Annotated in this window: 51 protein-coding genes and 2 tRNA genes (1 of these 53 only partly in view); 38 read left to right on the top strand and 15 right to left on the bottom strand. The window is 63.3% G+C overall.

Features of this window, described 5'->3' with window-relative positions:
• Positions 1–32 precede the first annotated feature (32 nt).
• The 4 genes from MMAR10_RS09790 to MMAR10_RS09775 all read left to right on the top strand — a co-directional run bounded on the left by MMAR10_RS09790 (position 33) and on the right by MMAR10_RS09775 (position 4,112).
• Complete coding sequence (locus tag MMAR10_RS09790) at positions 33–455, top strand: BlaI/MecI/CopY family transcriptional regulator (RefSeq protein WP_011643819.1); 423 nt, start codon at positions 33–35, stop codon at positions 453–455.
• Complete coding sequence (locus tag MMAR10_RS09785) at positions 455–2,125, top strand: ankyrin repeat domain-containing protein (RefSeq protein WP_011643818.1); 1,671 nt, start codon at positions 455–457, stop codon at positions 2,123–2,125. The genes MMAR10_RS09790 and MMAR10_RS09785 overlap by 1 nt, the downstream gene beginning before the upstream one ends.
• Positions 2,126–2,352: 227 nt before the next feature.
• A complete protein-coding gene (locus MMAR10_RS09780; RefSeq protein WP_011643817.1) occupies positions 2,353–3,648 on the top strand; it encodes an NAD(P)H-binding protein in 1,296 nt (431 codons plus the stop codon).
• A complete protein-coding gene (locus MMAR10_RS09775) occupies positions 3,648–4,112 on the top strand; it encodes a DUF2269 family protein (RefSeq protein ID WP_011643816.1) in 465 nt (154 codons plus the stop codon). The genes MMAR10_RS09780 and MMAR10_RS09775 overlap by 1 nt, the downstream gene beginning before the upstream one ends.
• Positions 4,113–4,118: 6 nt before the next feature.
• Here MMAR10_RS09775 and MMAR10_RS09770 read toward each other — a convergent pair whose 3' ends face one another.
• Positions 4,119–5,405: a nucleotide pyrophosphatase/phosphodiesterase family protein gene (locus tag MMAR10_RS09770; RefSeq protein ID WP_011643815.1), complete on the bottom strand. Its 1,287-nt coding sequence runs from the start codon at positions 5,403–5,405 to the stop codon at positions 4,119–4,121.
• Between the two features lie 338 nt (positions 5,406–5,743).
• Here MMAR10_RS09770 and MMAR10_RS09765 point away from each other — a divergent pair, with 338 nt between their 5' ends.
• Positions 5,744–6,349, top strand: a complete 606-nt coding sequence (locus MMAR10_RS09765) for an EF-hand domain-containing protein (RefSeq protein ID WP_041636916.1) — start codon at positions 5,744–5,746, stop codon at positions 6,347–6,349.
• Between the two features lie 49 nt (positions 6,350–6,398).
• On the opposite strand, the gene MMAR10_RS16225 is transcribed toward MMAR10_RS09765, so the two are convergent.
• Positions 6,399–7,880 carry a serine hydrolase domain-containing protein gene (locus tag MMAR10_RS16225; RefSeq protein WP_011643813.1) on the bottom strand — a complete coding sequence of 494 codons (1,482 nt, stop codon included), beginning with the start codon at positions 7,878–7,880 and terminating at the stop codon, positions 6,399–6,401.
• An 89-nt stretch (positions 7,881–7,969) separates the two neighbouring features.
• On the opposite strand from MMAR10_RS16225, the gene MMAR10_RS16220 reads away from it, so the two are divergent.
• From MMAR10_RS16220 to MMAR10_RS09725, 7 genes are all read left to right on the top strand, one after another.
• Entirely contained in the window at positions 7,970–8,521 is a 552-nt protein-coding gene (locus MMAR10_RS16220) for a winged helix-turn-helix domain-containing protein (RefSeq protein WP_011643812.1), read from the top strand.
• Positions 8,522–8,798: 277 nt separating this feature from the next.
• On the top strand, positions 8,799–10,526 hold the full coding sequence (locus MMAR10_RS09750; RefSeq protein WP_011643811.1) for an ATP-binding protein: 1,728 nt from the start codon (positions 8,799–8,801) through the stop codon (positions 10,524–10,526).
• Positions 10,527–11,331: 805 nt separating this feature from the next.
• A complete protein-coding gene (gyrA, locus tag MMAR10_RS09745) occupies positions 11,332–14,088 on the top strand; it encodes a DNA gyrase subunit A (RefSeq protein WP_041637510.1) in 2,757 nt (918 codons plus the stop codon).
• Between the two features lie 105 nt (positions 14,089–14,193).
• Positions 14,194–14,682: a pantetheine-phosphate adenylyltransferase gene (gene coaD, locus MMAR10_RS09740; protein WP_011643809.1), complete on the top strand. Its 489-nt coding sequence runs from the start codon at positions 14,194–14,196 to the stop codon at positions 14,680–14,682.
• A gap of 2 nt (positions 14,683–14,684) precedes the next feature.
• Complete coding sequence (locus MMAR10_RS09735; RefSeq protein ID WP_049755708.1) at positions 14,685–15,635, top strand: peptidylprolyl isomerase; 951 nt, start codon at positions 14,685–14,687, stop codon at positions 15,633–15,635.
• Positions 15,636–15,643: 8 nt separating this feature from the next.
• Complete coding sequence (locus tag MMAR10_RS09730) at positions 15,644–16,096, top strand: peptidylprolyl isomerase (protein ID WP_011643807.1); 453 nt, start codon at positions 15,644–15,646, stop codon at positions 16,094–16,096.
• Between the two features lie 4 nt (positions 16,097–16,100).
• The gene (locus MMAR10_RS09725) at positions 16,101–16,706 is read left to right on the top strand and encodes a carboxymuconolactone decarboxylase family protein (RefSeq protein WP_011643806.1); all 606 of its coding nucleotides are present in this window, start codon (positions 16,101–16,103) and stop codon (positions 16,704–16,706) included.
• Here MMAR10_RS09725 and MMAR10_RS09720 read toward each other — a convergent pair.
• Entirely contained in the window at positions 16,697–17,704 is a 1,008-nt protein-coding gene (locus MMAR10_RS09720; RefSeq protein ID WP_011643805.1) for an endonuclease/exonuclease/phosphatase family protein, read from the bottom strand. The genes MMAR10_RS09725 and MMAR10_RS09720 overlap by 10 nt on opposite strands.
• 83 nt (positions 17,705–17,787) lie before the next feature.
• Here MMAR10_RS09720 and queA point away from each other — a divergent pair, with 83 nt between their 5' ends.
• From queA to MMAR10_RS09705, 3 genes are read left to right on the top strand one after another with little or no spacing between them, the layout of a single operon-like run.
• Positions 17,788–18,849: a tRNA preQ1(34) S-adenosylmethionine ribosyltransferase-isomerase QueA gene (queA, locus tag MMAR10_RS09715; RefSeq protein WP_011643804.1), complete on the top strand. Its 1,062-nt coding sequence runs from the start codon at positions 17,788–17,790 to the stop codon at positions 18,847–18,849.
• Positions 18,846–19,988 (top strand): tRNA guanosine(34) transglycosylase Tgt, encoded by a 1,143-nt coding sequence (tgt, locus tag MMAR10_RS09710; RefSeq protein ID WP_011643803.1) that lies wholly within the window; start codon positions 18,846–18,848, stop codon positions 19,986–19,988. The genes queA and tgt overlap by 4 nt, the downstream gene beginning before the upstream one ends.
• Before the next feature lie 2 nt (positions 19,989–19,990).
• Positions 19,991–20,518, top strand: a complete 528-nt coding sequence (locus MMAR10_RS09705) for a GNAT family N-acetyltransferase (RefSeq protein WP_011643802.1) — start codon at positions 19,991–19,993, stop codon at positions 20,516–20,518.
• A gap of 31 nt (positions 20,519–20,549) precedes the next feature.
• Here the strand turns inward: MMAR10_RS09705 and MMAR10_RS09700 are convergent, their stop codons facing one another.
• On the bottom strand, positions 20,550–21,158 hold the full coding sequence (locus MMAR10_RS09700) for a hypothetical protein (protein WP_150099754.1): 609 nt from the start codon (positions 21,156–21,158) through the stop codon (positions 20,550–20,552).
• Positions 21,159–21,287: 129 nt separating this feature from the next.
• On the opposite strand from MMAR10_RS09700, the gene MMAR10_RS09695 reads away from it, so the two are divergent.
• The 11 genes from MMAR10_RS09695 to MMAR10_RS09645 all read left to right on the top strand — a co-directional run bounded on the left by MMAR10_RS09695 (position 21,288) and on the right by MMAR10_RS09645 (position 35,809).
• A tRNA-Lys gene (locus MMAR10_RS09695) sits at positions 21,288–21,363 on the top strand.
• 357 nt (positions 21,364–21,720) lie between these two features.
• The gene (locus tag MMAR10_RS09690) at positions 21,721–23,430 is read left to right on the top strand and encodes a carboxylesterase/lipase family protein (RefSeq protein WP_011643800.1); all 1,710 of its coding nucleotides are present in this window, start codon (positions 21,721–21,723) and stop codon (positions 23,428–23,430) included.
• Positions 23,431–23,555: 125 nt separating this feature from the next.
• Positions 23,556–25,427, top strand: coding sequence for a cation:proton antiporter (locus tag MMAR10_RS09685; protein ID WP_011643799.1), 1,872 nt, complete (start codon positions 23,556–23,558; stop codon positions 25,425–25,427).
• A gap of 110 nt (positions 25,428–25,537) precedes the next feature.
• Complete coding sequence (locus MMAR10_RS09680) at positions 25,538–27,157, top strand: L,D-transpeptidase family protein (protein WP_011643798.1); 1,620 nt, start codon at positions 25,538–25,540, stop codon at positions 27,155–27,157.
• A 333-nt stretch (positions 27,158–27,490) separates the two neighbouring features.
• A complete protein-coding gene (locus tag MMAR10_RS09675) occupies positions 27,491–28,573 on the top strand; it encodes an OmpA family protein (protein ID WP_233353817.1) in 1,083 nt (360 codons plus the stop codon).
• Positions 28,574–28,801: 228 nt separating this feature from the next.
• On the top strand, positions 28,802–30,088 hold the full coding sequence (locus MMAR10_RS09670) for a cystathionine gamma-synthase family protein (protein ID WP_011643796.1): 1,287 nt from the start codon (positions 28,802–28,804) through the stop codon (positions 30,086–30,088).
• 78 nt (positions 30,089–30,166) lie between these two features.
• Complete coding sequence (locus MMAR10_RS09665) at positions 30,167–31,438, top strand: hydrolase (RefSeq protein WP_011643795.1); 1,272 nt, start codon at positions 30,167–30,169, stop codon at positions 31,436–31,438.
• Between the two features lie 13 nt (positions 31,439–31,451).
• Entirely contained in the window at positions 31,452–32,468 is a 1,017-nt protein-coding gene (locus tag MMAR10_RS09660) for an arginine N-succinyltransferase (protein ID WP_011643794.1), read from the top strand.
• Positions 32,469–32,472: 4 nt separating this feature from the next.
• A complete protein-coding gene (gene astD / locus MMAR10_RS09655) occupies positions 32,473–33,921 on the top strand; it encodes a succinylglutamate-semialdehyde dehydrogenase (RefSeq protein WP_011643793.1) in 1,449 nt (482 codons plus the stop codon).
• Complete coding sequence (astB, locus tag MMAR10_RS09650) at positions 33,921–35,264, top strand: N-succinylarginine dihydrolase (RefSeq protein ID WP_041637504.1); 1,344 nt, start codon at positions 33,921–33,923, stop codon at positions 35,262–35,264. Before astD ends, astB begins: the two co-directional genes overlap by 1 nt.
• A 101-nt stretch (positions 35,265–35,365) precedes the next feature.
• Complete coding sequence (locus tag MMAR10_RS09645) at positions 35,366–35,809, top strand: response regulator (protein WP_011643791.1); 444 nt, start codon at positions 35,366–35,368, stop codon at positions 35,807–35,809.
• Positions 35,810–35,828: 19 nt separating this feature from the next.
• Here MMAR10_RS09645 and phhA read toward each other — a convergent pair whose 3' ends face one another.
• The 3 genes from phhA to MMAR10_RS09625 all read right to left on the bottom strand — a co-directional run bounded on the left by phhA (position 35,829) and on the right by MMAR10_RS09625 (position 40,330).
• Complete coding sequence (gene phhA, locus MMAR10_RS09640; protein WP_011643790.1) at positions 35,829–36,710, bottom strand: phenylalanine 4-monooxygenase; 882 nt, start codon at positions 36,708–36,710, stop codon at positions 35,829–35,831.
• 164 nt (positions 36,711–36,874) lie between these two features.
• Positions 36,875–38,080 (bottom strand): beta/gamma crystallin-related protein, encoded by a 1,206-nt coding sequence (locus tag MMAR10_RS16215; protein WP_049755707.1) that lies wholly within the window; start codon positions 38,078–38,080, stop codon positions 36,875–36,877.
• A gap of 120 nt (positions 38,081–38,200) precedes the next feature.
• A complete protein-coding gene (locus tag MMAR10_RS09625; protein WP_011643788.1) occupies positions 38,201–40,330 on the bottom strand; it encodes an AsmA family protein in 2,130 nt (709 codons plus the stop codon).
• A 129-nt stretch (positions 40,331–40,459) separates the two neighbouring features.
• Between MMAR10_RS09625 and MMAR10_RS09620 the strand changes: the two genes are divergently transcribed.
• From MMAR10_RS09620 to MMAR10_RS09610, 3 genes are all read left to right on the top strand, one after another.
• Complete coding sequence (locus MMAR10_RS09620; protein WP_041636910.1) at positions 40,460–41,263, top strand: M48 family metallopeptidase; 804 nt, start codon at positions 40,460–40,462, stop codon at positions 41,261–41,263.
• Positions 41,264–41,404: 141 nt separating this feature from the next.
• Positions 41,405–41,481 (top strand) — tRNA-His (locus MMAR10_RS09615).
• Positions 41,482–41,563: 82 nt separating this feature from the next.
• Entirely contained in the window at positions 41,564–42,223 is a 660-nt protein-coding gene (locus tag MMAR10_RS09610) for an SOS response-associated peptidase family protein (RefSeq protein ID WP_011643786.1), read from the top strand.
• Positions 42,224–42,252: 29 nt separating this feature from the next.
• On the opposite strand, the gene MMAR10_RS09605 is transcribed toward MMAR10_RS09610, so the two are convergent.
• A complete protein-coding gene (locus MMAR10_RS09605) occupies positions 42,253–43,245 on the bottom strand; it encodes a zinc-dependent alcohol dehydrogenase family protein (protein ID WP_011643785.1) in 993 nt (330 codons plus the stop codon).
• A gap of 100 nt (positions 43,246–43,345) precedes the next feature.
• Entirely contained in the window at positions 43,346–44,278 is a 933-nt protein-coding gene (locus MMAR10_RS09600) for a LysR family transcriptional regulator (protein ID WP_011643784.1), read from the bottom strand.
• A gap of 220 nt (positions 44,279–44,498) precedes the next feature.
• On the opposite strand from MMAR10_RS09600, the gene MMAR10_RS09595 reads away from it, so the two are divergent.
• A complete protein-coding gene (locus MMAR10_RS09595) occupies positions 44,499–45,350 on the top strand; it encodes an SDR family NAD(P)-dependent oxidoreductase (RefSeq protein WP_049755799.1) in 852 nt (283 codons plus the stop codon).
• A 56-nt stretch (positions 45,351–45,406) separates the two neighbouring features.
• Here MMAR10_RS09595 and MMAR10_RS09590 read toward each other — a convergent pair whose 3' ends face one another.
• Entirely contained in the window at positions 45,407–45,877 is a 471-nt protein-coding gene (locus tag MMAR10_RS09590) for a DUF6491 family protein (RefSeq protein ID WP_011643782.1), read from the bottom strand.
• 187 nt (positions 45,878–46,064) lie between these two features.
• On the opposite strand from MMAR10_RS09590, the gene MMAR10_RS09585 reads away from it, so the two are divergent.
• Positions 46,065–46,940, top strand: a complete 876-nt coding sequence (locus MMAR10_RS09585) for a hypothetical protein (RefSeq protein ID WP_011643781.1) — start codon at positions 46,065–46,067, stop codon at positions 46,938–46,940.
• Positions 46,941–47,025: 85 nt separating this feature from the next.
• Positions 47,026–48,162, top strand: a complete 1,137-nt coding sequence (locus tag MMAR10_RS09580; RefSeq protein ID WP_011643780.1) for a DUF2336 domain-containing protein — start codon at positions 47,026–47,028, stop codon at positions 48,160–48,162.
• Positions 48,163–48,252: 90 nt separating this feature from the next.
• Here MMAR10_RS09580 and MMAR10_RS09575 read toward each other — a convergent pair whose 3' ends face one another.
• From MMAR10_RS09575 to MMAR10_RS09560, 4 genes are all read right to left on the bottom strand, one after another.
• A complete protein-coding gene (locus MMAR10_RS09575) occupies positions 48,253–48,750 on the bottom strand; it encodes a hypothetical protein (protein WP_011643779.1) in 498 nt (165 codons plus the stop codon).
• A gap of 10 nt (positions 48,751–48,760) precedes the next feature.
• Positions 48,761–49,219: a response regulator gene (locus MMAR10_RS09570; protein ID WP_011643778.1), complete on the bottom strand. Its 459-nt coding sequence runs from the start codon at positions 49,217–49,219 to the stop codon at positions 48,761–48,763.
• A 75-nt stretch (positions 49,220–49,294) separates the two neighbouring features.
• Positions 49,295–50,059: an NAD kinase gene (locus MMAR10_RS09565; RefSeq protein WP_041636907.1), complete on the bottom strand. Its 765-nt coding sequence runs from the start codon at positions 50,057–50,059 to the stop codon at positions 49,295–49,297.
• A gap of 40 nt (positions 50,060–50,099) precedes the next feature.
• Positions 50,100–51,158: a DUF2336 domain-containing protein gene (locus tag MMAR10_RS09560; RefSeq protein WP_011643776.1), complete on the bottom strand. Its 1,059-nt coding sequence runs from the start codon at positions 51,156–51,158 to the stop codon at positions 50,100–50,102.
• Positions 51,159–51,264: 106 nt separating this feature from the next.
• Between MMAR10_RS09560 and egtB the strand changes: the two genes are divergently transcribed.
• The 3 genes from egtB (at position 51,265) to MMAR10_RS09545 (ending at position 54,151) form a co-directional block, all read left to right on the top strand.
• Positions 51,265–52,536, top strand: a complete 1,272-nt coding sequence (gene egtB, locus MMAR10_RS09555) for an ergothioneine biosynthesis protein EgtB (RefSeq protein ID WP_041636905.1) — start codon at positions 51,265–51,267, stop codon at positions 52,534–52,536.
• A gap of 68 nt (positions 52,537–52,604) precedes the next feature.
• Entirely contained in the window at positions 52,605–53,372 is a 768-nt protein-coding gene (locus MMAR10_RS09550; RefSeq protein ID WP_011643774.1) for a class II aldolase/adducin family protein, read from the top strand.
• A gap of 23 nt (positions 53,373–53,395) precedes the next feature.
• Positions 53,396–54,151 (top strand): hypothetical protein, encoded by a 756-nt coding sequence (locus MMAR10_RS09545; protein WP_011643773.1) that lies wholly within the window; start codon positions 53,396–53,398, stop codon positions 54,149–54,151.
• Between the two features lie 3 nt (positions 54,152–54,154).
• On the opposite strand, the gene MMAR10_RS09540 is transcribed toward MMAR10_RS09545, so the two are convergent.
• Entirely contained in the window at positions 54,155–54,547 is a 393-nt protein-coding gene (locus MMAR10_RS09540; RefSeq protein WP_190273910.1) for a c-type cytochrome, read from the bottom strand.
• 306 nt (positions 54,548–54,853) lie between these two features.
• Between MMAR10_RS09540 and MMAR10_RS09535 the strand changes: the two genes are divergently transcribed.
• The 3 genes in view from MMAR10_RS09535 to MMAR10_RS09525 are tightly spaced (at most 6 nt apart) and all read left to right on the top strand, a layout consistent with a single transcriptional unit that may run on beyond the window.
• Complete coding sequence (locus MMAR10_RS09535) at positions 54,854–55,696, top strand: sulfotransferase family protein (protein ID WP_011643771.1); 843 nt, start codon at positions 54,854–54,856, stop codon at positions 55,694–55,696.
• Positions 55,697–55,699: 3 nt separating this feature from the next.
• Positions 55,700–57,130, top strand: coding sequence for a sulfotransferase family protein (locus MMAR10_RS09530; protein ID WP_011643770.1), 1,431 nt, complete (start codon positions 55,700–55,702; stop codon positions 57,128–57,130).
• A 6-nt stretch (positions 57,131–57,136) separates the two neighbouring features.
• A protein-coding gene (locus MMAR10_RS09525; protein ID WP_011643769.1) for an ABC transporter ATP-binding protein crosses the window boundary here: on the top strand, positions 57,137–57,671 show its 5' portion. 1,292 nt of this gene lie beyond the right edge of the window; only the first 535 of its 1,827 coding nucleotides appear in the window; it begins with the start codon at positions 57,137–57,139; its stop codon lies beyond the right edge, outside the window.

The raw sequence follows: 57,671 nt of genomic DNA, 5'->3' as shown, positions 1-57,671 counted from the left end.
AGGCCTGATGTCATCAACTAAGGAATTCGTAGATGGCTCGTCCCAGCTCTGCCCAACTGACTGAAGCCGAACAGCGCATCATGACCGTGCTGTGGACGCGCGGCGAAGCCAGTGTGCGCGAAATCACCGATGCGCTGCATGCCGAGTTCGGTCTCGCCTATACCACCGTTCTGACAACGATCGGGATCATGGCCGACAAGGGCTATGTCGGGTTTCGCAAATCCGGTCGGGCCCACATCTATTCGGCCTTGCTGACCCGCGACGGCGCCCGCAACCAGGCGCTGGGATCAATGGTCCGCACCCTGTTCGGTGGCTCCGCGCAAAGCCTCGCCCAGCATCTCGTGCGGGCGGAGAAGCTGACCCTGCAAGACATTGAAGACCTGCGTGCGGCCGTGCTCGAGGAGACCGGCGCGGATCGTGAGGCCGATGAGAATCCGGACGGGGAGGCGAAGTGATGGCCTTGGACACACTCCTGCTCGCGGCTCTGGCCGCACTGGTCGCGGCAACCGCCCTGGCCGGTGGCGTGATGGCGGTGGACCGACTCCTGCCGGCCCGCCTCGTGCGCGAGCGCCATGATCTGGCGCTGGCGGCGTTGATTGTCATCCCGCTGGTCTTTTTTCTCGCCTTGCGGGCCGCGCCCGACTTGTCGGCGGATGTACAGGCCGGTGTCGCCGGTTTTTCATCAGCCCAGTCCGCAGAGGCCACGTCGCATGCGGCTCGGCCCACGACCAGTACCGGTCCTGTCCTTGCACTCACCGCGCCCGAAACGGTGTGGTCGGGCGTTTGGCCGGTACTGGGCCGTATCCTGCTGCTGGTCTGGCTGACCGGTACTGCCGTCATGGCGGTCCGACTTGCGCGCGATCTGGTCGCGCTGGACCGGATGCGGTTGGCGGCGCGCCCGGTGGCGTGTCCGGCGAGCCTGCGACTGTCTGCCGACCTGCCGCTTGCAGTCAGCGCTGCCGTGACGACCCCGGTACTCGCCGGCTATCGGCAGCCGCAAATCCTGCTGCCGACCGGTTTTACCTTCGATCATGCGGCCCGACCGGTGCTCGAACACGAGATCGCGCATGCCCGCCGCGGCGATGCCTGGACGGTGTTGGCTTTGCGCATCTTGCAGGTCGCCCTGTGGTGGGTGCTGCCGCTTCTGCCCTTGATGACCCTGCTCGAACGCAATCGCGAAACCCTTTGCGATCGGGAAGCCGCCCGGATCACGGGGCAATCGCGAGACCTTGCCCTGGCACTGATCGATGCCGCCAGCGATCATACCCGTCATGCCTCACTGGCCCTCGCGGCCGCCCCCTCACGCTCCAGCCTGGCCCACCGCGTCGCCCGGCTGACCGCCACGTCCGACCTCAACCGAAAGGATAGTCCCATGCGTTTTGCCCTCCTTCTGCCAGCCCTGTCGGCGACAGCCCTCGTCCTGACCCCGCAATTCGGTGAAGCCCGGGCGATGGAAGGGCGAGATGCCCGACCATCCCCGATGCGTAACCTCGATGACGCCCTCGACCTGGATGGGCGCCTCTATCAGGCAGCGCGTCGCGGTCAGGCGGGCCGGGTCGGGGATTTGCTGGCGGGTGGTGCCAATCCGGATGTCCGTTTTCGGGGCGATGGCACAGCCTTGATTGCCGCCATCCGCGGCGGCGATGCCGCGACCGTAGCGGCGCTGCTGGGAGCCGGTGCCAGCCCTGATCTGGGCATTGATGGAGACGGCAATCCGATGATTGCGGCCGCGGTCAGTGGTCGTGACGATCTGGTGCAACAACTGCTCGCGGCCGGCGCCGATGTCGATGCCGAACAGCGCGGCGATGGCAACGCCCTGATCGCGGCTTCGGGACGCGGACATGTCGACACGGTTGATCTGTTGCTGGCGGCGGGCGCCGACCCGAACGGCTATGTCTTTCATGATGAAACGCCGATGGTGAATGCGGCCCAGCAAGGCCATCTCGATGTCATCGAACATCTCGCCGCGGTCGGCGCCGATCTGTCCTTGACGGTGCGTGCCCGGGATCGTCGCGGACGCGAGATTTACCGCTCACCGCTGAGCGAAGCACGCCGGACCGGTCAGGACCATGTCGTCGCCTGGCTCGAAGCCCGCGGTGCCGAACACCGTCCGCCGAGCGAATAGCTTGCCCCAGCCGGCCCGCATCGTCATGGCCGGTTTCAGTCGGACGGTCGGGGGCGCCGAGCTGGAAAACCATCGCCATGCCCTCGGCGAGCTCACCGGGATGAGCTTGCGTCTCTAGAACGCGACCTTCCATTGCCGCCGTGAGGAGGCATCGGGACTGACAAGCCCCTTCCGGTCCGCGCCGGTCTGGTTAAAGTGCCGGCAGGGCGGGGCGGAAGGGGTGTTTCATGCGCGTATTGATTGCCGGGGCGAGCGGATTCATCGGCTCGCACTTTGCCGCCCATCTTCAGGCTGCCGGTCACGAAGTCCGGGCCGCAGCCCGTGGCGTCGAGGCAGCGCGCAAGCGGGCCCCTCAGCTCGACTGGGTCGGCTGCGATTTCCGCCGTGATACGATCGACGACTGGCTGCCCCGGCTCACGGATATCGATGTGGTCATCAACTGCGTCGGCGTGCTGCAGGACGGGCTCGGCGATAGCAGTCGCAAGGTGCATGTCGACGGCGCAATGGCCTTGTTCAAGGCTTGCGAGCAGGCCGGGGTGGGACGCGTCCTGCATATCTCCGCTGTCGGCGTCGATACGGCCGCCGGATCGGACTATGCCCGCGACAAGCTGGCCGGCGAGGCGGCACTTGCGGCCCGTGATCTGGATTGGCTCATCCTGCGCCCCTCTCTGGTCGTCGCCCGCAATGTCTATGGCGGTACGGCGCTGGTGCGCAGCCTGTGCGGCATACCTTTCGTGACCCCGGTGGTCGGCGGTGAGCAGGTGTTCCGGCCGATCGGGATGGATGATCTGTGCGAGGCGGTCGCCGGTCTGATCGAGCCGGGGGCGCCCGCCCGCACAAGCTTCGACCTGGCCGGCCCGGAACGGGTTTCGCTGGCCGATACCGTGCGCGGCTATCGGCGCTGGCTTGGTTTCGGCGACAGCCGCATCTGGGCGGTGCCGCGCTGGCTGGCCCGACCGGCCTTCCTGTTCGGGGATTGGCTGGGATGGATGGGTGTACGGACCTCGATGCGCACGAATGCGCTCAAGCAACTGGATTTCGATGTCGAGGGGGATCCGACCGACTGGCTGGCCGCGACGGGGGCGTCGCCGCGCGGCTTTCATGACTGGCTCGCTGCCAACCCGGCCGGGCTGCAGGATCGCTGGCATGCGCGGCTGGGTCTGGCCCGGCCGCTGGCGCGATGGGTGCTGGGTCTTTATTGGCTGCTGACCGGTGTGCTCGCCCTGACGGTCGCCAGGGATCACGCCTATTCGGTGCTCGCAGCCGGCGGATTCTCGGAGGCGGCCCAGCCGCCGGTGCTGTGGTTCGGCTCCCTGTTCGATATCGCCCTGGGCCTGGGCATGCTGGCGAAATGGCGCGTGCGCTGGCTGGCGACGATCATGATCCTCGGCACCTTCGCCTACATATTCACCCTCAGCATGACCCTGCCGGGCCTGTGGGCCGACGCCCTCGGGCCGATCCTGAAAGTCTTCCCGATGATGGCGCTGGCGCTGATGATCGCGGCCACCGAGGATGAGCGCTGATGGAGCTCTACCCGCTTCTTCGCCTGGTCCACATTCTCGGTGCCGCGGTGCTGTTCGGATCGGGCGCCGCGATTGCCTTTTTCATGCTGATGGCCTGGCGCAGTGGCGAGCGGGCCGCGTTTGCTCTGGTCGCCCGCCACGTCGTGCTGGCCGACTGGGTGTTCACCGCGAGTGCGGTGATCCTGCAGCCCGTCTCCGGCCTTGCCCTGGCCCATCTCGCAGGCTGGCCACTGACCGCGCCCTGGCTGCTGGCGAGCGTCGGACTCTATCTCTTCATCGGTGCCTGCTGGCTGCCGGTGGTGTGGATCCAGATGCGGGTCAAGCGACGCCTTGCCGAGACTGACGGTCCCGACATCCCCGCTGATGTCCACCATCTGATGCGGATCTGGTTCGCGCTGGGCTGGCCGGCTTTCGCCGCGCTGACCGCCATCGTCTGGCTGATGATCACCAAGCCGGTCGGATGACCGGATTTACTCCGCCGGGCAGCGTCCGCCCGTGATCCGTTCAACTTCCTCCGCGCTACCATCGGTCGGTGCAGGCTCGAGGTCCAGTGCGCAGGCGATCAGGCCATAGACATTGACGTTCTCGAAGGCGGCCGGGCGGCTGCCTTGCGGGAAGATCGGGCCGGCGCCGATGAAGGTCGCGCCCATGGTTTCGTCGAGATTGTCAAAGCCGTGGGTGGCCCGCAGGCTGGTGAAATAGGGGTTTTCGGGATCGGTCTCGCTGGTGATGATCAGCCAGCCGGGATCGGCCAGGACGAAGAGATCCGGGCCGCGATCGGGGTGATCGAAATGCCAGTGCTCCGGCATGTCCTGGCGGCGATAGGCGGTCATGTGCGGATGGGCATCCTGCAGCTCGGCATGGATGCGCTCGACCGTGGCCTCATCGCCATAGCCCATGATGAAGGATTCCGGACCGGGGCTGTAACGGCTGGCGAACTCGTCAATATGCAGCCCGTCCAGATCGGCGAGCGTGTCGATCATGATGGTCCGCTCGGTCGAGACATCGACCATACCATGATCTGAAACGATCAAGAGGGTTGTCCGCTCCATCACGCCGCGCGCTTCCAGCCCGGCGATCAGCTGGCCGACCAGGGCATCGACCCGCGCGACGGCCTCGGCTTCCTGCGGCGTGCCGACGCCATTGGTGTGCAGCACCGTGTCGACATGATCCATGTAGACGGCGGCGAAGCGAGGCTGCTCGGCGACCGGTGCGTCGAACCAGGTGAGAACTTCATCAATGCGTTCTTCATAGGGTTTTTCGTGCTCATAGGGGTGCCAGATCGTCGGACGGGTGCCGTCGATCTCCACTTCCGAGCCGAGCCAGAACATGATGTGCGAGCGCAGGCCCTGCTGCTCTGCCGTGATCCAGATCGGCTCGCCGCCCCACCAGCGCGGGTCCTGCGGACTGCCGCCGGAATTGGAAAAGGTCTCGTCCAGCCGCCGGTCATAGGGCGAGTTGGAGACCATGCCGTGATGCTCGGGATAGAGGCCGGTCGCCAGGGTGTAGAAATTGACGAAGGTCTTGGTCGGCATCGCCGAAACCATGCGCTCCGGACGCGTCCCGCGCGCGGCGAGGGCGCGCAGATTGGGCGCTTCGTGGCGGTCGATGGCGTCAAAGCGCAACCCGTCCAGCCCGACCATGATCACCACGGGTGGCGCTTCGGCCGCAACCGGTTCGGCGGACGGTGCACGCAGATGGCTGCATGCGGCCACCAGGCTGGTCAGCATGGCGATGGCGAGAATACGAAACGTCATGAAAGCCCCCGATGGGCGGTTTGGGTCAACCGCTCGGGCCTAGTGAGGCAGGCCCGTCGCGACAAGGCAAGGATTTGTGACGGAGCGCCATGATTCCAACCCATCCGCAAAAGGCCCACAGCCACCGTCATCCCAGGGGCACGACAGGTCGTGACCGTGGGATGACGGTGAATTCACATAACGGTCTTTTCGCACCCCGCATGACCGAAATTTCATCAATGAAATCAGTGTCCGGACGCTATAATGCGTGCGTCGGGACGGCAAATGGGTTCCGATGGTGAGCGTGTATGTGGCCGATTGGAGCGGCACCACGCAGATGGCGTGCAGCGGAGTTCGTGATGAAACGGCGTGAAAAGCAGAGCGAGTCCCTGGAGATCCGGATCGGTCACCAGACCAAGCAGGACTTCATGGAAGCCTGTCAGTCCCGTGGCCTGACGGCCAGCGAGGTCCTTCGCGCCTATGTCGAAACCTATTCCGGTCCACGTCACCCGCGCCTGGTGCTCCCCTCTGTCAATATCAAGGAGTTCACCATGCCCGCCAGTTTTCTTGCCCTCGTTACCGCCGTTGCCCTGACCACCGGATTGCAGACCTCGGCCCCCGCCATTGCAGACCGCAATGACCCGGAGGCCAGCTTCGCCTCGGTCGACCGCGATGGCAGCAATGATTTCGACCTTGCCGAACTTTTCGTTGAAGCCGGCCTGACCGCTGACGGGCAGCTGGGACCGGACCTGCGCGCCGAGGTGACCGGGTCGGTCCAGTCAGCGCTCGCGGAACTCGGCATGGAGGCCCAGCAAGGCGTGGCCTCGCCGGCCTATCTTGAGCGCGTCATTGCCAATGCTGAAGAGTCGGCCGTGCTGAGTGTGACGGCGGTCTTCAATATGATCGATGTGGATGGGGACGGCCGTGTCACGCGAGCCGAGTTCGTGAACTACAGCGTCGAGTAATCGGCGCCTGATGTCGGGACCCGGCCGCCAGGCGGCCGGGTCCCGATGCTCAACCGATCTGCAGACCGGCGACCCGCAGTGCGTCATCGCCGGCGATGTCGAATGTGATCGGAATGCTCTCGCCCATGGTCGCCGCAAACACGGAGAAACGGACCTGCGTGGCAGTTTCGTTGAAGCCGAGCAAAGCGCCGCCACCGAAATCCGCCGCCAATTGATCGAACATGGCCAGGTGCCGGTCCATGTCGGCATAGGCCAGCATGTCCGGCGTAAAACGCGTTTCGATGAAAGCCTGATGCGCGGCGGCGTCGCCCTTGAGGGTGGCCATGAAATCGGCGACCAATTGACCGGCCGGCGTGTCCGGCAATGTGACCGGCGTCGCCGACCGGGCGGGCCTTGGGTCGATGCGCCAGAGCTGGTCGAACCAGGCCGCGGTCAGAACGTCGACAACCCGGTCGGCATTGAGGCGGCGCTGGTCGGCGGCCACAAACAGGATCAGGCCGTGATCGGCGAGCTCGCGCCAATGCGCGTTGAAATGCGGATTGCCGCCATTATGCCAGTAGACCCGGCCAAACGCTGGATCATCCTCGACCACCAGTCCATAGCCATAATGCGAGGCTCCGCCGCCCTCGTCCTGGAAGGGTGTCTGGCCGAGATCGCGCGCTTGCGGCGAGATCAGCTCGCCGGCCGACCAGGCCTGTCGCCAGGCCAGCATGTCCGGCGCGGTCGAGACCAGCCCGCCATTGCCGATCAGGTTCCAGTTGGGCGGATGGCCGCCCCAGGAGGCCTCGGCCACATCGCGCCCGTCCTCCAGATGCACCGCGCGCTCACCATCGAAGGCGGTCTGATAACCGGTGTGGTCGATCCCGACCGACATCAGGCGGTCGCGCAACAGGGCCTCATAGCTCTGCCCCGTCGCCCGCTCCATGATGGCGGCGGCCAGCGAGTAGCCGACATTGGAGTAGTAATAATCCGTGCCCGGCTCAAAGCGCAGCGGGGCGGCAAAGGCATTGGCCAGGAAAGTGTCGAAATCCTCCTCCGCCAGATCATCACCGACCCCGCCGGGGAAGCCGGCCGCATGGGTCAGCATCTGGTGCAGGGTGATGCCGGCCTTGTCGGCGGGGACATTGTCGAACACTTCATCCAGGCGCAGATCGGCGGACAGGGTGCCATCGCTGATCAGCTGGGCGGCCAGCATGCCGGTATAGCTCTTGGTGACCGAGCCGATATCGACCTGGGTGTCCGGACCATAGGGGCGGCCGGTCTGCGCATCGGCCATGCCGGCGCCGCGCATCAGCACGGTCTCGCCGCCCTGCGAAATGCCGACAATGCCGGTAAATCCGGCGGCCTCGAGCGCGTCGAAGGCCTCGGACAGGCGTTCGCGGGCGGCATCAGAGGCGGTGATCCGGTCGAGGGCCTGGGTGTGTCCAGCCGCGCTGAACGCCAGCGCCAGGCCGACTGCCAGACCCGGGACCAGGCCGGTCGCACCGGCGAGACGGGGCCATACGCGTGTGAGGAATGACAAAGCTTTCATGGTCGTCGCTCTCCTTGCTCATGTTAGCCCTCGCTGACTAGGATGGCGTGTTCATCGCGTCCTGACGAAAACCTGTTGGATAGGCTGACATGACATTTTCCTCACCCGGCGGCGACGCTTCAGCGACGCGTTTCCGGATCGGCACGGCCCATTGTGACCTCATCGCCTGCGTGCTGGTGCGCAAGGGCGAGACCCATCGCCTCGAGCCGCGCCTGGCCGGTGTGCTCCACCTGCTCGCAAGGCGCGGCATAAGCCCGGTCACCCGCGATGAATTCCTGGAGACGGTGTGGGAGGAGGATGGCAGCGATGAAGCGCTCAACCAGGCCATTTCCCGCCTGCGGCGCCTGCTGGGCGATGCCAGCCTGATCCGCACCTTGCCACGCATCGGCTACAGCCTCAGCGCCCCGGTCGAGCGCGCCGAAACCCTGCCAAACCCGGCCCCGACCTCACCCTTCCAGGCCTGGCTGCGCACCGGCCTGGGCTTCATCCAGCGCCCCTTCCTCACCGGCCTCGCCGTCGGCGTGCTTGTCACGGCGCTGCTGGCGAGCGTGTTCTGGCCGAGGACGCTTGAGCAGGAGTTTGAGATTTTTACGGGGGAGTTGGATGAGGTTGGGGTGACGCTGCCGGATGAGACGGAGTAGGGGGCATTGTGGCGCGGGGAAATCTCGATGAAGCCGATACGGCCTGCTGGCTGACAAGCGATCTGTGGACGGCTCTGCGCGACGGCGCCGGATTGGACGGGAATGGGCCTTCACCAGCGATTTGGTCACCGGCGTGGTCTGGGGGCAAATGATTGAGCGGGAGTTTGGGGGGCTGGGAGTTGGGTGAGATTGTCCCGGATGAGCCGGGCCATGCGTTCAGCGATTCTCAACTTGATTGCTGTAAGACTTGCGCAGGGGCCGCGACGCTGGATGAATCATGCTGGATCTGAAGCAGAAAATTTGGCCGGACCAGTCGGAACATGGTCGCTTGCGGCTCGCGAGCGAGCGCGCCGTTTCGGTCTTCTTCACATTGGCAGGCGTATCCGGGCTCGCCATTACCGCGATCAATATTCCCTATCTTGAGGACTACCCGCTGTCGGTCACGCTGGGCGGTCTGATCTCACTCATGTGCCTGGCCGGCCCCTTCATAACCGTCGGGACGCAGCATTTCGCGCGGAATACGCGCATAGTATCGCACCTGGTCGCATCCCTCCTCCTTGCGCTCTCGCTGACCGCCCAGGAGATGGTGAGCCCAAGCAATCTGCTGTTTATCCCCGCGGTATTGACGGTGACGCTGGCATTGGGGTGGCGCGATGGACTGGCCACCCTTCTCATGGCCTATGCCGCCTATGTCGGCACTTTCGTGATGACAGGCGCTGAGTGGGCGAGCGTTTTGCCCGATGTGAGCATTTTCACGCTGATCGCCGGCCAGGTCCTGGCCGCGACCTTCGTGTTTGCGGGCGCACGCGTCTTTCGCACGCAAATGGTGCAGGCCGCGATCGAACTTCAGCGCAAGTCCGAGCAGGCGGAAGAAGCGACCCGGGTGAAGTCCGAGTTTCTGGCCACGGTCAGTCACGAGATCCGGACACCGCTCAATGGTGTTCTGGGCATGGCGCGGGTGCTGGACGATGGAAGCTTGCGGCCGGACCAGAGCGACCAGGTCCAGGCCATCACCAGGTCGGGTGAAGTCCTGCTGAGTACGCTCAATGATGTTCTGGACCTCTCGCGTATCGAGGAAGGCCTGATGGTCGTCGAGACCCGGCCCTTCGACTTGCCGGCGATGATCAATGGCGTGGCCCAGCTCTATGTCATCACAGCGGCTGAGAAATCGGTGGAGTTCTTCATCGAGATCAGTCCGGATCTCGACCTGACCCAAAAGAGGGTCGGTGACGAAAACCGGATCACCCAGATACTTCACAATCTTCTCTCCAACGCGATCAAGTTCACGGCCGAAGGCCGCGTGGATCTCGTGGTCTCGCCCGGCGAGACGCCATCAGACATTCGCTTCACCGTGCGCGACACGGGTATCGGGATGAGCGAGGCGGAAGTCCGCCGGGTCTTCGAGCGCTTTACCCAGGCTGATCAGAGCACGTCCAGGAAATATGGGGGCAGTGGCCTGGGATTGTGCATCGCGTCGCAACTGGCCACGCTCATGGGCGGGCGAATTGACGTGCAAAGCGAACCCGGTGTCGGGTCCTGCTTCACGGCAAGCCTGAAGCTTCCGGCCCATGACGGGGCGCGTGTGCAGGACGGACCCGAAGCGATGGCGGTCAGCCCGCCGGCAAACACCGCCGCCCGGGACCTCAAAATCCTGGTCGTGGATGATGTCAGCATCAATCGCGAGGTCATGCGCGGCTTGTTGGCGAAGCTGGGGTTCTCGGCCGAATTTGCCGCCTCCGGTGAGGAGGCCATGGACGCGGTTCGTCAGGCCGAATTCGGCACGATCTTTCTCGACATCTCAATGCCCGGGCTCAGTGGCTATGAGGTTCTCGAACAGATCAGGGCGCTGGAACAGGCTCAAGCCCGACGGCCCAGCAAGATCGTCGCGCAGACCGCCAACATGATGACCCACCAGGTGCGCGAATATGGCGAGGCGGGCTTTGACGGTGTGCTCGGCAAGCCTGTCCGGCTGGAACTGCTGCAAGAGCAACTCGACGCGGCTTGATGGACGCCGGAGAGCCGTGATTGTCGCACGCCTCCTGCGTGACAAGGACGAGCGTACCGGCTGGCATTCCCATTCCGGCGCCCAGGCGCAGATCCTGCCATAAACCGCTCGCCGGGAGTTCGCCGTATCGGCCTGCTGGCTGACAAGCGGAGTATGGACAGCTCTGCGCGACGGCGCCGGGGTGGACGGGGGAGGGAGATAAATCACCTGTCCCCCACCCGCCTGTCATCCCGGCCGAATGGCCTGCGAAAGCAGGCCGCAGAGTCGGGACCCATTATCGCGAAAGCTGGCCGCACCGGGCGTATGGGTCCCGGATCTGCGCCCTGATCATGTCAGGGCTCCGCCCGGGATGACAAAGGTATTGGAATTCCCGGAACCACCGTCATCCCGATGACAATCGGGATCCAGCCTGCGACGCGACGTCATTGCAGGGGGCGGCAAAATCGAGTCTGCGAGACTGGGTCCTGACTTTCGTCAGGATGACGGTGAGGGGCGGGGTGTGCGTCGGGTGAAGTGCCGGACGTGTGTTCTCCCCCCCCAACCGCCCCCCGCATTTGCTCTCCCCCGTCGCGATTGTTAAGACTCTGCGACAGGAAAGCCGCCTGATTCACACTGATGATTCGCGCCCGCGCGCGAGGGTGTGGGATCGGCGGCGATTTTCGTGAGGGTGCGGTCGGGGCAATCGTGACCGCCATTGCGACACAATGAAAAGAGGGCCGCCTTGAGCGATCACGACGACACGCCGACGACACCCGAAGACGGTTCCGGAAACGGGGCAGACAATACGGGCGGTCAGCCGCCGGCCCTGCCGGACGGGATTGGCAATATCGCCATCGAGGACGAGATGAAGTCGTCCTATCTCGATTATGCGATGAGCGTGATCGTGTCGCGGGCCATTCCCGATGCTCGCGATGGTCTGAAGCCGGTCCATCGCCGCATCCTTTATACGATGCACGAGAACGGGCAGACGCACGAAAAGTCCTACCGCAAATGTGCGACCGCCGTCGGTGACGTGATGGGTCGCTATCACCCGCATGGTGACCAGGCGGTCTATGACTCGCTGGTGCGCCTGGCGCAGGACTGGTCGATGCGGGTGCCGCTGATCGACGGGCAGGGCAATTTCGGCTCGGTCGATGGCGATCCGCCTGCCGCCTATCGTTATACCGAGGCGCGGATGCAGAAGGTGGCGCAATCCCTGCTGGCCGATATCGACAAGGACACGGTCAATTTTGTCGATAATTACTCGGCCGAACGCCAGGAGCCGGTGGTGCTGCCGGCGCGCTATCCCAATCTTCTGGTCAATGGCGCCGGCGGTATCGCCGTCGGCATGGCGACCAATGTCCCGCCACACAATCTGGGCGAGGTGATTGATGGCACGCTGGCCCTGCTGGAAAACCCCTCGCTGACCGAAGGCGAGCTGCTGGACTATATCCCGGGTCCGGACTTCCCGACCGGTGGCCTGATCCTCGGCCGCACTGGCGCCCGCAATGCGGTGCTGACCGGGCGCGGCTCGATCGTGATGCGCTCGCGCACCTCGATCGAGGAAGTGCGCAAGGATCGCATGGCGATCATCGTCCACGAAATTCCCTACCAGGTGAACAAGGCCTCGATGATCGAGAAGATCGCCGACCTGGTCCGCGACAAGAAGATCGAGGGCATTGCCGATCTGCGCGATGAAAGTGACCGCAATGGCATGCGCGTGGTGATCGAGCTCAAGCGCGACGCCAATGCCGATGTCATCCTCAACCAGCTCTTCCGCTGGTCGCCGATGCAGACCAGTTTCGGTGCCAACATGCTGTCGCTCGTCGGCGGCCGTCCGCAATTGCTGGGCGCGCTGGACATCCTCAAGGAATTCCTGCGCTTCCGCGAGGAAGTGGTGGCACGCCGGGCCAAGTTCGAGCTCAACAAGGCGCGCGACCGGGCTCATGTCATCATCGGTCTGGCGCTGGCTGTGGCCAATATCGACGAGGTCATCGCCCTCATCCGCAAGGCCCCCAATCCGGCCACCGCGCGTGAGCAGTTGATGGCCCGCGACTGGCCGGCCATGGATGTGGCGCCGCTGGTCGAACTGGTCGCCGATCCGCGCTCCATGCTGCGCGACGACAACACGCTGCGCCTGACCGAGGAGCAGGCCCGGGCGATCCTGGAACTGCGCCTCAACCGCCTGACCGGTCTGGGTCGTGAAGAACTGGGCAATGAGGCCAAGACGCTGGCCGACCAGATCGCCGACTTGCTGGACCTGTTGCGCTCGCGCCAGCGCGTGCTCGACATCATTCGCGACGAGCTGACCGAGGTGCGCGAGAATTACGCCACGCCGCGGCGCTCCGAATTCGTCGATGCCGAACTCGATTTCGAGGATGAGGATCTCATCCCGCGCGACGAGATGGTCGTCACCGTCACCCATGGCGGCTATGCCAAGCGCACTGCGCTGTCGGACTATCGCGCCCAGCGCCGCGGCGGCAAGGGCCGTTCGGGCATGGCGACCAAGGACGAGGATTTCATTGCGACGCTGTTTGTCGCCTCGACCCACGCGCCGCTCCTGTTCTTCTCCAATCGCGGCATGGTCTACAAGACCAAGACCTGGCGTCTGCCGCTGGGCGCGCCGAACACGCGCGGCAAGGCGCTGATCAATCTCCTGCCGCTGGAGCAGGGCGAAACGATCACCTCGATCATGGCTTTGCCGGAAGACGAGAGCACATGGGCCGACATGAATGTCATGTTCGCCACCAACAAGGGCACCGTCCGCCGCAACAAGCTGTCCGACTTCGTCCAGGTCAATCGCAATGGCAAGATTGCGATGAAGCTGGAGGAAGAGGACGACCAGATCGTCAATGTGGTGCTGTGTACCGAGCAGGACGATGTCTTCCTGACCACCCACAAGGGCCGCGCCATCCGCTTCCCGGCCACCGATGTCCGTGTCTTTGCCGGCCGCAATTCGGTTGGCGTTCGCGGCATCCGCCTGGCCGAGGGCGACGAGCTGATCTCGATGGCGATCCTGCATCATATCGATGTCACCTCGCCGGAGGCCCGCGCCTACATGAAGCACGCCACGGCGATGCGTCGGGCGCTGGGGGACGATGAAGAGATCGAAACCGTCAACACTGATGGTGATGAAGACGGTGATGATGAAGCCGCCCTGTCGACCGAGCGCCTGGCCGAGCTGGGTGCGGCCGAGGAATTCCTCCTCACGGTGGCATCGGACGGCATGGGCAAACGCTCATCGGCCTATGATTTCAGGGTGATGGGGCGCGGCAATAATGGCGTCGCGGCGACCGACATCAAGCGCGACATCCCGCTCTCGGCCAGCTTCCCGGTCGAGGATGCCGACCAGATCATGGCCGTCACCGATGGCGGTCAGCTGATCCGCTTCCCGGTCGATACCGTCCGGATTGCCAGCCGCTCATCGCGCGGCGTCCGTCTTATCCGCTTGAATGAAGGCGAGAATGTCGTCGCGGTGGTTCGTATCCAGGATGCCGGAGATGAGGGCGACGAAGACGGCGACGGCGAGACCGTCACCGACGCAGGCCCCGCTCCGGAAGCCGGCGACAGCCCGTCCGAATAGTGCGACCGGCGAGGCGGGATTGTTGATCTCGCCTCGCCCTTCTGCCAGACATGAGCCGGCACCGGGGAGGTGCTTTTGGGGCGCCAAGCCCGGGAGAGATTGGCCATGACCCGTACAGCGCTCTATCCGGGCACGTTTGATCCCCTGACCAATGGTCATATCGACATTATCGGCCGGGCCGTGAAACTGGTCGATCACCTGGTCATCGGTGTCGCGATCAACGAGGCCAAGCATCCGCTTTTCAGTCTCGACGAGCGCGTTGACATGGTGCGCGAGGAAGTCGCCCCGTTTGCCGATGGTGCGCAGATCGAGGTCCGCCCCTTTGACGGCCTGCTGATGCATTTCGCCGAGGAGATCGGCGCCCAGTCGATTGTGCGCGGGCTTCGGGCCGTGTCCGATTTCGAGTATGAATTCCAGATGGTCGCCATGAACCAGCAGCTCAATGATGACATTGAGACCGTTTTCCTGATGGCTGACCCTCGTCACCAGGCGATCGCGTCGCGCCTGGTCAAGGAAATCGCCAAGCTGGGCGGCAATATTTCCGCCTTCGTGACGCCCAATATTGAACGCCGTTTGAAGGAGCGTCTTGCGTGATCATGCGTTTTACCCTTTCCGCCACTCTCGCCCTGGCCCTGACAGCCGGCGCCTGCGCCCGCGAAGCCGAAGTCTCTCAGACCGACCAGGGCGCGGCGTCGGGACTGGCTTCGGCCGCGTCGGCGCAGTCCGAAGCGGCAGCGCCGCAATGGGATCTGCCCGACGATGCCTGGCGGACTGCGGACCAGGACGACCTGCTCTATATCGAAACCGACCACGGCATGGTCATTGTCGAGATGGCACCGGAATTCGCGCCCAATCATGTCGCCCGCATGCGCCGCCTGGTTCATGAACGCTTCTATGACTTTCTGGTCTGGCACCGCGTGATCGACGGTTTCATGGCGCAAGGTGGCGGGGCTCGCACCAATCCCGGTCATGCTGCTGATGTGGAAGGACTTGAAGCCGAGTTCACCGTTCGCCGTTCTGGCGAGCCGGTTGTGACCGAGCTGATGGACCGTGTCATCAATCCGCGCGCCTTGCCGCAAATGGCCAAGGCCGGCTTCTGGGACGGTTTCCATGCCGGGACCCAGACCTCGGCACTGGCGGCGATCACCGGTGACGGTCAGGTCCAGTCCTGGCTGCTGCATTGCGCCGGTGCGGCCGCGGCAGCCCGCACCAGCGACCCCAATTCGGCCCGCAGCCAGTTCTTCATCACCCGCGGCAATGCCGAGCACCTCAATGCGCAATACACGGCCTGGGGGCGCGTGCGCGTCGGTCAGGCGGCGGTCGATGCGATTGCGGTCGGGTCAGCCTCCGAAGATCCCGGTTTCCGGCCGGACAATATCCGCTCGATGCGGACCGGTGATGAATTGCCGGCCGACGAGCAGGTGACCGTCCAGGTCGCCGATACCGATTCAGCGGCCTTTGCCGCCTATCTCGACACGCTGCGCAGCCCGTCTGGCAATTTGCCCGACATTTGCGATATCACCGTGCCGACACGAATTGTGGAATAGGAAGACCCATGGCTGAAGAACAACTCGTATTCACGCTTGAAGGCGGCGACGTCACCATCAAGCTGCGTCCGGATCTGGCACCCAAGCACGTCGCCCGCATCACCGAGCTGGCCAAGGAAGGCTTTTATGACGGCCTGACCTTCCACCGCGTGATTGATGGCTTCGTGGCCCAGGGCGGCTGCCCGAACGGCAATGGCATGGGTGGCTCCGGCCAGCACATCCCGGCCGAGTTCTCCGCCGAGAAGCATGTCCGCGGCACAATGTCGATGGCGCGCGCTTCCGATCCGGACAGTGCCTCCAGCCAGTTCTTCATCTGCCTGGATGACGTACCCTACCTCAACAACCAGTACACGGTTTGGGGCGAAGTCATCTCCGGCATGGACCATGTCGACGCCCTGCCCAAGGGCGAGCCGCCGGCCAATCCGGGCGCGATCATCAAGGCGACGGTCGTCGAGGCGTAAGGCCTTGAGCTGGATCAAGACACTTGATCGAAAGGCGGCCGATGGCCGCCTTTCGGCTATCTATGACCGGGTCGCCGGCAAGACCGGCCAGATCGACAATATCCTTGCGGTCCACTCGCTGCGACCGCACACGCTGGAAGGCCATATGGCCCTCTACAAGGCGGTGCTGCACCATTACGGCAACAGTCTCGACAAGGCCTATCTGGAAACCATCGGCACCTGGGTCTCATCGCTGAACAAGTGCGCCTATTGTGTCGAGCACCATTTTGCCGGACTCAAACGCTTGTTGAATGACGACGCGCGGGCGGCCGAAATCCGTGACGCCATCGACGCGGGTATCCCGGAGCGCGCCTTCTCGGGACGCGAGCTCGCAGGCCTGCGCTATGCCGAACTGCTGACCCGGCAGCCGGACAAGTTGACCCAGATGCACGCCATGGCCCTGCGCGAGGCCGGTTTCGAGGATGGCGAAATTCTCGAGATCAACCAGGTCACCGCCTATTTCGCTTACGCCAACAGGACGGTGCTGGGTCTGGGCGTGAACCCCGCCGGCGAAGCGCTGGGTCTGTCGCCGAACACGTCAGATGACCCGGACAACTGGTCTCACGATTGATCGTCAGACCCGCGCAAGCGCACCCGTGCCATCAATGGCCGATGATCCGATCCGGTATCGGGACCCGCGTGGATAGCCACTGTCTGCCAGGCCTCTCCAGCAAAGATATGGTCGATCCCGACCAGCATCGGCGGCAGGGGCGGGGCGATGCCGCCATCGCGCGTGAACAGGCCTTCCGATGGCCAGCTGGGCAAGGCGATGGAGCGGCGTTCCAGGTCCAGATCCCGTTCAATGCGAGTCAGGGCGCGCGAGGGCGCGGCGGCGTTGAAATCTCCCATCACGATCAGCGTGTCCTGCGGCTCACGGGCGAGGGCGCGGGCCAGATTGCGACGTTGGCAGTCCTGGGCGGCGGACGGGAAGGGCCAGGTCAGATGGACCGAGACGATCATAGCCTGGCGTCCGTCCGGCAGTTCGATCCGGGCCCAGACCGCTGGCGGCAATTCCCAGTCACACGGCACGGCGTTCTCGAACGAGATGTCCGGCGGATGACGCACGCAGCCACTGTCCAGCATCGGCAGTCGGCTGAGTATGCGGACCGAGCGACAGCGGGCGATATGCGGGTAGGCGGCTTCCAGCTGGTCGACCACCGGCTTGGCTTGCCGCGTGGCTTCTTGCAGGGCGATGATATCCGGGGCCAGTCCGGACAGGACAGCAGGCGCTTCGACAGGATTGGTGCTGAGTCCCCAAAGATTGTGGGTGACGATGGTGAGTTCGGTGGCGTCATCGCCGATCGCACCCGGCGCTGATTGGTTGAGACGTCGCAGGACTTCCGGTCCGGCCGGCAAAAACACCAGCGCACACCCCACTGCCAGGGCCAGCGGGACCCAGCGATGCCGGTTGCGCAGCGAGAACAGGGTCACGGCCACCACAAAAATCGCGACCAGCGGCCAGATTTGCCGCCAGGCATCAAACCCACGCCACAGCGGCGCGAGGGTGATGAAGGCGGCCAGGCCCAGCACGGCGCATGAGGCAAGGAAGGCGGAGATCGTGTGACGCACGGGCGGGAGTTCCGGTTTGTTTGTCAGGCTTTCTACACGCCAAAGATTGCGAAGCGGTGTGTCCGTATATAGACCCCGCAGCCATGCGTGTTTCCGACTTTGACTTCCACCTCCCCGAGGCGCGGATCGCCCTGCGTCCCGCCCGTCCGCGTGATGCGGCGCGGATGCTTCATGTTGCCTCCAATGGCGTGTTCGCCGATCGCGGTGTGCGCGACCTGCCGGACCTGTTGCAGCCCGGCGACCTGATGGTGTTCAACGACACCCGTGTGATCCCCGCCGCGCTGAAAGGCATCCGTCCGGCTCGGGCGGTGGGCGGCGGCGGTCCGGTCGAGGTCGAGGTCAATCTGCACAAGCGGATCGATGCCTCGGCCTGGCGAGCCTTTGTACGACCGGCCAAGCGTCTGCGCATGGGGGACGAGATTGCTTTCGGCGAGACGCTCAAGGCCGAGGTGACAGGCAAGTCCGAGGGCGGCGATGTCCGTCTGGTATTCAATGCCGCCGGCGCGGCGCTGGATGCTGCCATCGCGGTGGCCGGCGAGATGCCGCTGCCGCCCTATATCGCCCGCAAGCGCGGCGTCGATGAGAAGGATGAGGCCGACTACCAGACCCTTTTTGCTACCCATGAAGGATCGGTCGCAGCTCCGACCGCCGGTCTCCATTTTACACCGGAGCTGATGGCGGCGCTCGAGGCGCGCGGCGTCGAGCAGACCCGCGTCACCCTGCATGTCGGGGCGGGGACTTTCCTGCCGGTCAAATCCGACGATACCGATGATCACCAGATGCATTCCGAATGGTGCACGGTCTCGGCGGAGGCCGCCGACGCGATCAATGCCGCCAAGGCCGAGGGGCGCCGGGTCATACCCGTTGGCACCACCGCGCTGCGCACGATTGAGAGCCTGGCCTCAGGGCCGGGCATTGTCCGTGCCGGCAGCCGGGACACCGATATCTTCCTCACGCCGGGCTCGGATTTTGCCATCACCGACATGCTGATGACCAATTTCCACCTGCCGAAGTCGACGCTCTTCATGCTGGTCAGCGCCCTGTCCGGGCTGGACGTCATGCAGCGCGCCTATGCCCATGCCATTGCGGCGGAGTATCGTTTCTACTCCTATGGCGATGCCTGCCTGCTGGAGCGCCGCACATGACGACCTTCCCCTATGAGATCCACGCCACCGATGGCGCGGCGCGCACCGGCGTGCTGAAGACGTCGCGCGGCGATATCCGCACGCCGGCCTTCATGCCGGTCGGCACGGCGGCGACGGTGAAGGCGCTTTACATGGACCAGGTCCGCGAGACCGGCGCCGATATTATCCTGGGCAATACCTATCACCTCATGCTGCGCCCCGGCGCCGAGCGGGTGAAACGGCTGGGTGGTCTGCACAAATTCTCGACCTGGAAAGGCCCGATGCTGACCGATAGTGGCGGCTTCCAGGTCTGGTCCCTGTCCAAGCTGCGCAAAATGACCGAGGAAGGGGTGAAGTTCCGCTCCCATATCGACGGGTCCGAGCACAATCTCACGCCGGAGCGCTCGATCGAAATCCAGGCCGACCTCTTGGGCGCCGACATCTCCATGCAGCTGGACGAGTGCACGCCCTTTGGCTGTTCGGAAGCCGAAGCCCGCACCAGCATGGAGCTCTCCATCCGCTGGGGGCAGCGCTCCAAGGCGGCTTTCGGCACCCGCGACAGCCAGGCCCTGTTCGGCATCGTCCAGGGCTCGGTGTTTGAAAACCTGCGCCGCGAGAGCGCCGAGCGTCTGATCGAGACCGGCTATGACGGCTATGCCATTGGCGGCCTGGCGGTCGGTGAGGGCTTTGAGAAAATGTGCGACGTGCTCGATTTCACCACGCCGCACCTGCCAAGCGAACGCCCACGTTATCTGATGGGCGTCGGCAAGCCGATCGACCTGGTGGAAGCCGTTGCCCGCGGTGTCGACATGTTTGACTGCGTCCTGCCGACGCGCTCGGGCCGCCATGGTCAGGCCTGGTCGGATCATGGCCCGATCAATATCAAGCGCGCCGAGTTCGCCGAGGATGACAGCCCGCTCAATCCGGAGATCGATTGTCCGGCCAGCCGGGATTATTCCAAGGCCTATCTCCACCATCTCTTCCGGTCTGGCGAATATCTCTCGGCCATGCTGCTCTCCTGGCATAATATCGCCTACTTCCAGCATTTGACGGCCCGCATGCGCGCGGCCATCGCGGCGGGTGAGTTCGAGGCGTTCCGGCGAGAGTTCCGGGGCAAGTGGGAGCAAGGTCAGGCCGAAGCGGCAGAGCGAGCGGGCTAGGGATGCCTTTGACGCTTCGCTTGCTCGATCATGCCGAATTGGCGGTAACGCTGCCCGATTTCTCGCAACTTCTGACCGCTTGTGTTGAGGCCGGTGCTTCCATCGGCTTCATGGCGGACCTTTCGCCGCTGCGGGCCGAGGCGTTCTGGACCGACATCGCCAGTCAGGTTGAGCGCGGCGACCGGCTCCTCTGGTCCGCCCGGGACACCGCGTCTGGCACGCTTCTCGGCACCGTCCAGCTCATTACCGGCCTGCCGGACAACCAGCCCCATCGCGGCGATGTCGCCAAGCTGATGGTCTCACCGGACGCCCGGCGGCGCGGCGTGGCCGATGCGTTGATGGCGGCGCTGGAGAGCCATGCCCGCGAGACCGGGCTGCGCACGCTCGTCCTGGACACGGTGACCGGCTCACCGGCGGAGGCGCTCTATCGCAAGCGCGGCTGGGTCGAGGTCGGGGCGGTGCCGGACTATGCGCTGTTTCCGGATGGGTCGCCTTGCTCGACAACCTTCTTCTACAAGTCGCTGATCTGATCGCGGTCCGGAGATCGGCGAGGCGAGGGCGTCAGTCGTGCTCGTCCTCGACCAGGCCATAGGCCTCGAAGGCGCGGCGCATCTGGGCCGGCGGACAGCCGAAGCCATCATACAGGCCGCGCAGATAAGCGCGTCGGCGCTGGGCCATTTCTGTCTGTTCGCGGGCCTCCCGCTCGATGCGACCGGCACCGCCGAGAAAGCGTACCACGGGGCGGACAGGGTTCAGGCCGACAATGGTCGAGTGGTAGAGCCCGCGCGCGCCGTCCGCCGCCGCATCCGGTGCCTGTGCGGCGATATGCGCGCCCTGACCCAGCCAGGTGTCATGCTCGTGTGCGTCCTCTTCCGCCAGACGTTGCTCTTCCTCAATGTCCGGACCGAGCACGACGGTCAGTCTGGCAACATCCTGGGCGACGGTCGAACAGCGACGTCGGGCGCCGTCACCGCCATAGGGCGTCGGGACGGTCTCTTCGCCCTCGTCCACCATGACGCGGCCCGGCCGCTCACGCGGCAGGCCGACGGCATCCTCGAATGCTTCGGCTGTTTCCTCGCGGGCAAAGCTGCCGGCACTGCTTGCGGATTGTCGTGTTGAACTGCATGCGCTCGCGCTCAACGCCACGATGACACATGCCAACAGACTCAATCTTCCCCTCATGCGCTGCATTTTAATCCGCGATTGCGGCGAAATCTCATCAAAAATGCTGAAATCCGCAGTCAAACCCCGATTGACCCTCCGGAATCGCCCGTATAGGTTCCGCGCTCCTCGTTCGGGGAGCCGATAGCTCAGCTGGTAGAGCAACTGACTTTTAATCAGTAGGTCCAGGGTTCGAGCCCCTGTCGGCTCACCACTCCTTTTCTTCCATATTTTCAAGTGAGTGGTGGCTCGGTGCTTGGTGCGCCGGGGTGGCGTATGCCGTCTGTTTCGGGCACATATAAATCACCCGCGCCGGGCGCAGCCTGATCCATAGACCCCTTGACCTCGCGAACCGGATACGGCGAACTCCCGGCAAGGGGTTTATGGCGCGGTTAGCGCTTCAGCGCGCCTTGGGTAACGCGCGGTTCCAGGGAGACCAGCCGCCCTTCGGCGACGTCCATTTCAGCGCGTCCCACTCATCCCGAGGCATCGAAAACCGCATTTCCCCCGCGAATTACTTGACCCACCCGCCATACCACCCCAGCTTTTCGCCAAAGTCTGGGGGGAGGGCATGATGCGTATCCGACATTTCCTGGCGGGATTGACCGCGATACTGGTGGCCGCTTGTTCCGGTGATGAGCCGGTCTTTGTGCCCGTCATGGCCGAGGACCTGGCCCGCACCATCGCCCAGGGCGAGCTGGTCGGTTTCGAGACCGAGACCGGCGCGGCGGCCTGGATGGCGGTGCCCTATGCCGCGCCGCCCGAGGGGGAGCTGCGCTGGCGCGCGCCGCGGCCGCCTCTAGCCTTTGCGGCTCGGTATGAGGCGCTGGCGGCCGGGCCGGCCTGCCCGCAGGTGACCAATACGCTCAGCGCCGGGGACGAGTACGACACCGGCATTCTGATTGGCGCCGAGGATTGCCTGACGCTCGACATTTATGCGCCGCGCAATGCCGCGCCGGGCGATGATTTGCCGGTGATGATGTGGATTCATGGCGGCGCCAATACCTGGGGCTCGTCCTCGGCCTATGACGGCTCCAACCTGGCCAATGAGCGCGGCGTGATCATCGTGTCGGTGCAATACCGGCTCGGACCGCTCGGCTTTTTGGCTCATCCGGCACTGCGGGCCGAGGCCGGGATCGCGGACGATGCAGCCGCGAACTTCGCCCTGCTTGACCTGGTGGCGGCCCTGCAGTGGATCAGCGGCAATATCGATGCCTTTGGTGGCGATGCCGGTCGGGTGACGGTGTTCGGTGAAAGCGCCGGCGCCTATAATATCGCCGGCCTGATGGCGATGCCGCAGGCGCGTGGCCTGTTCCACGGGGCGATCATGCAGAGTGGCGGCACGGCGTCTGTACCTCTTGATGTCGCCGAGAATGGCGGTGGGCTGGACGCGGTCGCCGGACTGGCGGCCGGTGAGGTGATAGCCGGACCTGACGCCACAGGAACCGCCATGCGAGCCGCCTCGCTGGCCGAGGTCTATGCGCCCTATCGCGACGAGGATGGCGAGCTGACCTCCATGCCACGCATGATCGAGGACGGGGTGACATTGCGCGAGGGCGGCATTCTCGCCGCCGCCGAGGATCCGGACGGTTTCGCGCCGGTGCCGCTGATCTCCGGCACCAATCGCGACGAGATGAAGCTCTACACGGTGTTCGATCCGCGCCTGACGCGGCGGCTGGGACCGCTGATCTGGTTGCGCGACCGCGACACCTATGAAGCCGCCGTCGAATATCCCAGCCGTATCTGGCGCTATAACGCGGTCGACGGATTGCTGGACCGGCTGGCGGCCCATGGGCGAGACGATCTGTGGAGTTATCGCTTTGACTGGGACGAGGGCGGTTCGGTGCTGATCACCGATACCGGAGAATTGTTGGGTGCCGCCCACGCGATGGAAATTCCTTTCGTGTTCAATCATTTCGAACTGTTCGGCTCGTTTGACCGGGTCTTGTTTACCGATGGCAATGCCGATGGGCGCGCCGCGATCGCCGACGCAATGGGGGCCTATTGGTCCGCTTTTGCCGAAACCGGTCAGCCGGGCGATGGGGCCGGGGTCGGTCCCGGCTGGCCACGCTGGAATGATGCCGGGGCGGCGCTGCGCTTTGATTCGCCTGACGATGGCGGGACGGCGGTTTTCGATCGTCTCGAGAGCCCGGAGTTGATCGCCGAAGCGCTGGCCAGCGATCCGCGGATTGATGACACACTGCGGTGCGGTATCGCCGGCGGCATCACACGGCGCCAGCCGGTCCTGGACCCGGCCTTCGACAGCGCACTCGACTGCTGAGGGCCGGGAGCCATCCGGCGACCGGTGTTTTGCATTGCATTGCAACAATCGACTGGTCGCCTCGCCTGGTCGCGTTATGCTGAACAAGGCGGGGCATTCGGCCCGGCCCTGATTCGGTGGGCGCCATGGACTCTCTACTCTTGCAGGCAGCGATCTATCTGGGCGCCGGCCTGATCGCTGTCCCGGTCGCCCATCGGCTGGGGCTGGGGTCGGTTCTGGGCTATCTGCTGGCCGGCGTGGCGATCGCGCCCTTGCTGGAGCTGGTCGGGTCCAATCCGGAAAATGTCCAGCATTTCGCCGAATTCGGCGTGGTGATGATGCTCTTCCTGGTCGGGCTCGAGCTCCAGCCGCGTGTGCTGTGGGATTTGCGGGTCCGATTGTTCGGGCTGGGCGGCCTGCAGGTCGCTGTGACTACCGCGGCGGTTGCGGCCTTTTGTCTGGTGATCGAACTCGACTGGCGGCTGGCAATCGCGCTCGGTCTGATCTTCGCGCTCTCATCGACCGCCATTGTCCTGCAGACGCTGGGCGAAAAGGGATGGCTGCGGACGGAAGGTGGTCAATCGGCCTTCTCCGTCCTCCTGTTCCAGGACATTGCGGTGATCCCGATGCTCGCCCTGATGCCGTTTCTGGCCCTGCCGGATATTGCCGGCCATGCCACCGAGGTCGCCGGCCATGGTGCCGAGAGCACGCCATTCTCCCACTTGCCCGCCTGGGGGCAGGGCCTGGTCACGCTGGGTGTGGTTGCGGCCATTGTACTGGGCGGCCGCTATCTGACCCGTCCGGCCTTCCGCATCATTGCGCGGATCGGGCAGCACGAGCTGTTCCTGTCGGCGGCGCTGTTCCTGGTGATCGGCATTGCGGTCCTGATGAGCGCGGTCGGCCTGTCGCCGGCGCTGGGAACTTTCCTGGCCGGGGTCCTGTTGGCGGAGAGCGAATACCGGCACGAGCTGGTCAGCGATCTGGACCCGTTCAAGGGGCTGTTGCTGGGTGTTTTCTTCGTCACCGTCGGCGCCAGCATGGAGTTCGCCCTGCTGGGAGAGCATCCGGGCATGATCATCGGGCTGACCCTGGCCCTGATCGGGGTGAAGGGGCTGATCCTCCTCGGGCTGGCCTTCGTTTTCCGGATGGAGGGGCGGGCGCGCTGGCTGTTCACCTTCTCGCTGGCACAGAGCGGCGAGTTCGGCTTCGTCCTGCTGGCCTTCGCCAGCGGGGTTGATGTCATTCCGCCGGAGATCGCCGGTGTCGCGGGCCTGGTCGTCGCCCTGTCCATGATGGCGACGCCCTTGATCATGATCGTCTTCGAGCGCTGGGTCTCGCCGCGTGTGCGCCGTTCGGCCTCGCCGGAGCGCGAGGAGGACATGATCGAGGAAGAGGCCCCCGTCATCATCGCCGGTATGGGCCGGTTCGGGCAGATCATCCAGCGCATGCTGGTCATGGATGGCTACAAGCCGGTGGTCCTGGACAATTCCGCCGAACATATCGACGGGCTGCGCAAGTTCGGCATCCAGGTCTATTACGGCAATGCGATGCGGCCCGGCCTGCTCGAGGCCGCCGGGATCGCTCGCGCCAAGCTGCTGGTGGTCTGTACCGATAATCGGGAACGGGCTGTCGAGCTCGTCCATCACGTCAAACAACGCTACCCGCAAGTCTATGTGATTGCCCGGGCCGCCAGCCGGGAGCACGTCTATCAGCTGCGCGCAGCGGGTGCCGACCTCGCGATCCGCGAAATGTTCGGCTCTTCTCTCGATGCCGCCCGGCAGTCGCTGGAAGTGCTTGGTGAAAGTCCCGACCGCGCCCGGCGCAAGAGCGAAGCCTTCGCCCGCCATGACGAAGAGAGCCTGCAACAATTATTCGAGGTCTGGGACGCGGAAACCGATATTTTCGACAATGAGGCCTATATGGAAAAGGCGCGCTCGCGGGCCTTCTCGCTGGAAGAGCTGATGGCCGACGATGTCGGCGATCCCGATGAAAGACGTCCGGCCGCAGACCCCGACTGACTTTGACCGAATTCCTCTCGACGGGCCCAAGGGCACGGGTTACATGCCGCGGGCAAAATGGTTAACGTGTTGGCGGGTTGTACAGGGGCACCCTCGTGATTCTTCGGAGCATGACCACTTATCTGGCGGCAGGCTTGGCTGTACTGCTGGCGTGTTCCGCAGCGACAGGGGCGCAGGGTCCGGATCCCGATGCCGACACGGCCCGCGAAGCGGAGACGGTCATTTCGGCTGCGCCGCCGGCCGCGCTGCCTGTCCGTCCGGTTGCCGACCTCGAGCGCTGGTCTGGCCGGATCACCGGCTGGACCGCGTCGCATCGCGAAGCCATCGCTGTTCGCCTGTTCGATGCACCCAGCCATGGTCTGCCCGATCTCGAGGCCCACGCGATTGCAATCCTTGAAGGGCAGGGCTCGGAAGCGGAGCTCAACCGACTGGCAGGACTGGCCTATCTGCGCTTTGCAGGTTGGCTGGAATTCGGATTGATCGATCCGGAGACCCATGCGCCGAGGGTCTTGCTGGACGAGGAAGCGGCAATGCTCGTGCGGCGATTGGGGTGGGCCTTCGAGACTGGCGACGCTGCCCAGGCGATCGATGATGCCGCCCCGACCGTTCGTGACTATGACACGCTGCGCGCGGAAATGATGCGCGTGCTGGCCGTGACGCCCATCTGGCCGGGCGTCCAGTCGGGCCCTTCCCTGAGCGCTGGCGATGTGGGTGGGCGCGTCGACCAGTTGCGGACCCGCCTTACCGCAGAAGGTTTGCTGGACGGCGACTGGCAGGAGGGCGACCACTACGATATCCGCCTGGAAACGGCGGTCCGACGCTACCAGGGCCGCACCAATCTCGCGCCCTCTGGCCGTATGGATCAGGCGACCCTGCGGCAACTCAACCTGCCACCGGACCGCCGGATCGGGCAATTGATGGCCAATCTCGAGCAGCGTCGCTGGCGTACCCGCGATCTGGGCCGCCGCCATATCTGGGTCAATCTGGCCGACTTCCGGCTGGAAGCCTGGGAAGATGGTCAGCTGGCCCGGGAGCATGAGGTCATGGTGGGACGCCAGGCCAGTTCTACGCCCGAATTTTCCGAGGACATGCAGTATATTGTGCTTAATCCCTGGTGGGGTTTGCCGAACGGCTCGGCGCGGCCGCGCTTCCAGTCTTTCCGACGCAACCCGTCGCTCGCCCGTGAACTGGGCTTTCGCATCTATAACCGGAGCGGTGAGGCGATTTCCGTCTACGAGATAGACTGGAGCCGCTGGGGGGGCGACTGGCCTTACCGCATGTCCCAGCCGCCCGGGGCGACCAATCCGATGGGGGAGGTCAAATTCATCTTTCCCAATCGCAACAATATCTACATCCACGATACGACGGAACGCGACCAGTTCGTGAGAACCCGGCGTGACTTCTCCGCCGGATGTATCCGCGTCCAGGACCCTCTCGCTCTCGCGCAATGGGTGCTGGATGGCCAGGATGGCTGGAGCCGGGCGCGCATCGACGAGGTTGTGGCGGGCAGCTCGCCGACAGTCGTCTGGCTGGATGACCGCATACCGGTCCATATCGCTTATTGGACCGTGGTCGGCGACCCTGACGGGCGGGTGCGGTACCTCAATGATCTCTACCGACGGGACAGTGGTGTGATCGACGCCTATCTCGCGGCTCACGAATCCCACTCGCCGGCCCTACCGGTGACATCTCGGTCCATGCCGGGGCCCGTCGTCGCCAGTTTTGACTGACAGCGGCACCCATTTGGGCTGAGCGATGCAAACTTGCTACAGTTTTGATGTGAATTGCGCTTGCTCGTTCTTCAGTTCAACTTATGTAAGTTGTTGAAATGTGTTGCACAATCTGTTCCGACCAAAAACCGGTCGGGTGCAGGTGTGGCGTCCCTGCAACGAGCGAGAAATTTTACACCAAATGCTTGATTTCCTTCCATGCGGTGTAGCGCTCGCGATCTAATTGTAGTAGTGAAAATCATAGGAAACGCTCGAATGGGCAGGGTTCCTCGTGTTCGACATTCGGTCGAAGACGGTCAGTCACACCAAGGGAGCGCTGCTCCCGGAGGGGGAATGATGAAGAAACGGCTTTTTACGGCGGTCGCCGTCGGGGCCTTCCTGGCAGCGGGACCCGCGTTCGCTGACGAAGGCTGGTATGTGCGTGGCGCTGTCGGTTACGGCGGTCCTGGTGACACAAGTGTCTCGGGCTCCCTGAATGGCGACATCCAGGGCGAAGGCAATTGGCGCGAAGCCGTTGCTCTCGGTTATGAGTGGATGGACGGCTTCCGTCTCGAAGGCGAACTGGCACACCGCTACAATGATACCGGTGCAGTTGGTGGCTTCGAGAACAGCCTCAGCGATTTCCAGATCTGGTCGCTGATGGCGAACGCTATCTTCGATTTCAATCCGGATGGTACCTACCACCCGTATGTCGGCCTCGGTCTCGGCCTTGCCGAAACCAGTGGCACGCTGACCGGTTGGTCCGCTGGCACCATGCCCCCGGTTCCGACTCCGGCTGATTATGTTGTGGCCCAGGACAGCGACAATCCGTTCGCTTGGCAGGTCATGGCCGGTATTGGTTGGGATCTGACCCAGCGTCTGACCCTGGACACCGAGTACCGCTACTTCTCGACCGGCAGCAGTGACTATGCGCCGGGCGTGAGCGTCGATGGCCTGGGTGGCCACGAGCTGTGGGTTGGTCTGCGTTATTCCTTCGCAGCCCCGCCGCCGCCGCCGCCTCCTCCGCCGCCTCCTCCGCCCCCGCCGCCTCCGCCGCCGCCTCCGCCGCCTCCGCCTCCGCCGCCTCCGCCGGCGTGTGACGATGTGAGCTTCCCGGTCTACTTCGAATGGGACAGCTCCACGCTCACCGCTCAGGCTCGTGCGGTTATCGCGCAGGCTTCGAACCAGCGTGGTTCTTGCGGCGTCACTCGCGTGACCGTCGCCGGCTTCACGGACCGTTCCGGTGCAGCGTCCTACAATGTGGGCCTGTCCGAGCGCCGTGCCCGCGTTGTTCGTGAAGAACTGGTTCGCCTCGGCGTTCCGGCCAGCACGATCTCGATGGAAGCCTTTGGTGAGACCCGCAACGCCGTTGCGACCGCCGATGGTGTCCGCGAGCCGCTGAACCGTCGTACGGAAGTGGTTATCGTCCTCGATTAATTTCGAGCGATCGCTGAACAAGATGCGGCCCGGTGATTATCGCCGGGCCGCATTTTTTTTGCGCGGACGTCAGTATTGGAATTTTCGTGCAGCCAAATTGCGGTTCTCGGGCATGATTGGTCTGTTTTCCTCCTGTGCTGAGGATGGACTTGACCGCCCCGTCAGCGCGGTTCAAACCGGCCGAAACCCTTTGCAGCAACAAGGCAGCGAGGCGTCGGGAGAAGAATTATGAGCAAGCCGGACAAACCCTATCGCAAGCGTGAAGTTGGCGGGCACACCCTGAGTCCCGAAACCCAGATGATGAGCTATGGCTACGATCCCAAGCTCTCGGAAATGTCGATCAAGCCGCCGATTTTCCTGACATCGACCTTTGCTTTTGCCACGGCGGAGGACGGCGCCGCCTTCTTCCGCGTCACGCTGGGCCAGGCCGAAGAAGGTGACCCGGAATCCGCCGGCCTTATGTATTCGCGGTTCAACAACCCGAACATGGAAGTGTTGGAGGACCGTCTGGCCCTCTATGACGGTGCCGATGAGGCCGCTGTTTTCTCCTCCGGCATGGCCGCAATCTCCACAACCCTGATGGGTCTGGCGCATTCCGGTTCCGTGATCCTGCAATCGACGCCGCTCTATGGCGGAACCGAAAGCCTGATCCGCAAATTCCTGCCCAATTACGGCATCCAGTCGGTCGACTTCTTTGCCGGTGCACGTGAAGACGAATTGCAGGCGGCGGCCGAGGCTGCGATGGCCAAGGGCGAGGTGTCCGTCATCTATACGGAAACGCCAACCAATCCGACCAATGATCTTGTTGACCTGGCAGCTTGCCGCCGTATCGCCGACATCATCCGCGACAAGCAGGGCAAGCGGCCCTGGATTGTGGTCGACAATACCTTCCTTGGCCCGGTCGGGCAGGCACCGCTGGCGCTTGGTGCTGATGTCGTCATCTACTCGCTGACCAAGTATATTGGCGGTCATTCAGACCTGATTGCCGGTTCGGCCTCCGGATCCAGCGAAGCCATGGCCCTTGTTCGTGGGCTGCGGGGGTATCTGGGGACCAATCTGGATGCGCACACCTGCTGGATGCTGCTGCGCTCGCTGGAAACCGTGAAGATCCGGATGGAAGCAGCCGCGCTCGGCGCCCGCAAGGTGGCGGAGTATCTGCGCGATCATCCCAAGGTCGGACGTGTCCGTTATCTGGGCTTCATGGAGAAGGGCACGCGCGATGGCGATGTCTTCCATGCCCAGTCGACCAGCGCCGGCTCGACCTTCGCCTTTGACCTGGCCGATGAAAAAGCCGCCTTCCGCATGCTCAATGCGCTGCAGGTGATGAAGCTCGCTGTCAGCCTTGGCGGCACTGAAACCCTGATCTGCCACCCGGGTTCAACCACCCATCGCGGTGTCGATCCCGAGCTGCGCAAGCGCCAGGGCTTCTCGGACGGGCTGGTCCGCATTTCGGTCGGCATCGAAAATCCCGACGACCTGATCGCCGACCTCGAACAGGCCCTCCAACACGCCTGATAACGCCACCATGCATCCCGGCCGGCACAACCTGTCGGCTGGGGTGGACGGCCCCGTTTAAACGGCTATCACTGGCTCATGCAAATCAAGCTGGACCTCAATCCGGAAGAGCGCGCCGTACTCGATTGGATCGATACGCGGGCTGACGGCATGATCAAGACCGCAAAGGCCTGGTCTGCCATAAACTCGGGCAGCCGCAACGCCGATGGCCTCGAAGCCATGCGGGCTGAGCTGGAAACGGCCTTTGCGGCGACCGGTGGCGAAATCAGCGCGATCGAGCTGCCGCCAACGACCGTCGTCGACCCGGACGGCACGGTGCGCGAGCAGGCTTTCACGCCAGCCTTCCATTGCCGGATCCGGCCGCAAGCGCCGATCCGCATTGTCATGACCGGACATCACGACACGGTTTTTCCGGCGGATAGTCATTTCCAGGCCACCGAACTTTGGGATGACGACACGCTCAACGGCCCCGGAGTTGCCGACATGAAGGGCGGCATCCTGGTGATGCTGCACGGTATTCTCGGCCTCGAGCGTTCGCCCTGGAAAGACGAGATCGGCATTGATGTGCTGATCAGCCCGGATGAGGAAATCGGCTCGCTGGGCTCCGGCCCGGTCCTCGCCGAGCTGGGCGCCGGTGCCGATATCGGCATGACCTATGAGCCGGCGCTGGCCGATGGTTCGCTGGCCGGAGCGCGCAAGGGCTCGGGCAACTGGTCCCTGAAAGTGTCGGGCCGGGCCGCCCATGCTGGCCGCGAACATCATCTCGGTCGCAATGCGCTGGCGGCCGCCTGCCAGTTCGGCCTCGGGCTGGACGATCTCAATGGCAAGCGCCCGGACGTGACTTTCAATCTGGCCCGTATCGATGGCGGCGGACCGCCGAATGTCGTTCCCGACAACGCTGTTGTGCGGTTCAATGTGCGGGTCAAGACCGAGAATGACCGTGTCTGGGTCGAAGCAGAACTCGAGCGACTGGTCGATGAAATCTGTGTGCGTGACGGGATCGACGCCGAATTGCATGGTGGTTTCACGCGCCCGCCCAAACCCATGTCGCCGGCCAATGCCAAGATGTTCGAATGGACGCGCGCAGCTGGGACCGCACTGGGTCTGGACATTCGCTGGCAGGATACGGGCGGCGTCTGTGAGGGCAATAATCTGTGGGCCGCCGGCTGTCCGAATGTCGACACCCTTGGTGTCCGCGGCGCCGACATCCACTCGGATCGTGAGATCGTCAAACTGTCCAGTTTCGCCGAGCGCGCCAAACTCTCAGCCATTTTGCTGATGAAGTTCGCGCAAGGCCAATTTGACGCGCGGGAAGCGCGCGCGCTGGCAAAGGCCGGCACTCAAGATTGATCGGGGAGAGATCATGCTGATTGTACGTGCCGCCAGGAAGACGGACCTCGATGCGCTGGTTCGTCTGGCAGAGGAAGCGGGCACCGGCTTTACGTCGCTCGCAGTGCCTCCCGAGGTTCTCGAGGAGCGACTGGCAAAGTCGGAAGCGGCGTTTTCCAGTCCCGGCGAGGAGCAGACCGAGGACACTTACCAGCTGATGCTGGAGGACACTGAGAGTGGCCGGATCGTCGGCTGTTCGGCGGTCAAGGCGATGGTCGGCGTGTCGAAGCCCTATTGGGATTTCAAGATCATGACCCTGGCCCAGCATTCTATCGAGGCGGATCGGCGTTTTGACATGGACGCGATGCTGCTGGTCAATGACTTCGCCGGGGCTTCCGAGGTTGGAACGCTGTTCGTCTCCGAAGCCGGGCGCGGCAGTGGGGCAGGGCGGCTAGTCGCCCAGTCCCGATACCTGCTGATCGCCGCCGGCCCGCAGCGGTTCGGCGAGAAGGTCCTCGCTGAGTTGCGCGGTGTGGTCCACGAAGACGGCTCCTCGCCCTTTTTCGATCACGTTTCGCGGCCCTTCTTCCGGATGGATTTCGATGATGCCGACCGGCTGTCGGCGGCGACCGACAATCAGTTCATCCTCGATCTGGGACCGCAGCACCTGATCTATGTCGACCTGTTGCCGGAAGCGGCCCGCGCCGTGATCGGCAAAGTCCACAAGGACGGTGAGGGTGCCTACAATCTCCTGAAGTGGGAGGGCTTCCATTATGACCGCTATGTCGACGTCTTTGATGGTGGTCCGCTGGTCTCGAACTGGACCGAGAACATCCGCACGCTGCGCGAGAGCCGGGAAGTAACCGTCAAGTCGGCGACCACGTCCGGTGGCGCGACCGGGATTCTCTCGACCGACCGGTTCGACGACTTCCGGACCTGCCAGGCCCAGGTGGTCGATGACGGCGATATTGTCGGCGTCTCCTATGACACGATGCAGGCGCTCGATCTGCGTGAAGGCGATCGCGCCCGCTTCTGGCGACACAAAGGATAGGAAGATGAATTTCATCAATGGTGAGTGGCGCGACGGTAGCGGCGCCGAAATCAAGTCCCACAATCCGGCTGACGACAGCATTGTTTGGTCTGGAAAGGCTGCCGGTCCTGGTGATGTCGACGCGGCCTTCGCGGCTGCGCGGGCAGCCTTTTCCGGTTGGGGTCGACGTCCGCTCGGTGAGCGGATCGCGATCGTCGAGCGTTTCAAGTCCGAACTGGAAGCGCGCAAGGCGGATCTGGCCGAGCTGATCTCCCGCGAGACCGGAAAGCCGCGCTGGGAAGGTCTGGGCGAGGTCGGGGCAATGATCGGCAAGATCGATATTTCGGTGAAGGCCTATGCCGAGCGCACATCCGGCCATGAGAGCGAAACCGCTTTTGGATATGCCCGCCTGGCCCACAAACCGCTGGGCGTCATGTTCGTGCTGGGGCCGTATAATTTTCCCGGGCACCTTCCCAATGGCCACATTGTTCCGGCCCTGATCGCCGGCAATGTGATCGTCTTCAAACCGTCTGAAATCACGCCGGGCGTCGGTGAGGCGATGATGAAGGCCTGGGAGGCGGCGGGCCTGCCGGCCGGTGTCATGAATCTCGTGCAGGGCGCCCGCGAAACCGGTGCTGCGGCGCTGGACAATGCGCAGCTGGACGGTGTCCTGTTCACTGGCTCCTGGGGGACGGGCAAGTTCATCCATGAGAAGTTCGCCGGCCGCACGGGTATCCAGCTGGCGCTTGAAATGGGCGGCAATAATCCGCTTGTTGTCTGGGGCGCGCAGGACGCGGAAGCCGCGGCCCGCATTGCTGTGAATTCTGCCTATATCACCGCCGGCCAGCGCTGTTCCTGCGCCCGGCGCCTGATCCTGCCCGAGGGTGAATTCGGAGAGGCCGTGATTGCCGAGATCATCCGGATCGCCGGGCAGCTGACGATTGATCGCTGGGATGCCGCCGAAGAGCCCTTCATCGGTCCGCTTGTCTCTGCGACGGCGGCCCAGGGCGTGCTAGACGCCCAAACCGACCTGGTGCGACGGGGCGCGCGGCCGCTTCTGGAAGCCGCGCGGGTCTCCGGGCTCGGTGATGCCTTCCTGCGTCCCGGACTGCTTGATGTCACCGGCGTCGAGGTGCCCGACGAGGAAGTCTTCGGTCCGCTCATCCAGGTGGTGCGTGTCGCCAGTTTCGACGAGGCCATCGCCGCCGCCAATGATACCGCCTATGGCCTGTCATCGGGCCTGGTGTCTGACGACGAGGCCTTGTGGGATCGCTTCTGGATCGAAAGCCGTGCCGGGATCGTCAACTGGAACCGCCCGACCTGTGGTGCGGCCTCCAACATGCCATTCGGCGGACCGGGGCAGTCGGGCAATCTGCGTCCGAGTGCCTATTACGCGGCCGACTACTGCGCATATCCGGTGGCAACCCAGGCTGCGCGCTCTCCCGAGCGCATGGCCGTGCGAGGCGTGGACTGATCATGCGGGCGCGCGAGGCAAATTTCGACGGTCTGATTGGTCCAACCCATAATTATGGTGGTCTGTCCGACGGCAATCTGGCCAGTGCCCGCAATGAGGGGCTGGTCTCGTCACCACGCGAAGGCGTTCTGGAGGGGCTGACCAAGATGAAGCGCCTCGCGGACGCCGGTCTGGTGCAAGGCTTGCTGCCGCCGCACGAGCGTCCCTTCCTGCCATTATTGCGGCGGGCCGGTTTTTCGGGGTCGGATTCGCAAGTCATAGAAACGGCCTGGAAACAGGCACCGGGATTGGTTCGCAAGGCGAGTTCGGCGTCACCCATGTGGGCGGCCAACGCCGCAACGGTCTCGCCTTCAGCCGACACGGGCGATGGAAAACTCCATTTCACGCCAGCCAATCTTCTCACCACCTTGCATCGCTCCATCGAAGGGCGGCAGACGCAGCGCAGCCTGTCCTGGGCGTTTGCCGACACGGAACGCTTTGCGGTTCATGATCCCCTGCCGATGCAGGCGGATTTTGCCGATGAGGGGGCGGCCAATCATGTCCGGCTGTGCGCCGAGCAAGGCGGTCCGGGTGTCGAGATTTTCGTTTATGGCCGGGCGGCCGGTGAGAACTGGGCCGGTGCCTATCCGGCCCGGCAGACCCGCGAAGCCTGTGAGGCCGTGGCGCGCTCACACGGTCTGGACCTCAAGCGGTGCGTCTTCCTGCGCCAGTCCCAGGCAGCGATCGACGCCGGGGCCTTCCATAATGATGTAGTGTGCGTGGGCACGGCGAAGACACTATTCTTCCATGAATTGGCCTTTGACGACAAAGCCGGGGCCCTGGACTCCATCCGGCGCGCCGCCGATGGCTTGTTTGAACCGGTCTTTGTGGAAGTGCCGGAAGCCGAGGTGCCGATCGGCGACGCCATCACCAGCTATCTGTTCAACTCGCAGCTACTGGAATGGCCGGACGAGGATCGCCTGGTCCTGATCGCGCCCAAGGAAACCGAAGAAACCGAGACGACCCGGGCCTATTGTTCCGCCATGGTTGCCGGCAATGGCTCGATTGGCCGTGTGGAATTCGTCGATGTGCGCCAGTCGATGCGTAATGGTGGCGGGCCGGCCTGCCTGCGTTTGCGGGTCGTCCTGACCCCGGAAGAGCTGGCTGCCGTCACGCCGTCGGCGCTGATGAATGGCGCCCTGTACGATCAGTTGAAGGTCTGGGCGAGTACACATTATCGTGACCGACTGGCCCCGGATGAGCTGGGAGACCCCGCCTTGTTGACCGAATCGCGCGCAGCCTTGGATGCGCTCACTGGGATTTTGAATCTGGGTGATGACTTTTACCCATTCCAGCGTGCCTGACTGGTGATTGGCAACGTAGAATAATCCTATTCTTCAACGCCCTATCCAAACCGAAATTTCGTGATAGTTTGCCGCCTTCAATTCGTCGGGGGAGGGCGGAATTGCCTGACGCACAACCCGTTTCGGTCATATTGGTAGACGATGATCCCGATGAGCATTTCCTGTTCAAGGCGGATCTCGAGGATGCTGGAGTCGACTTCGCATTCGAAGGCTTCACGCGCCCGGATGATGCTTTGACTCATCTGCGATCCCTCAACGAGGTGCCGGTTCTGGTTCTGTGCGACCTCAGCCTGGCAGGCGGCGACGCACTCGCTTTCATTCGCGAGGCGGCTGGCTCCTTGGGTGGCGGTTCGATCGGTGTTTATTCCGGCGCGAAAAATCCGGAAATGGAAGAAAAATGCCGACAGGCCGGATCGACGTTTTACATCGTCAAGCCCGTGTCCCGTGTCAAACTCGCCGAGGCCGTGGCCAAGACCGGAACTGTCAGACTGGCTGAGACGAGCGATGGGCGCGTGACGCCCGAGTTGATCGGCGCGCCGGGCTGAACGGTTTCGGGCCGGGCGGTCAAACCGGCTCGGCATCTCCCAACAAGCCACCCTTGCGCGCATAATCCTGGGTGCCGCGCGAATAGACCCTGTCCGTATCGAGCAGATCGCTCGGCTTGTATTCGGGGCGTCCCGGCAGGCTTTCATAGATGGGTGCAAAGTCGGCGTAGGTCGCTTCCATCAACTCTTCATAGCTGTCGATCACGAAGTAGCTTTGCTGGAAGTCATCATAGCGGTAGTCCGTCTGCATGATGCGTTCGAGATCGAAGTGCAGGCGGTTCGGGGATTTCCCTTCGAGACTGAATATCGATTCCGTCCGCGATGAGACAATGCCCGCGCCGTAGATGCGTCGGCCTTCCGGCGTATTGATCAGCCCGAATTCAACCGTGTACCAATATAGCCGCGCCATGTGCTTGATCGCGTCGAATTCCAGTGAGCGAAGCCCGCCCTTGCCATAGGCCTGCATATAGTCGGCAAAGACCGGTTGGGTCAGCAGGGGGACATGTCCGAACACGTCGTGGAAGATGTCCGGCTCTGGCAGGTAGTCCAGCGTCTCTCCGTCGCGGATGAAACGACCCGACACGAAGCGCCGATTGGCCAGGTGCTCGTAGAAATCCTTTTCCGGGATCAGGCCCGGCACCGTGACGACAGTCCAGCCGGTCAGCTTTTCCAGCTTTTCATTGACGCGGCGGAAATCGGGAATGCCACCCTCATTGAGGTTCAGCATGTCGAGCCCGGCAAAGTGTTCCGGCGCGGCGCGGCCTTTCAGGACGCCCATCTGGCGCTCGTAAAGCGTCGTCCAGATTGCGTGTTCGCCGGCGGTGTAGCGATCCCATTTCTGGTCGATGGTAAAGTCGGCTGCCGGTTCCTGTTCGGCAATGACGGGATCATTCACAGGCATGTCGCTGCTCCGTTGGCGCGGGTGCGTATATTAGTTTCATATGCAACTAATATACGCCAGATCCGGGTCCAACCCAACACTGTCGTGCCAGTATTATGAGATTTGCGCATGAAAAACGCCGCCCCTTTGCCGGGGGCGGCGCATTCATGCTCGTCAATCCAGGCCTACTCGGTGCAGAGCACGTCGACCAGCGCGGCGCATTGGCCGGAATTGCAAGCCTGGTTCTGGCCCATGAACCAGGTCCGGGTCCGGTTGTACCGGTCGACGGAATAGTGCGCGGCACGGCGCATGCCGACAGCCTGACACATCTGGTCGGCAGCATATTGATCGCAGCGATTGCCGTAACTGCCCAGGCAATGGTCCACCGCGTAGCCGTTGATCTCCGGGCGGGCGAAGAACAGCGAGTCCACACCGCGGGTGCCACCGCGAATATCGGCGCGCGGTCCACCCGGACCGGGATAGCCGCCGCCGGGGCCGCCCCAGCTGTCGTCAACCCGGCGCAAGGAGGTGATGCGGTTGCGCAGGCCCAGGCGAGACAGATCGGAGACTTCGCCCTCGACCCGCTGACAGCTGTCGGTGAAGCCTTCATCATCGCACACGATCCAGGTCTCGCCGCGCGCCACGATCAGGCTGTCGGCCCGGTCATTGAAGCCCATCCGGGTGAGATTGGAGATGTCGCGGTCGACGGCGAGCCGCTGACCGTTGAAGGCAGCGCCGTCAAACAGGAAGACGCCGGAACGCGGAACATTGCCGCCGCCGCGACCGGGCCGGCTTGGCCGTCCGGCATAATCGGGTTCGGCCGAGCTGATCTGACCGCCCATGCCGCCACCGATATTGGAGAGATCGCCGGAAATCTCCATGCAGGAGCCTTCGAAATTGGCGTCCTGGCAGGCAATCCAGGTGCCGCGACCTGAATGACGGACCGAACGGGCCTGATCATTGAAGCCGATCTGCTGGAAATTGCTGACGCTGGTGCTGATCGTCACCGAGCGTCCCGTGTAATTGGGGCCAGAGTAGAAGGTGAGAGACGGACCCGACCCGCCCGGACGTCCGGGGCGCCCGGCTTGGACCGGACGCAGGGAGGTCAGCTGGTCATTCATCCGGCCCATGCTGGCCTGGTCGGAACCGTGCAGTTCGCAGGTGCCGTTATAGTCATCGTGCTGGCAAAGCTCCCACTCGCCGGAGACGATCCGGAAGGAGGAGGCGCGGTCGTTGAAGCGGACCGAGTCGAGATTGCGGACATCGCCGGTCACCCGAACTTCCCGCCCGCGAAAACCGGTGTCCTCATAGAGGATGATCGTCTGTGCGGCGGCCTGTCCGGCCAGCCCGGTGAGCAGTAGGCCGATGGCGGCCTGTCCCAAGCGTTTCATGTTCATCTCCGTCTCCCTCGAGTGTCTTGGCAGTATCTGACCGGACCGTCTCACATGAGCGGTGAACCCAGCCCGCACGGCCGCGTCATCCTGTGTTCATCGTCATGATCACCCTGACGGTCATTGCGGGTCGTCGTTGGGCGGATCGTCCTGGTCCCCGTCTTGGTTCCCGTCCCGATTGCGGCGCTGGTTGAGCAAGCCGCGCAAGAGTTGCTCGGCCGGATCCGGGCGGGACTCGGTGGTCTCGCCATCCGCCGGTTCATCATTACGGTCGTCGCTGAGCCCGATCGCGTTGAGCAGGCCATCGCGCAGGGCATCGCGCGGCGAGGTCGCGCCGTCGCTGCCCAGCGCATTGTTGAGCGCGCCTTGAAGCAGGGCCTGACCGACAGCTTCGGTATCGACACCGACCGAGACGTCGTTGAAGCCGCCGCGCAGGCGGATCGGGACGGTGATGCCCTGAAGGTCGCGATTGCCGCCCTGGCCTTCGATCGAGGCGACGGCGCGCGGGCGCAGGCGATAGTCCAGTGACTGGGCCGGCAGGTTCACCGTTCCGGCCCCCTCGATGCGCAAGAGTGGCGACAGCATCAGCAGGTCGCGCTGGGCAATCTGCCCGTCGACGATCGAGAAGCTGCCGGTCAGCGACGAGAAGTCGGTGGTCTGCTGCTCGCCGGTGCTGGCCGCGGTTTCGTCTTCACTGTCCGTTGCGCTGTTGGAGCCGCCGGACACCAGGCTGCTGACATTGCGGATGGTCTCGGCGACATTGATGCCGACGATGGCGCCGTCCGCGAAGCTGAAATCACCGGATCCGTCGAGCGAATTCATGATAGCCGCCTGAGAATTGCCGGAGGCGGCGAGTTCCAGCGACAGGTCGCCCGTTCCGAGCAATTTGTCGAAACCGGCTGCGGCTTCAAGGAAGGGACCGGCATCGAGCCCGTTCATTGCCGCAACGAGCGAAAAACTTGGCCGGGCACTGCGGTTATTGGCGACGATGGTGGCGTTGCCCTGACCTTCATACAGTCCGACATTCTCGAGGTTTACTTCCAGGCGGCTATTGTTCAACCGCGCCCGCAATCGCGCATCCGTGATCTCGATCGCCTGGAATTGCAGGCGATCGACGGTCAGCCGCAAATCGGCATCGACAATGCCAAGGCCTGCCAGATCGATCGGTGCCTCGCTCCACGGCGGAATCCCGCCCGAACCGGTTGGCTGCGGGGTTTCCGCGACGGCCGGCAGATACGGGTTCACATCGAGTTCTGCCAGCTCCAGCCCGCCGGTCAGGCGCGGCCGGTCGCCGGTTAGATTGACGGTCAGGTCGGCCTGGCCGCTGATGGCGTCTAGTCTCAGCGTGCGGGCCTGTAGCGCCAATTCGCCGGGCGTGCCGCTCAGATTGCCGACCGCACGGAAGGCTTCCAGATTGTCGCCGGCGGGAAGGGGCGAGCCGGCAAAGGCGGCTAGCGCCCGCAGCGAGGGGATGTTGGCGTCAATCTCGCCGTCATAGGCGATGGCCTCGCCGGCCAGAATGCGCCCATCAAAGCTCAACGCCGCCAGATTGCCGCCCAGGCCCAGTGAGACAGGGGTCTCGCGCCCTTCGAAGAAGTCGCGGATCGAGCCGATACTGGCCGTGAAACTCAGGCTCTCGCCATCGGCATTGAGCGCGCCGGTGAGGCGGGTTTCCGTGTCGAGCGAGGGCAGGGCGATATTGAGGTCGAGACCGGTGATCGAACGGGTCTCGCTGCCATCGGTGAAATGCAGCGCGCCATTCTCGATCCGGACATCCCCGAAGCTGGCCTCGATCGGCAGGGCGCCATCGCCGCGCACGAAACCGCCATCCGCCGCCGGGGCCGGTGCCGCCATGTCCGCGTCCGGCGCCGTGAATGTCCAGTTATTGCCGCGCCGGTTCTGCGCCAGGCGGATGGTCGGCTCGACCAGCACGAATTCGGTGATCTCCACCCGGCGGCTCAAGAGCGGGATCAGGCGTAGACCGACCCGCATTTCGCGCATTTCAGCGAATGCCTCGTCGCCAAATCCGTCGACATTGGCAATCGACACCTCGCTGGCGCGGATCTGCAATTGCGGCAGGATTTGCAAGGAGATGTCACCGCCGAGCGTGACATCGCGATTGAGCGCGTCGCGGGCGGCGGTCTCGACCGGATCGCGATAGGTCGAGGTCGGGATGACCGAGGGCAGGATGAAGGCGGCGGCGATGAGCAGAACAATTATCAGGCCGAGGGCGAGACCGAGGCGTTTCATGGGGGGTAAGCTCCGAAATGGCTGATAAAACACGCTAACAGACGTGTTTGTCGCTTTCTTGGCGAGACGTGAAAATCACTCTGGGTTAGATTAACGATGATTGCGACATCACCAAAGGGGGGAAATGTCATGTCCAGCAAACCACCAGCCGATCTGGTCCGCCGCCGCGAGATGATCATGGGCTTTGCCGCCGGCAGCGTGCTGCCCTTCATCGCCGGCTGTGCCGACAATGCGGCGCTCGGGCGCAGCCAGCTGATGCTGGTATCGGACAACCAGCTGGCCCAACTGTCGTCCCAGGCCTGGCAGGACAGCCTGCAGCGCGAACGCGTCCTGCGCGATCCGTCCTACCAGCGCCGCCTGCAACGGGTTGGCGACCGGGTCGTTGCCGCCTCCGGCCAGACACATCTGGACTGGGAGTTCGTGGTGTTCGACAGCGATACCGTCAATGCCTGGGTGCTGCCCAATGGCAAGGTCGGATTCTACAAGGGCATTCTCGACATCATGGACACGGATGACCATGTCGCCACCGTGATGGGGCATGAGGTCGGACATGTCGCCGGTCGCCACTCGGCCGAGCGTGCCAGCCAGCAGATGGCGGCGCAGATGGGCGTCAACCTGCTGGCCAGTGCCATCGGCTCATCAGGTGCTGATTATGCGCAATACAGCGATGATATCGGCGCTGCGCTGGGCATGGGCGTCACCTATGGCGTGATCCTGCCCTATAGTCGTGAACACGAATACGAGGCCGACCGCCTCGGCGTCGATTTCATGGTTGGCTCCGGTTATGACCCGCGCCAGGCGGTCGATTTCTGGATCGGAATGGCGGCCATGAATGATCATCACTCGGCCGAATTCGCCTCCACTCACCCGTCCGACGACAACCGGGTCGCGGCCATGCGGGCCCATATCCAGGCACGCGGTTACACGGGCTGATCACCGCTGCCCCGTCTGCTGCAGAGCCCTCTGCAAAAGCCTTGACGGGGTGCTTGCCAGAGGGGGGCGGGAAGGCTAGTTTCCCGCGCCTCACGCCAAGGTCGACAGCGCCGCTGCCAACCGCCTGACGTGACAAAGCGTGCCGCCTTAGCTCAGTTGGTTAGAGCGCTAGATTGTGGATCTAGAGGTCCCCTGTTCAAACCAGGGAGGCGGTACCATTTTCCCAAGCCCTCTTCGCGTCACGCTCGGTTTGCCGCCGGACACAATTGCATTGTCGGCGAGCCCCGATACCGTGCAGCCATGTGCAATCTCTACCGCATCAATGCCAGCCTCGATGCCATGCGTTCGGCGGTTGGTCAGATCGGCTTCGATCTTGGGGTCGAGGCGGCAATCGGAAATTTCCCGGGGATCAACGCTCTTTATCCGGACCAGGACGGTGTCGTCATTCATGCGGTCGGGGGCGGGGCGCGACTGTCTTCGATGCGGTGGGGCTTTCCGCCAGCGGGGCAAGGCAAATCGCCGATCACCAATATCCGTAATCTGGCATCACCCTGGTGGCGGCGCGTAAACCGGGACTATTTGCTCGAGCCGGAATTCCGCTGCCTGGTGCCATTCACACGATTTGCCGAACCGATCGCGGGTCGGCGCAATGCCTGGTTTGCGGTGCCGCGGCAGGAGGTCGCTTTCTTCGCCGGTGTCTGGCGGCCTTGGCAGGGGGAGCGATTGGCACCGGTACCCGGCAAGGCCAGGCGGCAACGCACGCCGGATGACTGGCGGCTCTATGCCTTCCTGACGTGTGAGCCGAATGCCGTTGTCTCACCCATCCACCCCAAGGCCATGCCGGTTATTCTTGCCGAACCGGATGACTGCCGCGCCTGGCTGGCTGGTGGAGAGGCCAGCCTGGCGCTGCAACGTCCCCTGGCCAATGAAAACCTGGACCTGGTCGAACGCGACGCGTGATCCTTTGGCAGTCAGGACAGGGAAGGCGCTCAGATGATGTCGATGACGACCTTGCCGATGGCGTCTCCGCTGGTCAGGCGGGCATGGGCCTCGCCAACCTGGTCGAGGGTGAAGCGGCTGTCGTCGAGCAGCGGGGTGACAGCGCCGGCATCGACCAGGCGGGCCAGCTCGGTGAGGATGGCACCATGGGTCTCGCGTCGGACATCATGCAGCATCGGGATGAGCATGAAGACGACATGCAGGGACAGTCCCTTGAAATGCACCGGGGAGAGGTCGAGCTCGAGCAGCGAGACCGTGGACGACACCTGGCCGTTCAGGGCCGCGGCTTCGAAGGAGTTGGTCATGTTGGCCCCGCCGACGGTGTCGAACACGACATCGAAGCCGACACCACCGGTTTGCGCGGCGACATAGTCGGCGACAGTCTCGGTGCGGTAATTGATCGGCGTGGCGCCGTAGCCCTTGATGATATCGAGCTGGGCATCGCCGCCGCCGGTGGCGCAGACCGTTGCGCCGAGATGGCGGGCGATCTGGACCGCGAGATGGCCGACACCGCCGGTGCCGCCATGTACGAGCACGGTCTGACCAGCCCGGGTGCCGGCGCGTTGCAGGCCTTCCATGGCAGTGATGCCAACCAGCGGCAGGGCCGCCGCCTCGCGCATCGACAGGCGTTCCGGCTTGCGTGCGATCAGGCGGGCATCCGCCAGCATGAATTCGGCCAGCGCGCCGGGCAGGCCTGCAAGCCCGCCAGCGCACCCATAGATCTCATCGCCGACGGCAAATGCGTCGACGCCGTCACCCACCGCCTCGATTGTGCCGGCGAAGTCCATGCCGAGCCGTGCCGGCAGGTCAGGCGCCAGCGGCAGCTTTTCCTGACCGAGCTGACGGATCATTGTGTCGACCGTGTTGACGCTGGTGGCAGCGAGGCGGACCAGGACCTGGCCCGGTGTCGGCTCGGGGCGGGCCAGTTCGGTGGCTTCGAACGGGGCGTCTTCGCCGTAGGAATTGAGGATCATGGCTTTCATCGGAATCTCCCGGTGCTGGATAAGTGCCACCGAGATAATGTCCGCTGAAATCTATAAAATGGGTCGAAAAATATCTTTTGAATTTGGGTTATCAATATAATCAGGTCGCGGGACCGATCGTGCCGAGGCGTTCCCAATCCGGCGATTTCCCTATTTTTTCCGCAAGATAATCAATGAAAACCCGAACCTTGGCGGTCAGGACATTGGATTTCGGGTAAACCAGCCAGATAGCCGACCCATCATCAATCTCATAATCGGGCAGGACCCGGACCAGCGAGCCTTCCTGTATATCCTGGTACAGGCTCCACACCGAGCTCATTGCGATACCCGCGCCAGCCCGTGCCGCCAGGCGCATGCTGGCCCCGTCATCACAGATGATCCGTGGTTTGGATCCGACCGGCGGGAAGCTTCCCGAAGGCTCGCCAGCCTTTGTCGACAGGGTGCGGGGAGGCCCGTTGGAAAATCCGATCAGCTGGTGATCGACCAGGTCCGCGGCACTGGTCGGCGTTCCGTGTCGGGCCAGATAATCCGGGGACGCGCAAAGGATGCGCTGGTCGTCGGCCAGTTTGCGGGCGCGCAGCGAGCTGTCCCTGATGGCATAGTTCCGAAGCGCCAGGTCGAAACCGCCTTCGATCAGATCCATTTGCGTGTCTGACAGTTTCAGGTCGAGGTGGAGGAGCGGGTGTCGGTCGAGGAATTCCGGCAGGATGGGCGCGATGTGCAACTGCACGAATGTGCTGGAGGCGGCGAATCGCAAGGTTCCCGACACATCCATCCGGCCATTGCCCAGCGCCGCATTGGCCGCGTCTTCCTGGGCCAGGATTTCACGGGCGAAGGGCAGGAATTCCATCCCCTCCAGCGATAGGGAAACCTTGCGGGTTGATCTGTGGAGCAGGTCCGCCCCGATCTGGTGCTCGAGTTTCGCCAGCCGGGCGCTGGCCACAGCCGGCGCCAAGCCGAGTTGGCGACCGGCGGCGCTGATATTGAGCAGGTCAGCGGCAAGGACAAACAGGCGAACGCCATTGGTATCCATGGATACTTCCTTCAAATCCGGTTGGCCGGGCGGCCATGGACAGCGGACTGCAGCGAAACATCCGTGCCAGGTGCATCCGCCGTCCGGCAAGCCGGAGCATTGCAGGAGTCATTATATGCGATAGCCGAAAAGTGAAACTGCCAATGGTCTGTTTATTCGGCTTTGGCTCGGTCTACCTTGTTGCAAATTGAAAGCTAACTGCACTGTTATGGAAACCGGTATGTCAAAAACGATCCTGATTACCGGCGCGACAGACGGGCTAGGCTTGGCGACTGCGCGTGAGCTGGCAGGCCTGGGGCACCGGGTTTTGGTCCATGGACGGAACGCAGACAAGCTGGACGCCGCGCGCCAGGAGCTGCAAGGCATCGACGGCGGCGGTCCGGTCGAGACCTTTCAGGCCGACCTCTCGGAGCTTGAAGGTGTCGATGAGTTGGTGACCCGGCTGACCAACCGAAAAGGCAGGCTGGATGTTGTGATCAACAATGCCGGCGTGTTTCGCCTGCCGGGAGATACGCTAAACCGGGCAGGGATAGATCTTCGATTTTTCGTCAACATGATCGCCCCCTACCGGTTGACGCGGCTCTTGCTGCCCCTGATGCCGGCTGATGGCAGGGTCATCAATCTGAGCTCGGCAGCTCAGGCAGCCGTTGATCTTGATGCGGTGATCGGGCGGGTCCGTCTGGAGGATGGCGAGGCCTATGCCCAGAGCAAGCTCGGCCTGACCATGTGGTCGGCCTGGCTGGCCGGGTTGGTTGGCCGGAACGGTCCGGCCATTCTTGCGGTCAATCCGGGCTCCTTCCTGCAAACCAAAATGGTCCGGGACGCGTATGGCGTCGCTGGCAACAGCATCGAGATCGGTGTGGATGTGCTCGTACGTGCCGCGTTGGACGACAGGTTTGAACGCGCAACGGGGCGGTATTTCGACAATGATCAAGGCCGGTTTGCGGCCCCCCATGCCGACGCCATGGACGACGACAAGCAGGCCCGCCTTGTTGACCTGTTGAACGCCGTCCTGGCGCGGCTTGGCGGCAATACTGATCTGGCGGATACGCCAAGCGCTCCGGTAAACTGACCGGTCACGCCGGTAGCGCCCGAGGGACGTCTACCGCGCACACTGCCCGCCCACGCTTATCGAGACTCGGTGTCCGCAGCATCAGCCTCAGCCGCAGCCTCCGCCCGGGCTGCGATCAGGGCGCGGGCCGCGTCATTGCTCTCGACTTCCTCGATGGTGTCGAAATAACAGCGCCCCTGTTCGGTCTGGATGTATTCGAAGTGCGGATTGTGGATGGTGGTGTGGGAGCGAAGGCTGAGACCGATGCCTGTGCTCGAGCGCAGGCCGAAACAGCGGCGCTTCAGGGTCACCAGGTAGCGGCGGCTGGCGCCGGCCCGCAGGACCAGGTGCTGGCGGTCGAGCACGGCATAACCATTGAGGCCGCGCAGGCGGACCGGGCCGTCGGGCGCAACAAGGTCAGTCGGCTCTGCCTCGGGGCTCGCTGCCGGGGCGCTGTCCTGCTGCGACAGGGTCGGCGCGGCGGCGGCGATCGTCATGCAGCCGGCCAAAAGGCTGGCCAGGGCTAGACGGGTTGTGGAGCGTTTCATGATCGTCTCCTGTATCGGTTCGGTTCGGTCGTCCCTCTCAGGTAATATCCGCCGCTTGAGGCCCGCTGGCAAGCACGTCGCCGGACGGCGTTAACGCCGGGTTAGCCACGTTTCTGCGAGTCTGGACAAGCGATTCGCGCGCCTGTCATCGGCGCAAGCTACCGGCAATACGCCTACGGAGACTCAATTGGTCAGCCCCGTCGACACGCACAGCCAGGACTTCACCATGCGCGCCATCCGTCAGGCGGCGCAGGAAACCGGCACAGATTTCAATTTTTTGGTCGATACGGCCGCGCGCGAGAGCAATTTCGATGTTCGCGCCGAGGCTCGCACATCCAGCGCAGCCGGCATGTTCCAGTTCATCGAGCAGACCTGGCTGGGCGTGATGGCTCGCCGGGGCGCCGAGCATGGCTATGAAGAGGCGGCCGGTGCAATCAGCCAGGACGCCAATGGCCGTTTCGTTGTTTCCGATGCAAGCCAGCGCGAGGCCATTCTTGACCTGCGCTTCGATGCGGTTGCCTCGGCCCGCATGGCTGGAGAGCTGGCGGCGGAGAATAATCGCGTGATCGAAGCGCGGATAGGCCGCCCGGCATCGGGCGGCGAACTTTACGCGGCGCATTTCCTTGGCGCTGGCGGCGCGGCCGAGCTGATCGCCGCGGCCCAGGAAACGCCGGACCAGCGCGCCGACACGCTTTTCCCCGCTGCAGCGCGGGCCAACCGGCCGATTTTCTATGAAGACGGCCGGGCCCGCACTTCGCGCGAAGTGCTGGCCGTGTTGACCCATGAAGGCAATGGAAGCGGCCGCATCAATGCGCGGGAACTGGCGTCAGCGGCTGCAGTGCAAGGTGTGGGCAACATGTTGATGCCGGCGATCGCGGCAGCGGATGGCAGCCAGTCGCCGGACGCGGGATATGGCTCGATATCGGCCCCTTCGCCGGTCGTGCAATCGGTCGCCTCGATGCGCAGCAATTTGCGGGTCGGCAATGGCGAATTGTCGCCGGCATTGGTCGAAATACTGGCATCGCTGGATGCACCGCGCAGCGGCCGCGCCCGCAATTCGTAAATGCGCATACGGCGCAGGCAAGCTTTCATTAAGCATGTCGCGGCTAAATTGGTGTTCGATCGACAGGTCTTGAAACGGAACCGCCATGAGTGTTGTTGCCCTTAGAAACCGTCTGACCAATGATGATATCCGCCGTCTGGTAAAAGGTGAGAACGACGAGACGCGTGCCATGGCGGCCCGCAAGATTTGCCGCCGCATGGATTCGGCCTCGCTTACCGACGCGGAACGCAAGGCGGCCCAAGATATCCTGGCCGTTATTGCCCGCGATGCCACCGAACTGGTTCGCCGGGCCCTGGCCATCACCCTTCGCCAGTCCCCCAATCTTCCCCGCGAGATCGCCCGCAAGCTGGCGCTGGACGTCGACAGTGTGGCTACGCCGGTACTCGAATCCTCGCCGGTCCTGACGGATGAAGACCTGCTTTCCGTGCTGCAGGATGCTGAAACGGTCAAACGCTGTGCGATTGCCGGTCGGGCCAAGGTCGCGCCGATCATCGTGCACGAATTGCTCGACAGCCGTGACGAAGCCGCGGTGTCAATCGCAGCGGCGAATGATGGCGCCGAGTTTGACGAGGCAGCCTACCAGCGCGCCTTCACCGAGTTCTGCGAGAGCAGCGGCGTTATGGACTCCTTCGTGGCTCGTTCGCACCTGCCATTGGACGTGACTGAGCGTCTGATCGCGCATGTCAGTGATGTGGCCCTCAACCGCCTGGTCAAGTCGCATGCCCTGCCGCCGCAGCTGGCCGTCGAACTGTCCGAAGGCGCCCGGGAGCGGGCGACGCTGGACCTCGTTGACCAGGCCGGGCTGGCACACGATCCCAAACATTTCGTTCAGCAATTACGTCTCAACAGCCGTCTGACACCGTCGCTGATCCTGCGGGCCTTGTTGCGTGGGCATATTGCCTTCGTCGAGCATGCCTTTGCGGAACTGGCCGGGGTGACGCATTCGCGAGCGTGGCTGCTGGTTCATGATTCCGGACCCTTGGGTCTGCGAGCGGTCTACGACCGGACCGGCATGCCATCGCGTCTTTATCCGGCCGTCCGTGCGGCGCTGGACGTCTATCACGGTATGGAAGTGCCGCAGGATGAGGTTGGTCGTGCGCAATTCCGCCGCGTACTGGCCGAGCGCGCGATCACCCGCTTCCAGGGCATTCCGGAAGAGGATCTGGACTATGTTCTCAGCCGCTTCGATGACGATGCCGCTCCGGAAAAAATTGCCAGCTAGCCTGGCCGTCCTGGCGATCGTTCAGACACAAAAAAGGGGCCGGTGCTGATGCGCCGGCCCCTTTTTTGTGTTTGGTGACTGCGCGGCGCGTCAGTCGTCCTTCCATGGTTCGGCAAAGGCAGTGGTTTGGGTCTCCAGCTCGGAGGCGAGTGCCGCGGCGACCGGATCATTGTCATCCCGGATGTTTTGCGACAAGGCGGCGCGGATGGCGCCGACATGGGCCAGGGCAAGGCTTGTCGGTGCCTTTTGGCGTTTCTCGTCCATATCGATCATCTTGGTCAGCGACTTGGCCAGCCGGGTGATGATCGGGAATTCATAAGTCGTGCCGAGGCCGCGCAGATCGTGGGCGCGAACGAATAATTCCTCACCTTCACTGCCCTTGAGACCCTCGTCGCGGACAATCTTGGCGGCCGTTTCAAGCTTCACGACTTCTTCTTCCAGCCATTGGCCGAAATCCGAGCGAAGATCCTTGAGGGCTTCCTCGGCTTTCTGGATCATGTGCAGGTCGCCCTGGCTGACGGGGCCGCCAACCTTGATCTGCAGCATGTTCGGGGCGGAGATGACCTCCACATCCTTGTTGTTGGCCATGGGACGTCCTCTAGCTGGCAGTCGCGATCGGGGCGGAATCTGCTCCGATACGGGTATGGGTGTCGGCACCGAGCGTCTCGCGCAAAGTCTGGGCGAGGCTGGTCGCAGTGAAAGGTTTGGTCAGGAACGCGTCGACCCCGGTCTGACGGGCCTGGCGGATGCGCTCATCGGCAGTATAGGCGGACAGCATCACGACCGGCAGGCGAGGCGGCAGACCGGAGTGGCGGTCGCGCAAGGTGCGGACGAGATCGATGCCGTCGCGGGGTTTCATCTTCCAGTCTGTGATGACGAGATCGATCGGCTTGATCCGCAGGGTTTCCAGCGCCCGTTCGACGGTATCCACCTCGACCACGCGATTGCAGCCGAAAGCTTGCAGCGATACGCGCAGCGCGCCACGCAAGGCAGCGCTGTCATCCACCAGCAGGATGGTCATGCGGGACAAAGTATCGGTCAGGGCGTCAGTGCTCATCACGGGGGCCGGGTCCGCTCGAAATTACCATTCAGGCAAACTAGCGCGGCTTGCTTAACGCCAGCCTAAATCCGCTCAGTTTTCGAACTGCTCGACCAGAATGCGTTCGGCGAGGTCACGGCCCGGATCGAAAAGCATGGTCAGTGTGACGTCGTGGGCTTCCACGACATCGACCCGCGCAATTTCCCGGAATTCCTGATTGTCGGCGACGGCCGAGACCGGGCGCAAGGAAGGTTCGACGATTTCGAATCCGACGCGGACATTGCGGGGCAGCAGTGCGCCGCGCCAGCGGCGGGGCCGGAAGGCGCTGATCGGGGTCAGCGCCAGCACGGTCGAATCGAGCGGCAGGATGGGGCCGTGCGCCGACAGATTGTAGGCGGTTGACCCGGCGGGAGTTGCGACCAGCACGCCATCCGACTGAAGTTCCGACATGCGGCTCTTGCCATCAATGGTGATCTTGATCTTGGCGGTCTGCCGGGTCTCACGCAGCAGGGAGACCTCGTTGATCGCCAGCGCTTCGAAAGGTTTGCAGTGAATGTCCTCGCCGATCGCACGCAAGGGATGGATGCGAGCCCGTTCGGCGCGAGCCAGGCGTTCGGTCAGCCCGTCTTCGCGGAACTCGTTCATCAGGAAGCCGACCGATCCGAAATTCATGCCATAGACCCGGGCGCCGGTCTTGATGGACCGGTGCAGGGCATCCAGCATCAGCCCGTCACCGCCAAGCGCGACGATGATCTCGGCTTCCTCGACCGGGACGTTTCCGTACAGGTTCTCGAGGCGCGCCTTGGCGGCTTTCGCCTCCGGACGGGGGCTGGCTAGAAAGGCAAGAGAGGCGGTGATGGAGGAACCCGAAAGAAAACCTGATGGAACAGCTTCTTATTCAAGCCCTCGTACCCATCTGACGCAAGACCTTGGCCGCTTTTTCCGGCCCGTACATGCGAAAGACGTTGGCGGCCGCTGCCATCGCGTCACCTTCCAGGGCCTGATGAATGCGGCCGGACCGTTGGAGGGTCTTGTGGATAATCGGGTAGGCGGTCCGCTCCAGCTGTGCAGCCTGACAGGCCATGGCCGCAGCGCGCACGCCGCTCATGGCCAGTGCCACACGCCACTGCGAGGCCTTGATGCTGCACAGGGCGGCGATGGCGTGATCGAAAACAGCTTCCTTGCCGGCCTTCAGGGCGTCCATCGCAAACCGTCCGCTGAGTTCGCCGGCGTCGCGGGCATCCTGCACTTCGCGCGCTGCCGCCTTGTCGACATCCTCGGGGGTCGCTCCCAATGCCGCTTCGACGGCCAGGGATTCAACCTTGCCCTTGTCCAGGCCAAAGCGGCGATAGAGCTCTTCACGCCAGTTGTCCGGCATCATGATGCACAATTGTGTCGCATAGTCGGTGGACAGGTCGTGACGCCGGGCCAGGGCCTCGCGCAGCTTGGGGTGCTCGCGAGCGACATGGAGGCAGACCTCCAGCGTGTTCTCTGAAATCTCGGCGGTGTCGTTATTGGCCAGGGCGCGCAGGACGATCGGCTCGCCGGGCTTGGCGAGTTGATCGGTGACCGGCAGGCAAAGATTGGCGCGCATGGCAAGATGACGACGGTGCTCGATCGATCCGGTTTCGGCCAGTTCGATCATGTCCTTCTGGGTGAGCAGATCGCTCTTCTCGATGATGATCGCCGAAATCTCGATCTGGTCGAAGGCCAGGTGCTTGATAGCGGAGTGTGGCGCCCATTCGCAGTCAGCCAGCTTTTGCGCCATCGCAATCTTGGTGTCGAGATCCGACTTGCTGGTCAGGGTGATCAGCAAATCGCCCGCGATCGGTTCGGCACCTGGTGAAAGTGGATGCGCGACACACATCTCCGTGACGCCCAGTGCAAGTTGCTGGCGTTTCGCGGGATCTCGCACGGCGGCGAGGAGGTGAAGTGCTTGGGCAGGATTGGCAGCCATGGATCTTGATTTGCGGTTGATTACATTGACCGCTATCGATGACAGCAACGCCTTGAAAACTTGTTAATCCGGGCGGCGGCAGAGGGGTGATTGAGCTGTGGAAGACATGCGACCGGTGTCAGTTGCGGCACGCTTTTCGGGTGTGCGCGAGGCAACGCAATTACTGGTGGCGGACCTCGGTGTGGAGGACATGGTCATCCAGTCCATGCCGGATGTCAGTCCGACCAAATGGCACCTGGCTCACACCACCTGGTTCTGGGAGACGTTCCTGCTGCGGTCCCAGCTTGCCGGGTATCGGGAATATTCGGGCGAATTCAATTACCTGTTCAATTCTTACTACAACGGGATCGGGGCCCGCCATGCCCGGTCGGAACGCGGTTTGCTCAGCCGTCCGACGCTGGCGGAAGTCATGGCCTATCGGGCCCATGTCGACGAGGCGATGTCGCGTTTACTGATGCTTGACCATATCGCTGAAAACACGGCGATCCAGGACCTGGTCGAACTGGGTCTGGCCCACGAACAGCAGCACCAGGAACTGATCCTGACCGACATCAAGCATGTGCTGTCTCGCCATCCGTTCGCGCCCGCGGCCTTTGCCACGCCCACAGATCCGGGAATAACGGCAGATGATGGCCCGTGCGGCTGGGTGGAGTTCGACGGCGGCGTGGTCGAAACCGGCACGGATGGTGGTCGCTTCCACTTCGACAATGAAGGCCCGAAACATCAGTCCATACTGACCCCCTTTGCCCTGGCGGACCGCCTGGTCAGCAATCGAGACTACCGCGCCTTCATCGAGGATGGCGGCTATCGGACAGCCGGACTCTGGCTGTCGGACGGTTGGGCCAAGGTTCAGGCCCAAGGCTGGGCGGCGCCGCTGTATTGGCGGGACGGTGACGGTGGCCCGGAAATATTCACCCTGCATGGGCAGCAGTCACTCGATCTGGACGCTCCGGTTGTCCATCTCAGCTATTATGAGGCCAGTGCTTTCGCCGAATGGAGCGGTGCGCGGCTGCCGGACGAGCGGGAGTGGGAAGTCGGCGCGTCGACGCGGCGGTCGGTCGATGGGCGATTCTGTTCGCCCGGTCGGTCGGCCCATCCCGGAGCGACCCCAATGCATCGAAGCGCCGGGGCCGGGCTGCGACAGGTATTCGGTGACGCCTGGGAATGGACACGGTCAGCCTATTCCCCCTATCCGCGCTACCGACCGGCACCCGGTGCTGTCGGGGAATACAATGGTAAGTTCATGTGCGGGCAGTTTGTCTTGCGCGGCGGCTCGTGTGCCACCCAGCCGGGCCATGTGCGGCCCAGTTATCGCAACTTCTTTCCGCCGGAGGCGCGATGGCAGTTTTCCGGCCTGCGCCTGGCAAAGGACATTTGACGCAGCCAGTGGCAGGGCCGATCCTGCACAATGTTGGCGATAACGATACAAGCCATGGGGAGAACATCATGGACGATCAAGCAAATATCTCGGTCAAGGATCAGGTTTCGGCCGAGGAATGGAAGGCTCGTTGCGATCTGGCAGCGCTCTACCGTCTCGTGCGCATGCATGGCTGGGACGATCTCTTTTTCACACATATTTCTATGCGCGTTCCGGGGCCTGACGAGCATTTCCTGCTCAACCCGTTCGGGCTGCTCTATGAGGATGTGACGGCGTCCAACCTCGTGAAGGTCGACCTGGACGGCAATGTGCTGCCGCCATCACAATTCGGGATCAATCCGGCCGGGTTCGTGATCCATTCGGCGATCCACGCGGCCCGCCATGACGTGGCCGTGGCGCTTCATCTGCATTCGGATGCCGGTGTGGCCGTGGCCGCCCAGAAGGGTGGATTGCGGCCAATCTCCCAACTGGCGATGAATGTCTTCAATGATGTGAGTTATCACGACTACGAAGGTATTGCGCTGGAATCGGAAGAGAAAGAGCGCCTTGTAGCCGATCTTGGCGAGAAAAATCTGATGATCCTGCGCAACCATGGGACGTTGTCGGTTGGCGATCACCCGTTTAGCGCGTATATTCGTATCTATCTACTGGAGCGTGCCTGCCGAATTCAGGTCATGGCCCAGGCGGGTGGAGATCTGATCGAATGGGACGAGAAGATGCAGGACCGCGTCTTCGGGCAATCCGGGGAGATCGCGTCAAACGACTTCTTCAAGGAAATCGCCTGGGCGGCCATCATGGATCGCGTCCGTCGGGAAAGCCCCGGCTTCGACGTCTGATCGCGATCGCCTGCCTGGCTGGCGTGTCGGGACCTGTCCTGGCACCGCCAGCAGCGGCCGGCGCCTGGCCGCAGTCCAAGGGCGAAGGGCTGATCATCATTACATCGCTCGTCGACCGGGCCGATCATGCCTATGACAATGACCGGCAACGCCGGGATGACGGCTATTTCCACAAGGATGAAACCGCTGCCTTCATTGAATACGGGGTGAGCGCTCGGGATACGCTGGTGGCCCGCATCGCCTGGCAGGACGTGCGGCGTCTGCGTGACGCGTCCTATGACCAGGCGCAGGGGTTGTCGGCCAGCGAGATCGGGTGGCGCCGCCGCCTTTGGCAAGGAGAGCGTTTGGTCCTGTCAGCGCAGATCGCCGCGCTGATACCCGGCCAGGGCGAGAATGTATCCAACCAGGCATTCGGGTCAGGCGACATGGCAGCCGATTTGCGCGGCCTCGTCGGGCGCAGTTTCGGTGAACGGGGCTTCGCCGAAGCGCAGCTTGCCTGGCGCTGGCGCGACGGTCCCTGGCTGGATGAAGCCCGTTTCGACCTGACCGCCGGTTGGCGACTGACCGAACGCTGGCAGGTGCTGGCGCAATCCTTCTCGGTCTGGAGCGTGGAAACAGATCGTGTCGGTGCCCGCAGTTATGACCAACACAAGCTCCAGCTTTCGATCAGCCGGGACCTTGGGCGCCAGACAGTCCAGATCGGTGGCTCGATCACGCCCAGCGGTCGCAATGCGATTGAGCAACGCGCCCTCTTCATGTCCGTCTGGCGCCGGTTTTGAGCTTTATTCTACGGCGGATTCGACCGCAATGTAGGCTATCAAGTCGCGGCGATCCTCGGGGTTACGAAGACCGACAAAACTCATGCGATTGCCGGGCACAAGCGCCCGCGGGTTGGCGATCCAGGCGTCCAGCGTTTCCAGGTCCCAGGTTAGTCCGGCGTCCTCCAACTGGCTGGAAAAGCTGAACCGGTCTGCAATTGCGGCCGGGCGGCCGATAATCCTATGCAGGTTGGGCCCAACAGTGTGGCGACCGCCTGCATCGAGCGTGTGGCAGGACTGACAGCGCCGGAACTGCCGCGCGCCGTTTGCGAGATCGGCAGAGGCGTATGCTTCACCCAAACTGTCCAGAATGACGGTCTGGACAATCGCGCCCATTACGGCGTCGTCGGCGGCCACCAATGTCGCAGCCGTGTCAGACGAGTTCGCTGCAGTGGCCGGGGCCGGGTCGTTTCCGCACGCAACGAGCGCGAAAAGCGGAAGGAGGGCAAGGCGGGCTGGTGTCATGAGTTCGATTCCCATTGGCAGTTCGGAGCGATGTTATAGCGCGGTCAGATTGCACCAACATGCGGCAGGATGACACCGGCTTGCATTGACATGCTGCTTTGAAGGCCTCGGGGCAGCCTGATCCCTTTTTTTCGCTTGTTTCCCGCAACGCAATGACCAAGAAGTAATGTGGGGACCCAAAAGAGGCATTTGGACAGGATGCATGACCGATCACGGCTGTCGGCCGTCATGATATGTGGAGCCGGGCATTCCGGCTCGACACTGCTGGGTATGATCCTCGGCAGTCATACCGATGCATTTTACATGGGTGAGGGTGGCAAGGCGCGCTATCTCGGTGATGAGAAGAAGCCGCTCCGCAAACGCGTCTGCAAGATCTGCGGCGAGGACTGTCCGGTCTGGGCCGGGTTTGAGTGGAATGGCGTCAGCCCTCTTTATGCGCAGGTGGCCGCCCATGTCGGCCAATCGGTCATCATCGATTCCACCAAGGATGAGCGCTGGATCGAATCGCGCGCTGAAGAGGTTCGCGAGGGCGGTGGCACGCCGATCCTGTTGATGCTCAGCCGGGATGGTCGCGCGGTCGTCAATTCACGCCTGCGCAAATACCCGGACCGTGATCCGGGCGAACAGATCCAGGCCTGGATCGACAAGATGGCGACGGCGCAAGCCCTGTTTGACGGCTTTGACGGCCCCAAGATGCGTGTGCGCTATGAGGACCTGGCCGAGAACAGCGCTGCGACGATCAAGGCCTTGTGCCGGTTGATCGGCCTTGAATACCAGCCCGGCATGGCGGATTTCGCATCGGTCGAGCACCACGTGTTGGGCGGCAATAGTGGCACCCAGTTCATCGCCGCTAGGTCGCGCTTCGATGATCCCGACGAGGCCTTTGTCAGCCTCGGTTCACGAACGCGCGACTATTACGAAAACCATTCCGGCGGGATCGAGCTCGATTTGCGCTGGAAGTCAGAGTTGAAGCCCGAACATCTCGCCATGTTCGAGCAGATGGCTGCGACGGCCAATGCGCCGTACCAGTGGGGGGACTGAAGAATGGCGAAGGTTGACTTGGTATTCCGTCAGATCGACGAGCGCACGCGTGATGTCGCGCTCGAGCTGGCAATCGAGAACATCCAGCCGGATGCGGTGCATGTCATCGATGACGTCCGGCCGTTTACCGAGTGTGTTGCGCAGATGCTGCGGATCGAGCATGATTGCGACTATGTGGTCTATGTCGATGCCGACTGCCTGATCCTCGAAAATATCCGCCCCTTTATCGACAATTGCGATGCGCCCTATGTCGACGCCTATGTCTCGGACCGTTTCCGCGGTCGCTTGCATTGTGGTGTCCATATCACCCGCATCGACCTGGTACGCGCCATGGCAGCGGTCGAGGTGCCGGAGGATGATCTGAAATACGTGCTGCGGCCGGAGTCGCGCCTGCGCAACCTGGCCATGAAGCCGATGGGCTCGGCCAAGCAGTTCCGCAATTTCGACATCCTCCATGACCATTTCCAGTCCTTCCACCACATCTTCATGAAATACGCGCTGCGCGAATTGCGCAGCCGGACCAAGATCCAGAGGCAACGTCTGACCCGGTCTATGAAGAAATGGGTGACCAATGACGGGGAGTTCTGCGACCTGACCATGGCACGCCATGCGGTCGAGTATGCGCGGCGGATGGTTCCGGACAGTGCCACCCCTGACGAGGTCCACGCCTTCATCACGGCACTGCCCGAGCACGCCGAATCCGAGCTGGCCCAGCTGGGAATCGGCGCTGAAGCATCGTTCACGCGGGATGACCTGACAGCCTGGCTCGAGGCCAATTCAGATCGGGTTGCCTATGGCACCAAGGCCGACAAGCCGAAAGTATTCGGGCTGGGCCTGTCACGGACAGCGACGCGGTCCCTGACTGCCGGCCTGCAGATGCTGGGCTTCGATTGCAGCCATTATCCGATAGACGAGGACACCTATATCGAGATTGCCAACGCCCAGTATGACCTGACCCTGCTGCGCTATTATGATGGCCTGACCGATATCACCACGATCCCGATCTATCAGCAGCTCGACAAGCAGTATCCCGGCTCGAAATTCATCCTGACGGTGCGCGACAAGGAAAGTTGGCTGGGTTCGGTGTCCCGGCACTATTACAACCGGCCGGCTTTCAAGGACGTCAACGACCCGGACGAGGAAGTCCACCTGCGGATGCGCCAATTCCTGCGGGCGACCGTTTACGGGTGCTATAATTATTGCCCCGAGCGTTTTTCCTGGGTCTATGACCAACACATCCGCAGTGTGATGGACTTCTTCAAGGACCGGCCCGACGACCTGTTGGTCCTCGACATCTGTTCCGGTGAGGGGTTCGAGAAACTGGCGCCCTTCCTTGATCGGCCGATCCCGGCAGAAGCTTTCCCGCACAAGGGGGCCGTTCTGTCACGCCGGATAGCCGAGGAAGCCGCGGCTCAAAAGGCGCGGGTCGCCTGATCGCTCATGCCTGATCCCGATACGGACCAGCCCGACGAACATGTACCGTCCTGGCGGGACCGGTTGAGTGCTGCGGCGCGCACGCTGGCGATCATTGGTCGGACCCGACCCGCCTTGACCGCGGTGATTGTCGGTCTGACAATTGTCGTGGCCTTGTTGCCGCCAGCTGCGCTCTACGTCTCCAAGCTGCTCATCGACGGCGTGCTGCTGGCGATCGATACCGGGTTGGAGGCCGACCGTCGTGCGGCGCTGCAGCTGGTCGGAGTCGAGGCGGCCATTCTGGCCGTGCTGCTGGTGCTCCGGCGCGGGCTCGTGTTCCAGAAATCCCGGTTGCACGCCGAGCTCGGATTTGCGGTGTCGCGCCTCATATTGGACAAGGCCAACCGCTTCTCCCTGGCTGAGATCGAGCATCCGAAAGTCCAGGAGATGTTGATCCACGCCAAGCAGTTTGCCTCCGCTCGCCCCTACGGCTTGGTGGTGCGTGGCTTTGATCTTCTGCAGGCCAGTGTGACCCTGGTCTCTATCACCGTGCTGCTCGCTG

This window comes from Maricaulis maris MCS10, from assembly GCF_000014745.1.
GTDB classification, from domain to species: Bacteria; Pseudomonadota; Alphaproteobacteria; order Caulobacterales; family Maricaulaceae; genus Maricaulis; species Maricaulis maris_A.
Note: the sequence above shows the minus strand (reverse complement) of the source record. Positions and strands in the feature narration are given on the sequence as shown.

Excerpts from the sequence above, each read along its gene's own strand:
- MMAR10_RS09600 (WP_011643784.1), bottom strand. The coding sequence starts at position 44,278 with ATGGATACCAATGGCGTTCGCCTGTTTGTCCTTGCCGCTGACCTGCTC.
- MMAR10_RS09550 (WP_011643774.1), top strand. The coding sequence starts at position 52,605 with ATGGACGATCAAGCAAATATCTCGGTCAAGGATCAGGTTTCGGCCGAG.
- MMAR10_RS09780 (WP_011643817.1), top strand. The coding sequence starts at position 2,353 with ATGCGCGTATTGATTGCCGGGGCGAGCGGATTCATCGGCTCGCACTTT.
- MMAR10_RS16225 (WP_011643813.1), bottom strand. The coding sequence starts at position 7,880 with ATGAAAGCTTTGTCATTCCTCACACGCGTATGGCCCCGTCTCGCCGGT.
- MMAR10_RS09775 (WP_011643816.1), top strand. The coding sequence starts at position 3,648 with ATGGAGCTCTACCCGCTTCTTCGCCTGGTCCACATTCTCGGTGCCGCG.
- MMAR10_RS09685 (WP_011643799.1), top strand. The coding sequence starts at position 23,556 with ATGGACTCTCTACTCTTGCAGGCAGCGATCTATCTGGGCGCCGGCCTG.
- egtB (WP_041636905.1), top strand. The coding sequence starts at position 51,265 with ATGCGACCGGTGTCAGTTGCGGCACGCTTTTCGGGTGTGCGCGAGGCA.
- MMAR10_RS09625 (WP_011643788.1), bottom strand. The coding sequence starts at position 40,330 with ATGAAACGCCTCGGTCTCGCCCTCGGCCTGATAATTGTTCTGCTCATC.
- MMAR10_RS09570 (WP_011643778.1), bottom strand. The coding sequence starts at position 49,219 with ATGAGCACTGACGCCCTGACCGATACTTTGTCCCGCATGACCATCCTG.
- MMAR10_RS09670 (WP_011643796.1), top strand. The coding sequence starts at position 28,802 with ATGAGCAAGCCGGACAAACCCTATCGCAAGCGTGAAGTTGGCGGGCAC.
- MMAR10_RS09530 (WP_011643770.1), top strand. The coding sequence starts at position 55,700 with ATGGCGAAGGTTGACTTGGTATTCCGTCAGATCGACGAGCGCACGCGT.
- MMAR10_RS09765 (WP_041636916.1), top strand. The coding sequence starts at position 5,744 with ATGAAACGGCGTGAAAAGCAGAGCGAGTCCCTGGAGATCCGGATCGGT.
- MMAR10_RS09690 (WP_011643800.1), top strand. The coding sequence starts at position 21,721 with ATGATGCGTATCCGACATTTCCTGGCGGGATTGACCGCGATACTGGTG.
- queA (WP_011643804.1), top strand. The coding sequence starts at position 17,788 with ATGCGTGTTTCCGACTTTGACTTCCACCTCCCCGAGGCGCGGATCGCC.
- coaD (WP_011643809.1), top strand. The coding sequence starts at position 14,194 with ATGACCCGTACAGCGCTCTATCCGGGCACGTTTGATCCCCTGACCAAT.
- MMAR10_RS09790 (WP_011643819.1), top strand. The coding sequence starts at position 33 with ATGGCTCGTCCCAGCTCTGCCCAACTGACTGAAGCCGAACAGCGCATC.
- MMAR10_RS09610 (WP_011643786.1), top strand. The coding sequence starts at position 41,564 with ATGTGCAATCTCTACCGCATCAATGCCAGCCTCGATGCCATGCGTTCG.
- MMAR10_RS09560 (WP_011643776.1), bottom strand. The coding sequence starts at position 51,158 with ATGGCTGCCAATCCTGCCCAAGCACTTCACCTCCTCGCCGCCGTGCGA.
- astD (WP_011643793.1), top strand. The coding sequence starts at position 32,473 with ATGAATTTCATCAATGGTGAGTGGCGCGACGGTAGCGGCGCCGAAATC.
- MMAR10_RS09675 (WP_233353817.1), top strand. The coding sequence starts at position 27,491 with ATGATGAAGAAACGGCTTTTTACGGCGGTCGCCGTCGGGGCCTTCCTG.
- MMAR10_RS09665 (WP_011643795.1), top strand. The coding sequence starts at position 30,167 with ATGCAAATCAAGCTGGACCTCAATCCGGAAGAGCGCGCCGTACTCGAT.
- MMAR10_RS09535 (WP_011643771.1), top strand. The coding sequence starts at position 54,854 with ATGCATGACCGATCACGGCTGTCGGCCGTCATGATATGTGGAGCCGGG.
- MMAR10_RS09580 (WP_011643780.1), top strand. The coding sequence starts at position 47,026 with ATGAGTGTTGTTGCCCTTAGAAACCGTCTGACCAATGATGATATCCGC.
- MMAR10_RS16215 (WP_049755707.1), bottom strand. The coding sequence starts at position 38,080 with ATGAAACGCTTGGGACAGGCCGCCATCGGCCTACTGCTCACCGGGCTG.
- MMAR10_RS09575 (WP_011643779.1), bottom strand. The coding sequence starts at position 48,750 with ATGGCCAACAACAAGGATGTGGAGGTCATCTCCGCCCCGAACATGCTG.
- MMAR10_RS16220 (WP_011643812.1), top strand. The coding sequence starts at position 7,970 with ATGACATTTTCCTCACCCGGCGGCGACGCTTCAGCGACGCGTTTCCGG.
- MMAR10_RS09750 (WP_011643811.1), top strand. The coding sequence starts at position 8,799 with ATGCTGGATCTGAAGCAGAAAATTTGGCCGGACCAGTCGGAACATGGT.
- MMAR10_RS09730 (WP_011643807.1), top strand. The coding sequence starts at position 15,644 with ATGGCTGAAGAACAACTCGTATTCACGCTTGAAGGCGGCGACGTCACC.
- MMAR10_RS09770 (WP_011643815.1), bottom strand. The coding sequence starts at position 5,405 with ATGACGTTTCGTATTCTCGCCATCGCCATGCTGACCAGCCTGGTGGCC.
- MMAR10_RS09620 (WP_041636910.1), top strand. The coding sequence starts at position 40,460 with ATGTCCAGCAAACCACCAGCCGATCTGGTCCGCCGCCGCGAGATGATC.
- MMAR10_RS09735 (WP_049755708.1), top strand. The coding sequence starts at position 14,685 with ATGCGTTTTACCCTTTCCGCCACTCTCGCCCTGGCCCTGACAGCCGGC.
- MMAR10_RS09680 (WP_011643798.1), top strand. The coding sequence starts at position 25,538 with ATGACCACTTATCTGGCGGCAGGCTTGGCTGTACTGCTGGCGTGTTCC.
- phhA (WP_011643790.1), bottom strand. The coding sequence starts at position 36,710 with ATGCCTGTGAATGATCCCGTCATTGCCGAACAGGAACCGGCAGCCGAC.
- MMAR10_RS09595 (WP_049755799.1), top strand. The coding sequence starts at position 44,499 with ATGTCAAAAACGATCCTGATTACCGGCGCGACAGACGGGCTAGGCTTG.
- MMAR10_RS09660 (WP_011643794.1), top strand. The coding sequence starts at position 31,452 with ATGCTGATTGTACGTGCCGCCAGGAAGACGGACCTCGATGCGCTGGTT.
- tgt (WP_011643803.1), top strand. The coding sequence starts at position 18,846 with ATGACGACCTTCCCCTATGAGATCCACGCCACCGATGGCGCGGCGCGC.
- MMAR10_RS09705 (WP_011643802.1), top strand. The coding sequence starts at position 19,991 with ATGCCTTTGACGCTTCGCTTGCTCGATCATGCCGAATTGGCGGTAACG.
- MMAR10_RS09785 (WP_011643818.1), top strand. The coding sequence starts at position 455 with ATGGCCTTGGACACACTCCTGCTCGCGGCTCTGGCCGCACTGGTCGCG.
- MMAR10_RS09605 (WP_011643785.1), bottom strand. The coding sequence starts at position 43,245 with ATGAAAGCCATGATCCTCAATTCCTACGGCGAAGACGCCCCGTTCGAA.
- MMAR10_RS09590 (WP_011643782.1), bottom strand. The coding sequence starts at position 45,877 with ATGAAACGCTCCACAACCCGTCTAGCCCTGGCCAGCCTTTTGGCCGGC.